At 70.5% G+C, this 55,017-nt stretch carries 56 protein-coding genes (2 of these 56 only partly in view); 29 read left to right on the top strand and 27 right to left on the bottom strand.

Annotated elements, in window-relative coordinates; all coding sequences use genetic code 11:
* From gsiB to KXR53_RS11795, 7 genes are all read left to right on the top strand, one after another.
* Positions 1 to 1,116, top strand: the 3' portion of a protein-coding gene (gsiB, locus tag KXR53_RS11825) for a glutathione ABC transporter substrate-binding protein GsiB (RefSeq protein WP_437375341.1). 414 nt of this gene lie to the left of the window's left edge; 1,116 of the gene's 1,530 nt are visible here — the last part of the coding sequence; the start codon falls outside the window, past its left edge; the stop codon is at positions 1,114 to 1,116.
* A 160-nt stretch (positions 1,117 to 1,276) separates the two neighbouring features.
* Entirely contained in the window at positions 1,277 to 2,197 is a 921-nt protein-coding gene (gsiC, locus tag KXR53_RS11820) for a glutathione ABC transporter permease GsiC (protein ID WP_437375340.1), read from the top strand.
* Positions 2,194 to 3,081, top strand: a complete 888-nt coding sequence (locus KXR53_RS11815) for an ABC transporter permease subunit (RefSeq protein WP_437375339.1) — start codon at positions 2,194 to 2,196, stop codon at positions 3,079 to 3,081. Before gsiC ends, KXR53_RS11815 begins: the two co-directional genes overlap by 4 nt.
* Positions 3,082 to 3,091: 10 nt before the next feature.
* Positions 3,092 to 4,132 (top strand): P1 family peptidase, encoded by a 1,041-nt coding sequence (locus KXR53_RS11810; protein ID WP_437375338.1) that lies wholly within the window; start codon positions 3,092 to 3,094, stop codon positions 4,130 to 4,132.
* Positions 4,129 to 4,947, top strand: a complete 819-nt coding sequence (locus KXR53_RS11805; RefSeq protein WP_437375337.1) for a M55 family metallopeptidase — start codon at positions 4,129 to 4,131, stop codon at positions 4,945 to 4,947. Before KXR53_RS11810 ends, KXR53_RS11805 begins: the two co-directional genes overlap by 4 nt.
* 15 nt (positions 4,948 to 4,962) lie before the next feature.
* Positions 4,963 to 5,925 (top strand): isoaspartyl peptidase/L-asparaginase family protein, encoded by a 963-nt coding sequence (locus KXR53_RS11800; protein ID WP_437375336.1) that lies wholly within the window; start codon positions 4,963 to 4,965, stop codon positions 5,923 to 5,925.
* Between the two features lie 186 nt (positions 5,926 to 6,111).
* Positions 6,112 to 7,212 carry a M24 family metallopeptidase gene (locus KXR53_RS11795; RefSeq protein WP_437375335.1) on the top strand — a complete coding sequence of 367 codons (1,101 nt, stop codon included), beginning with the start codon at positions 6,112 to 6,114 and terminating at the stop codon, positions 7,210 to 7,212.
* A gap of 16 nt (positions 7,213 to 7,228) precedes the next feature.
* Here KXR53_RS11795 and KXR53_RS11790 read toward each other — a convergent pair whose 3' ends face one another.
* From KXR53_RS11790 to KXR53_RS11775, 4 genes are all read right to left on the bottom strand, one after another.
* On the bottom strand, positions 7,229 to 8,332 hold the full coding sequence (locus KXR53_RS11790) for an alcohol dehydrogenase family protein (RefSeq protein ID WP_437375334.1): 1,104 nt from the start codon (positions 8,330 to 8,332) through the stop codon (positions 7,229 to 7,231).
* Between the two features lie 117 nt (positions 8,333 to 8,449).
* The gene (locus KXR53_RS11785) at positions 8,450 to 9,829 is read right to left on the bottom strand and encodes an aspartate aminotransferase family protein (protein WP_437375333.1); all 1,380 of its coding nucleotides are present in this window, start codon (positions 9,827 to 9,829) and stop codon (positions 8,450 to 8,452) included.
* A 31-nt stretch (positions 9,830 to 9,860) separates the two neighbouring features.
* Positions 9,861 to 11,354 carry an NAD-dependent succinate-semialdehyde dehydrogenase gene (locus KXR53_RS11780; protein ID WP_437375332.1) on the bottom strand — a complete coding sequence of 498 codons (1,494 nt, stop codon included), beginning with the start codon at positions 11,352 to 11,354 and terminating at the stop codon, positions 9,861 to 9,863.
* 126 nt (positions 11,355 to 11,480) lie between these two features.
* Positions 11,481 to 11,975 carry an Lrp/AsnC family transcriptional regulator gene (locus tag KXR53_RS11775; RefSeq protein WP_437375331.1) on the bottom strand — a complete coding sequence of 165 codons (495 nt, stop codon included), beginning with the start codon at positions 11,973 to 11,975 and terminating at the stop codon, positions 11,481 to 11,483.
* Positions 11,976 to 12,041: 66 nt separating this feature from the next.
* On the opposite strand from KXR53_RS11775, the gene KXR53_RS11770 reads away from it, so the two are divergent.
* From KXR53_RS11770 to doeB, 10 genes are all read left to right on the top strand, one after another.
* Positions 12,042 to 13,436: a PLP-dependent aminotransferase family protein gene (locus KXR53_RS11770; RefSeq protein WP_437375330.1), complete on the top strand. Its 1,395-nt coding sequence runs from the start codon at positions 12,042 to 12,044 to the stop codon at positions 13,434 to 13,436.
* A 131-nt stretch (positions 13,437 to 13,567) separates the two neighbouring features.
* On the top strand, positions 13,568 to 14,359 hold the full coding sequence (gene ehuA / locus KXR53_RS11765; protein ID WP_437375329.1) for an ectoine/hydroxyectoine ABC transporter ATP-binding protein EhuA: 792 nt from the start codon (positions 13,568 to 13,570) through the stop codon (positions 14,357 to 14,359).
* Positions 14,360 to 14,402: 43 nt separating this feature from the next.
* The gene (ehuB, locus tag KXR53_RS11760; RefSeq protein WP_437375328.1) at positions 14,403 to 15,272 is read left to right on the top strand and encodes an ectoine/hydroxyectoine ABC transporter substrate-binding protein EhuB; all 870 of its coding nucleotides are present in this window, start codon (positions 14,403 to 14,405) and stop codon (positions 15,270 to 15,272) included.
* A 220-nt stretch (positions 15,273 to 15,492) separates the two neighbouring features.
* Positions 15,493 to 16,152 carry an ectoine/hydroxyectoine ABC transporter permease subunit EhuC gene (ehuC, locus tag KXR53_RS11755; protein WP_437375327.1) on the top strand — a complete coding sequence of 220 codons (660 nt, stop codon included), beginning with the start codon at positions 15,493 to 15,495 and terminating at the stop codon, positions 16,150 to 16,152.
* A 3-nt stretch (positions 16,153 to 16,155) separates the two neighbouring features.
* Positions 16,156 to 16,812 (top strand): ectoine/hydroxyectoine ABC transporter permease subunit EhuD, encoded by a 657-nt coding sequence (gene ehuD / locus KXR53_RS11750; RefSeq protein ID WP_437375326.1) that lies wholly within the window; start codon positions 16,156 to 16,158, stop codon positions 16,810 to 16,812.
* A gap of 13 nt (positions 16,813 to 16,825) precedes the next feature.
* Positions 16,826 to 17,596, top strand: a complete 771-nt coding sequence (gene eutA / locus KXR53_RS11745) for an ectoine utilization protein EutA (RefSeq protein ID WP_437375325.1) — start codon at positions 16,826 to 16,828, stop codon at positions 17,594 to 17,596.
* A gap of 220 nt (positions 17,597 to 17,816) precedes the next feature.
* On the top strand, positions 17,817 to 18,809 hold the full coding sequence (gene eutB / locus KXR53_RS11740; RefSeq protein ID WP_437375324.1) for a hydroxyectoine utilization dehydratase EutB: 993 nt from the start codon (positions 17,817 to 17,819) through the stop codon (positions 18,807 to 18,809).
* Positions 18,806 to 19,789: an ectoine utilization protein EutC gene (eutC, locus tag KXR53_RS11735; protein ID WP_437375323.1), complete on the top strand. Its 984-nt coding sequence runs from the start codon at positions 18,806 to 18,808 to the stop codon at positions 19,787 to 19,789. The genes eutB and eutC overlap by 4 nt, the downstream gene beginning before the upstream one ends.
* Before the next feature lie 10 nt (positions 19,790 to 19,799).
* Complete coding sequence (gene doeA, locus KXR53_RS11730) at positions 19,800 to 20,978, top strand: ectoine hydrolase DoeA (RefSeq protein ID WP_437375322.1); 1,179 nt, start codon at positions 19,800 to 19,802, stop codon at positions 20,976 to 20,978.
* Positions 20,975 to 21,982, top strand: a complete 1,008-nt coding sequence (doeB, locus tag KXR53_RS11725; protein WP_437375321.1) for a N(2)-acetyl-L-2,4-diaminobutanoate deacetylase DoeB — start codon at positions 20,975 to 20,977, stop codon at positions 21,980 to 21,982. Before doeA ends, doeB begins: the two co-directional genes overlap by 4 nt.
* Positions 21,983 to 22,053: 71 nt before the next feature.
* Here doeB and KXR53_RS11720 read toward each other — a convergent pair whose 3' ends face one another.
* Entirely contained in the window at positions 22,054 to 22,386 is a 333-nt protein-coding gene (locus KXR53_RS11720) for a response regulator (RefSeq protein ID WP_437375320.1), read from the bottom strand.
* A gap of 175 nt (positions 22,387 to 22,561) precedes the next feature.
* Between KXR53_RS11720 and KXR53_RS11715 the strand changes: the two genes are divergently transcribed.
* Together KXR53_RS11715 and KXR53_RS11710 are read left to right on the top strand one after the other, a co-directional pair.
* Positions 22,562 to 22,921, top strand: a complete 360-nt coding sequence (locus KXR53_RS11715) for a hypothetical protein (RefSeq protein ID WP_437375319.1) — start codon at positions 22,562 to 22,564, stop codon at positions 22,919 to 22,921.
* A gap of 98 nt (positions 22,922 to 23,019) precedes the next feature.
* Positions 23,020 to 23,370, top strand: coding sequence for a hypothetical protein (locus KXR53_RS11710; protein WP_437375318.1), 351 nt, complete (start codon positions 23,020 to 23,022; stop codon positions 23,368 to 23,370).
* A 70-nt stretch (positions 23,371 to 23,440) separates the two neighbouring features.
* Here the strand turns inward: KXR53_RS11710 and KXR53_RS11705 are convergent, their stop codons facing one another.
* On the bottom strand, positions 23,441 to 24,118 hold the full coding sequence (locus KXR53_RS11705) for a protein-L-isoaspartate(D-aspartate) O-methyltransferase (RefSeq protein WP_437375317.1): 678 nt from the start codon (positions 24,116 to 24,118) through the stop codon (positions 23,441 to 23,443).
* Positions 24,119 to 24,359: 241 nt separating this feature from the next.
* On the opposite strand from KXR53_RS11705, the gene KXR53_RS11700 reads away from it, so the two are divergent.
* Positions 24,360 to 24,929 carry an alpha-ketoglutarate-dependent dioxygenase AlkB gene (locus tag KXR53_RS11700; RefSeq protein ID WP_437375316.1) on the top strand — a complete coding sequence of 190 codons (570 nt, stop codon included), beginning with the start codon at positions 24,360 to 24,362 and terminating at the stop codon, positions 24,927 to 24,929.
* A gap of 7 nt (positions 24,930 to 24,936) precedes the next feature.
* On the opposite strand, the gene mtnC is transcribed toward KXR53_RS11700, so the two are convergent.
* From mtnC to KXR53_RS11665, 7 genes are all read right to left on the bottom strand, one after another.
* Positions 24,937 to 25,644, bottom strand: coding sequence for an acireductone synthase (mtnC, locus tag KXR53_RS11695; RefSeq protein WP_437375315.1), 708 nt, complete (start codon positions 25,642 to 25,644; stop codon positions 24,937 to 24,939).
* A 9-nt stretch (positions 25,645 to 25,653) separates the two neighbouring features.
* Positions 25,654 to 26,904 (bottom strand): S-methyl-5-thioribose kinase, encoded by a 1,251-nt coding sequence (mtnK, locus tag KXR53_RS11690; protein WP_437375314.1) that lies wholly within the window; start codon positions 26,902 to 26,904, stop codon positions 25,654 to 25,656.
* Complete coding sequence (locus KXR53_RS11685) at positions 26,901 to 27,743, bottom strand: carbohydrate ABC transporter permease (RefSeq protein ID WP_437375313.1); 843 nt, start codon at positions 27,741 to 27,743, stop codon at positions 26,901 to 26,903. The genes mtnK and KXR53_RS11685 overlap by 4 nt, the downstream gene beginning before the upstream one ends.
* Positions 27,740 to 28,690 carry a carbohydrate ABC transporter permease gene (locus KXR53_RS11680; protein ID WP_437375312.1) on the bottom strand — a complete coding sequence of 317 codons (951 nt, stop codon included), beginning with the start codon at positions 28,688 to 28,690 and terminating at the stop codon, positions 27,740 to 27,742. Before KXR53_RS11680 ends, KXR53_RS11685 begins: the two co-directional genes overlap by 4 nt.
* Positions 28,666 to 30,000 carry an ABC transporter substrate-binding protein gene (locus KXR53_RS11675; RefSeq protein ID WP_437375311.1) on the bottom strand — a complete coding sequence of 445 codons (1,335 nt, stop codon included), beginning with the start codon at positions 29,998 to 30,000 and terminating at the stop codon, positions 28,666 to 28,668. The genes KXR53_RS11680 and KXR53_RS11675 overlap by 25 nt, the downstream gene beginning before the upstream one ends.
* A gap of 211 nt (positions 30,001 to 30,211) precedes the next feature.
* The gene (locus KXR53_RS11670) at positions 30,212 to 30,757 is read right to left on the bottom strand and encodes a 1,2-dihydroxy-3-keto-5-methylthiopentene dioxygenase (protein ID WP_437375310.1); all 546 of its coding nucleotides are present in this window, start codon (positions 30,755 to 30,757) and stop codon (positions 30,212 to 30,214) included.
* The gene (locus tag KXR53_RS11665; RefSeq protein ID WP_437375309.1) at positions 30,754 to 31,419 is read right to left on the bottom strand and encodes a methylthioribulose 1-phosphate dehydratase; all 666 of its coding nucleotides are present in this window, start codon (positions 31,417 to 31,419) and stop codon (positions 30,754 to 30,756) included. Before KXR53_RS11665 ends, KXR53_RS11670 begins: the two co-directional genes overlap by 4 nt.
* Before the next feature lie 239 nt (positions 31,420 to 31,658).
* Between KXR53_RS11665 and KXR53_RS11660 the strand changes: the two genes are divergently transcribed.
* A complete protein-coding gene (locus KXR53_RS11660; protein ID WP_437375308.1) occupies positions 31,659 to 33,896 on the top strand; it encodes a copper-transporting P-type ATPase in 2,238 nt (745 codons plus the stop codon).
* On the opposite strand, the gene KXR53_RS11655 is transcribed toward KXR53_RS11660, so the two are convergent.
* Positions 33,796 to 35,619, bottom strand: a complete 1,824-nt coding sequence (locus KXR53_RS11655; RefSeq protein ID WP_437375307.1) for a cbb3-type cytochrome c oxidase subunit I — start codon at positions 35,617 to 35,619, stop codon at positions 33,796 to 33,798. The genes KXR53_RS11660 and KXR53_RS11655 overlap by 101 nt on opposite strands.
* A gap of 97 nt (positions 35,620 to 35,716) precedes the next feature.
* Positions 35,717 to 36,211 (bottom strand): ferritin-like domain-containing protein, encoded by a 495-nt coding sequence (locus KXR53_RS11650; RefSeq protein WP_437375306.1) that lies wholly within the window; start codon positions 36,209 to 36,211, stop codon positions 35,717 to 35,719.
* Positions 36,212 to 36,369: 158 nt separating this feature from the next.
* Here KXR53_RS11650 and KXR53_RS11645 point away from each other — a divergent pair, with 158 nt between their 5' ends.
* Positions 36,370 to 36,987, top strand: coding sequence for a LysE family translocator (locus tag KXR53_RS11645; protein WP_437375305.1), 618 nt, complete (start codon positions 36,370 to 36,372; stop codon positions 36,985 to 36,987).
* 177 nt (positions 36,988 to 37,164) lie between these two features.
* Positions 37,165 to 38,076: a hypothetical protein gene (locus KXR53_RS11640; RefSeq protein ID WP_437375304.1), complete on the top strand. Its 912-nt coding sequence runs from the start codon at positions 37,165 to 37,167 to the stop codon at positions 38,074 to 38,076.
* Here the strand turns inward: KXR53_RS11640 and KXR53_RS11635 are convergent.
* The 3 genes from KXR53_RS11635 to KXR53_RS11625 form a co-directional block, all read right to left on the bottom strand.
* The gene (locus KXR53_RS11635) at positions 38,073 to 38,945 is read right to left on the bottom strand and encodes an ABC transporter permease (protein WP_437375303.1); all 873 of its coding nucleotides are present in this window, start codon (positions 38,943 to 38,945) and stop codon (positions 38,073 to 38,075) included. The two genes, KXR53_RS11640 and KXR53_RS11635, sit on opposite strands and share 4 nt — an antisense overlap.
* 9 nt (positions 38,946 to 38,954) lie before the next feature.
* Positions 38,955 to 39,875, bottom strand: coding sequence for an ABC transporter permease (locus KXR53_RS11630; protein ID WP_437375302.1), 921 nt, complete (start codon positions 39,873 to 39,875; stop codon positions 38,955 to 38,957).
* Positions 39,876 to 40,052: 177 nt separating this feature from the next.
* Positions 40,053 to 41,603 carry an ABC transporter substrate-binding protein gene (locus tag KXR53_RS11625; protein WP_437375301.1) on the bottom strand — a complete coding sequence of 517 codons (1,551 nt, stop codon included), beginning with the start codon at positions 41,601 to 41,603 and terminating at the stop codon, positions 40,053 to 40,055.
* 107 nt (positions 41,604 to 41,710) lie between these two features.
* Here KXR53_RS11625 and KXR53_RS11620 point away from each other — a divergent pair, with 107 nt between their 5' ends.
* From KXR53_RS11620 to KXR53_RS11595, 6 genes are all read left to right on the top strand, one after another.
* Entirely contained in the window at positions 41,711 to 42,853 is a 1,143-nt protein-coding gene (locus KXR53_RS11620; RefSeq protein WP_437375300.1) for an ROK family protein, read from the top strand.
* Between the two features lie 3 nt (positions 42,854 to 42,856).
* The gene (locus KXR53_RS11615; RefSeq protein ID WP_437375299.1) at positions 42,857 to 44,335 is read left to right on the top strand and encodes a M81 family metallopeptidase; all 1,479 of its coding nucleotides are present in this window, start codon (positions 42,857 to 42,859) and stop codon (positions 44,333 to 44,335) included.
* A 26-nt stretch (positions 44,336 to 44,361) separates the two neighbouring features.
* A complete protein-coding gene (locus KXR53_RS11610; RefSeq protein ID WP_437375298.1) occupies positions 44,362 to 45,108 on the top strand; it encodes a copper homeostasis protein CutC in 747 nt (248 codons plus the stop codon).
* A complete protein-coding gene (locus tag KXR53_RS11605) occupies positions 45,108 to 46,136 on the top strand; it encodes an ABC transporter ATP-binding protein (RefSeq protein WP_437375297.1) in 1,029 nt (342 codons plus the stop codon). Before KXR53_RS11610 ends, KXR53_RS11605 begins: the two co-directional genes overlap by 1 nt.
* A complete protein-coding gene (locus KXR53_RS11600) occupies positions 46,133 to 47,152 on the top strand; it encodes an ABC transporter ATP-binding protein (RefSeq protein ID WP_437375296.1) in 1,020 nt (339 codons plus the stop codon). The genes KXR53_RS11605 and KXR53_RS11600 overlap by 4 nt, the downstream gene beginning before the upstream one ends.
* 81 nt (positions 47,153 to 47,233) lie before the next feature.
* Complete coding sequence (locus KXR53_RS11595; RefSeq protein ID WP_437375295.1) at positions 47,234 to 47,812, top strand: cytochrome b; 579 nt, start codon at positions 47,234 to 47,236, stop codon at positions 47,810 to 47,812.
* Here the strand turns inward: KXR53_RS11595 and KXR53_RS11590 are convergent.
* The 9 genes from KXR53_RS11590 to KXR53_RS11550 all read right to left on the bottom strand — a co-directional run.
* Complete coding sequence (locus KXR53_RS11590; RefSeq protein WP_437375294.1) at positions 47,800 to 48,591, bottom strand: hypothetical protein; 792 nt, start codon at positions 48,589 to 48,591, stop codon at positions 47,800 to 47,802. The genes KXR53_RS11595 and KXR53_RS11590 overlap by 13 nt on opposite strands.
* A 9-nt stretch (positions 48,592 to 48,600) precedes the next feature.
* Positions 48,601 to 50,028, bottom strand: coding sequence for an NADP-dependent phosphogluconate dehydrogenase (gene gndA / locus KXR53_RS11585; protein WP_437375293.1), 1,428 nt, complete (start codon positions 50,026 to 50,028; stop codon positions 48,601 to 48,603).
* 118 nt (positions 50,029 to 50,146) lie between these two features.
* Positions 50,147 to 50,848, bottom strand: coding sequence for an SDR family NAD(P)-dependent oxidoreductase (locus KXR53_RS11580; RefSeq protein WP_437375292.1), 702 nt, complete (start codon positions 50,846 to 50,848; stop codon positions 50,147 to 50,149).
* 79 nt (positions 50,849 to 50,927) lie between these two features.
* Positions 50,928 to 51,110, bottom strand: a complete 183-nt coding sequence (locus KXR53_RS11575) for a hypothetical protein (RefSeq protein WP_437375291.1) — start codon at positions 51,108 to 51,110, stop codon at positions 50,928 to 50,930.
* 96 nt (positions 51,111 to 51,206) lie between these two features.
* A complete protein-coding gene (locus KXR53_RS11570; protein ID WP_437375290.1) occupies positions 51,207 to 52,577 on the bottom strand; it encodes an amidase in 1,371 nt (456 codons plus the stop codon).
* A 114-nt stretch (positions 52,578 to 52,691) separates the two neighbouring features.
* Entirely contained in the window at positions 52,692 to 53,060 is a 369-nt protein-coding gene (locus KXR53_RS11565; protein WP_437375289.1) for a VOC family protein, read from the bottom strand.
* A gap of 212 nt (positions 53,061 to 53,272) precedes the next feature.
* Positions 53,273 to 53,965 carry a helix-turn-helix transcriptional regulator gene (locus KXR53_RS11560; RefSeq protein WP_437375288.1) on the bottom strand — a complete coding sequence of 231 codons (693 nt, stop codon included), beginning with the start codon at positions 53,963 to 53,965 and terminating at the stop codon, positions 53,273 to 53,275.
* 48 nt (positions 53,966 to 54,013) lie between these two features.
* The gene (locus KXR53_RS11555; RefSeq protein ID WP_437375287.1) at positions 54,014 to 54,595 is read right to left on the bottom strand and encodes a short chain dehydrogenase; all 582 of its coding nucleotides are present in this window, start codon (positions 54,593 to 54,595) and stop codon (positions 54,014 to 54,016) included.
* Positions 54,592 to 55,017, bottom strand: partial view of an NAD(P)H-dependent oxidoreductase gene (locus tag KXR53_RS11550; protein ID WP_437375286.1) — the 3' portion only. It continues 291 nt past the right edge of the window; only the last 426 of its 717 coding nucleotides appear in the window; its start codon lies beyond the right edge, outside the window; it ends in the stop codon at positions 54,592 to 54,594. The genes KXR53_RS11555 and KXR53_RS11550 overlap by 4 nt, the downstream gene beginning before the upstream one ends.

Below are 55,017 nucleotides of genomic sequence, written 5' to 3'. Positions count from 1 at the left end.
GCCACCGCCAAGGTGGTGCTGAAGGAGCCGTTCGGCGCCCTGGTCAACAACCTGGCGCATGCCGGGGCGATGATCATCAGCCCGGCGGCGCTGGAGAAATACGGCAAGGACATCGGCCGCAACCCGGTCGGCACCGGGCCGTTCAAGTTCAAGTCCTGGTCGGCCGACACGCTGGAGGCGGTGAAGAACGACGCCTACTGGAAGGAAGGCCAACCCAAGGTCGACGGCGTCACCATCCGCAGCGTGCCGGAGAACGGCAGCCGCGTCGCCATGCTGCAGGCCGGCGAGGCCCAGTTCATCCACCCAGTGCCGCCGGAGATGATGAAGGTGCTGGAGCGCAACCCGAACGTCACCGTGGTCGACGGGCCGTCGATCGTGAACTGGTACGTGGCGCTGAACACTCATAAAAAGCCGTTCGACGATGTCCGCGTCCGCCAGGCGCTGAACTACGCGGTCGACCGCAACGCCTTTTGCAAGGTGGTGCTGAGCGGCTATTGCGACCCGGCGGATTCGCCGATGCCGCCGAAGCTGAAATTCTACGCCAAGCAGGGCGTCTGGCCCTATGATCCGGAGAAGGCCAAGCAGCTCCTGGCCGAGGCCGGCTATGCCGACGGCTTCGAGACCGTGCTGTGGTCCGGCAACAACACCACGGCCATCCGGGCGACCCAGTTCCTGCAGCAGCAGCTGGCCCAGATCGGGGTCAAGGCCCAGGTCACGCCGCTCGAATCCGGCGTCCTCTCCGACAAGGTCTGGGGCGTGCAGAAGCCCGAGGACGCGACGGTGCAGATGTATTACGGCGGCTGGTCGTCCTCGACCGGCGACGCCGACTGGGCGCTGCGGCCGCTGCTGTGGGGCAAGGGTTTCCCGCCGAAGCTGTTCAACGTCGCCTACTACTCCAACCCGGAGGTGGATGCGGCGCTGGAGGCGGCGGTCGCCACCGCCGATGAGGGCAAGCGCGCCGAGGCCTATGCCAAGGCGCAGTCCCTGATCTGGCAGGACGCGCCCTGGATCTCGCTCGGCGTCGACCATGTGCTGAGCGCCCGGAGCAAGGACCTGTCCGGCGTCTACGTCCTGCCCGACCGCGCCTACATCGTCGAGGACGCGTCGTTCCAGTAGGACCGGTCCCTCTCTCGATCGTCATCCCGTGCGCGGCGCAGCGCGCAGCGGTGCGCCGCAGACACGGGATCTCTCCGGCAAGAGATCCCCGCTTTCGCGGGGATGACGATCAGAGAGAGGAGATGGATTGAGCGCCTGACAGCGCGCTTTCGGAGCCCCCATGCTGCAATATCTGATCCGGCGTCTCATCGGCATTGTCCCGGTGATGCTGGTCATCTCCCTCCTGGTCTTCGGCTTCGTCCACATGCTGCCGGGCGACCCGGCGCGGCTGGTGGCCGGGCCGGACGCGACGGCGGAGGACATCGCGCTCGTGCGCTCCGATCTCGGCCTCGACCGGCCGCTGCCCGAGCAGTACCTGACCTTCCTCGGCAATGTCGTGCAGGCCGATTTCGGCACCTCGCTGAAGACCCGCCGGCCCGTGGTCGATGAGATCGGCGAGCGGCTGATGCCGACGGTCTGGTTGACCGTGGTCAGCATGGCCTGGGCGGTGGCGGTCGGCCTTCTGATCGGCGTCGTCTCCGCGGTCAAGCGCGGCCGCTGGCAGGATTACGGCGGCATGGTGCTGGCCGTCTCCGGCATCTCCTTCCCCTCCTTCTGGCTCGGCCTCCTCTTGATCGGCGTGTTCTCGGTGGATCTCGGCTGGCTGCCGACCGGCGGCTACGGCACCTGGCAGCATTTCGTCATGCCCGCGGTCACGCTCGGCCTCGGCGTCGCAGCAGTGATGGCGCGCTTCACCCGCTCCGCCTTCATCGAGATCTCGCGCGAGGACTATGTCCGCACCGCCCGGGCGAAGGGTGTTTTCGAGCGCGCGGTGGTCTGGAAGCACACGCTGCGCAACGCGCTGATCCCGATCATCACCATGGTCGGGCTGCAGTTCGGCTTCCTGCTCGGCGGCTCGATCGTGGTCGAGACCGTGTTCACCTGGCCCGGCCTCGGCCGCCTCCTGGTCGACAGCGTCTCCTACCGCGACTACCCGGTGATCCAGGCCGAGATCCTGCTGTTCTCGATCGAATTCATCCTGATCAACCTCGCCGTCGACGTGCTCTACGCGCTCGCCAATCCGGAGATCCGCTACCGATGAGCGCCGTCATCTCCCCCGCGACTCCGGCCCGCGCCGAGACGGTGCGCTCGCCCTACCGCGAATTCTGGCGCCGCTTCCGCCGGCAGAAGGTCGGCGTTATCGCCGGCCTGTTCCTGGTCGCGCTGGTGGTCGTGGCCATCCTGGCGCCCTGGATCGCACCCTACGACCTGGCCCAGCCGGATTACGAGCGGGTGCTGGAAGGTCCGTCCTGGGCCCATCTCGCCGGCACCGACGCCTATGGCCGCGACATCCTCAGCCGCATCGTCTTCGGCGCCCGCATCTCGCTCGCCGTCGGCTTCCTGTCGGTGACGCTGGGCGGCGTCGCCGGCATCCTGCTCGGCCTCGTCAGCGGCTTCTACGGCGGCTGGATCGACGGGCTGGTGATGCGGCTCTGCGACGTGCTGCTGGCCTTCCCCGGCATCATCCTGGCGATCGGCGTCATCGCCGTGCTCGGCCCCGGCATCGACAACGTGATCTACGCCGTCGCCGTGTTCAGCGTGCCGGTCTTCGCCCGGCTGGTGCGCGGCAGCACGCTGGCGATCAAGCAGACGGTCTATGTCGACGCGGCCAGGGCGATCGGCGTCCGCCATCGCCTGCTGATGCTGCGGCACATCCTGCCGGGCACGCTGCCCAGCGTGATCGTCTATTTCTCGATGCGCATCGGCACCTCGATCCTGACGGCGGCCAGCCTCAGCTTCATCGGCCTCGGCGCCCAGCCGCCCAGCCCGGAATGGGGGGCGATGCTGGCCGACGGGCGCAGCTATCTCGGTGTCGCCGACCACATCACCCTCTTCCCCGGCATCGCGATCTTCGTCACCGTGCTGGCCTTCAACCTGCTCGGCGACGGGCTGCGCGACGCGCTGGACCCGAAGCTGAAAACCTAGGGAGGCATCGGTGGCGGCCCGTCTCGCCCGCGATTTCGGCCTGGTCTGCGGCACGCTGCCGACCGGGCCGCTGAACGCCATCACCGACGTGCCAGGGGTGACGGTCGGCCATCTGACGCTGCATGCGGGCGACGTGCTGACCGGCGTCACCGCTGTGCTGCCGCATGGCGGCAACCTGTTCCGGACCAAGGCCCGCGCCGCGGTCGAGGTGTTCAACGGCTTCGGCAAGAGCACCGGCCTGGTGCAGGTGGCGGAGCTGGGGACGGTCGAGACGCCGATCCTGTTGACCAACACCTTCGCCGTCGGCACCTGCGCCACGGCGCTGATCCGCGCCGCCATCGCGACCAACCTCGACATCGGGCGCGAGACCGGCACCGTCAATCCGGTGGTGCTGGAATGCAATGACGGCTACCTGTCCGACATCCAGGCCCTGGCGGTGACCGAGACGGATGCGCTGGAGGCGATCGCCGCGGCGACGGACGGTAAGGTCGGGCAGGGCTCCGTCGGCGCCGGCACGGGGATGAGCTGCTTCGGCTTCAAGGGCGGCATCGGCAGCGCCTCGCGCCGGGTCAAGTTCGACCGCACGCATTTCCATCTCGGCGTGCTGGTGCTGGCCAATTTCGGCCGTGCCGGCGACCTGGTGCTGCCCGACGGCCGCCGGCCGGCGCCGGCCGCGGAGCCGGTGCCGGAGCGCGGCTCGGTGATCGTGATCCTGGCCACCGACGTGCCGCTGGAGCATCGCCAGCTGCACCGCGTCACCAGGCGCTGCGGCGCCGGGCTGGCGCGGCTCGGCGCCTATTGGGGGCACGGCAGCGGCGACATCGCGCTCGGCCTCTCCACCGCCGACCCGGTGGAGCACGACCAGAAGCGCGACCTGGTCCAGATCCGGGCGCTGAACGAGGCGCGGATCGACCGGCTGTTCCAGGCCGCGGCCGAGGCGACGCAGGAGGCGGTGCTGAACGCGCTCTGCGCCGCCGGATCCGCGGTCGGCCGCGCCGGGCATCGCCGGCCCTCGCTCGCGGACTGGCTGGAGGCGGAGGAGCAGAAGTGAGGATCTACATCTCGTCTGACATCGAGGGCGTGGCCGGCGTGGTCTCGCCGCAGCAGGGCCAGCCGGGCAACGGCGAGTACGAGCGCGCCCGCCGGCTGATGACCGAGGAGGTCAACGCCGCGATCGAAGGCGCGCTGGAGGGCGGCGCCACCGAGATCCTGGTCAACGACGCGCACGGGCCGATGACCAATCTGCTGCCGGAGCTGCTGCACCCGGCGGCGGAGTTGATCCAGGGCAAGCCCAAGCCGCTCAACATGTTCGCCGGGCTCGATTCCGGCCATGCCGGGGTGTTCTGCCTCGGCTACCACGCCCGCGCGTCGGAGCAGGGCGTGCTGGCCCACACCACCAACGGCTTCGCCTTCCGCGCCGTACGGCTGAACGGCAAGCCGCTGGGCGAGGCCGGTATCTACGGCGCCTATGCCGGCAGCCTCGGCGTGCCGGTGGCGATGGTCTCCGGCGATGACCGCTGCGTCGCCGAGCTGCGGCAGCATTTCCCGCAGGCCGAGTTCGTCCAGGTGAAGCAGGCGCTGGGCAACCGCGCCGCCCGCTCGCTGCCGCTGTCCGCCGCTCGTACGGAGCTGCGACAGGCCGCGGCGCGCGCCGTCCGCCGCGCCGCGTCGATCCCGCCCTTCCGCATCGACGGCCCCTATGTGCTGGAGCTGGAGATGGGCGGCCCGGCCCTGGCCGACCTTGCCGCCACCCTGCCGCCGGCCGAGCGCCGCGACGGCGTCACCGTGGCCCTGCCGGCCGCCAGCGTCGCCGACGCGATCCGCTGGATGAACGCCGTTTCCGCGATGACCGCTTTCCTGCGCTGAATCCCTGAGGCTTCCATGACCCATTCATCCCGCGCCGTCCTGGCGATCCATGGTGGCGCCGGCACCATCCGCCGCGAGTCGCTGACGCCGGAGCGGGAGGAGGCCTATCACCAAGGGCTGCGCACCGCCCTCCGCGCCGGCCATCTCGTTCTGGCGGCGGGCGGTTCGGCGCTCGACGCCGTCACCGCCGCGGTGATGGCGCTGGAGGAGGACCCGCTGTTCAACGCCGGCCGCGGCGCCGTCTTCACCAGCGCCGGCGAGACCGAGATGGACGCGGCGGTGATGGACGGGCGCGACCGCCGCGCCGGCGCCATCGCCGGCATCTGCGGCCCGCGCCACCCGGTGCTCGCCGCCCGCGCGGTGATGGAGCGGACCGAGCATGTCCTCCTGGCCGGGGAGGGGGCGCGCCGCTTCTGCCGCGAGGCCGGGCTGGAGCATATGGACCCGTCCTGGTTCCGCACCGAGCGGCGCTGGGCGGCGCTGCAGGAGGAGCTGGAGCGCCGCCGCCGGGCTCTGCCGGATGACGGCGACCCGGCGCGCAAGCACGGCACGGTCGGCGCCGTGGCCTGTGACGCCGCCGGCAACCTCGCCGCCGCCACCTCGACCGGTGGCATGACCGGCAAGGCGCCGGGCCGGGTCGGCGACAGCCCGGTGATCGGCGCCGGCACCTGGGCCGACAACGCCACCTGCGCCGTCTCCGCCACCGGCCATGGCGAGCTCTTCATCCGTTATGCCGCCGGCCACGAGATCGCCTCCCGCATGCGCTGGGCCGGCCAGGGGCTGGAGCAGGCGGCGGAGGAGGTGGTGCAAGCCGTCCTCGCTCCGGTCGGCGGCTCCGGCGGCCTGGTCGCGGTCGACGCTTGCGGCAATGTCGCGCTGCCCTTCAACTGCGAGGGCATGTATCGCGGCGTGGTCGGGGCCGACGGCATGCTGCGCACGGCGATCCACCGCGAGGCGTTCCGGGTCGAGGCGGTCTGAACGACAACCTTGAAGTTTGCACTCCTCGTCATCGCGAGGAGCGAAGCGACGCGGCGATCCAGCGGCACCGCCCTCTGGATGGCCACGCCCCTTCGGGGCTCGCCATGACGGATCAATATTCCGGACCGCTGGTATAGGGTCTCGCAGGTGCAGGCGAGCAGGGCTCGCCGCTGACGGGAGGGAAGAATGACGGTCGATACGGGCAAGGGGCTGGCGGCGCTGCGTGGGAAGATGCGTGAGGAGGGCGTCGATCTCGTCGCGCTCGGGCCCGGCTCGCACATGCAGTGGGTGGCCGGCTTCCATCCGCATGCCGACGAACGGCCCTGCCTGCTGCTGATCGGGCCGGAGCGCGAGGCGTTCCTGATGCCGGTGCTGAACGCCGAGGGCTCGCGCGAGCACACGGATATTGCCTTCCACACCTGGGACGATGCCGATGGGCCGGATGCCGCGCTGGCGGCCGCCCTCGCCGATGTCGGCGCGACCAATGCGGCCCATGTGGCGCTGGACGAGACGATGCGGGCCGATTTCGCCCTTCTGCTGCTGGGCGCTCTCCCCGGGGCGCGGCACAGCTTCACCGACAGCACGGTCGGCGCCCTGCGGATGCGCAAGGACGCCGCCGAATTCGCCAAGCTGAAGATGAATGCCGGCATCGCCGACCGCGCGATGCAGGCGGCCTTCGCCGCGGTCCGGCCGGGCATGACCGAGCTGGAGCTCGCGGCCGTGATCAAGGACCACTTCACCGCGGAAGGGGCGGATCCGGCCTTCTGGATCGTCGGCAGCGGCGGCAACGGCGCCTTCCCCCACCACCAGACCGGCTCCCGTCGGCTGGAGGAGGGCGACGCCGTGGTCGTCGACATCGGCGGCCGCAAGGACGGCTTCCCCAGCGACATCACCCGCATGGTCGCGGTCGGCCGCCCGCCGGAGGGCTACGGCCAGGTCCACACCATCGTCGAGAAGGCGGTGCAGGCGGCACTGCAGGCGGCAAGGCCGGGCGTCAAGGCGAAGGAGGTCGACGCCGCGGCCCGGCGCGTCATCGCCGATGCCGGCTACGGCGAGTACTTCGTCCACCGCACCGGCCACGGCCTGGGCATCGACGGCCACGAGCCGCCCTACATCACCGCGACATCGGAGACGGTGCTGGAGGAGGGGATGGTGTTCTCGATCGAGCCTGGCATCTACATCCCGGGCCGCTTCGGCATCCGGCTCGAGGAGATCGTGATCCTGCGCGAGGACGGGCCGGAGATCCTGTCATCGCTGCCGCGCGACCTGTGCGTGGCGCGGGTCTGAATGGTCGGGCGGCCTGTCAGCCGCCCACCCACTTCGAATCCGGCACCACCACCAGCTTGCCGACGAAGCCCTTGGCCATGAAGTCGGCCTGGGCGCGGCGGAAGTCGGACAGGCGGTAGACGCCGCCGACCAGCGGCTTCAGCTTGCCTTCCTCGATGTAGCGCACCAGCCGCCGGAAGGCGCCGCGGGTGCCCTGGGACGAGCCGTGCAGCTCCAGGTGCTTCAGATACATCGTCCGCAGGTCCAGCTGCACCACCGGCCCGGCGATGGCGCCGGCGGTGGTGTAGCGCCCCTCCGGCCGCAGGATGCGCAGCAGGTCGTTGAACATCGCCCCGCCGACCAGGTCGGCGACGACGTCGATCGGCCGGCCCTTGGTCGCCCGCTCCACCGCCGAGAACAGGTCGCCGGCATCTCGGGTGACCACGGCCTCGGCACCGATCGCCAGCACCGCCTCCTCCTTGCCGCGGCCGACCACGGCATAGGGGATGGCGCCGCGGGCGCGGCACAGCTGGACGATGCCGGAGCCGACGCCGCCCGAGGCGCCGGTGACCAGTACCCGCTCGCCCGCCGCCACCCGGGCGCGGTCCAGCATGTGCTCGCCGGTCAGGTAGGCGCAGCAGAAGGTGGCCAGCTCGACATCCGTCATCGGCGTGTTCACGCGATGCGCGTGGTCGGCCGGCAGCGCCATGTATTCGGCATAGCCGCCGTCGCGGCCATGGCCCATGTAGTCGATGTCGGCCAGGCTGTCGTCGTCGCGGTTGTAGATGCTGAAATCGACCATCACCCGCTCGCCGATCCGCGCCGCCGGCACGCCCGGGCCGACCGCGACGATGCGGCCGACCGTGTCGGTGCCCTGGATGCGCGGGAAGGTCAGGGTCGACCGGTCGCCGCGGCCGCGCCAGCTCGACACCGCGGTCGGGTCCGCCTCGGTGCCGTAGGCGCCTTCGCGCACCCAGACATCGGTGTTGTTCATGCCGCAGGCGGTGACCTCGATCAGCACCTCGCCTTCGGCCGGCTTCGGCACCGGCACGTCGTCGCGATAGACCAGCTTCTCGGGCCCGCCATGGCCGGTGAGGACCACGGCGCGCATGGTGGCGGGGATGGTTTCGGCAGTGGCCATGGTCGGGCTCCTTGGTAGGCGTCATTGCGAGCGCAGCGAAGCAATCCAGGGCCGCACGAGCGGGACGGTGGATTGCTTCGTCGGCTTCGCCTCCTCGCAATGACGGTGAGGGGAGGGCTACAGTTCTTTGGAAACGGATTCGACCGCGCCGACGACGGTCTTGACCACGATGTCGGCCTCCTCGCGCGTCAGGCACAGCGGCGGGGCGAAGCCCAGGATGTCGCCCTGCGGCAGGGCGCGGGAGATCACGCCGCGGGCCAGCGTGGCCGCGTAGATCCGCGGGCCGACCTTCAGCGCCGGGTCGAAGAACACCCGGTCGTCCTTGTCGGCCACGAACTCGACCGCCGCGGCCAGGCCCTCGCCGCGCACCTCGCCGACGATGCGGTGGCCGGCCAGGGCCTCGGTCAGCGCCTGCTTGAAATAGGCGCCGGTCTCCCGCGCGTTCTCGACCAGGCCCATTCTGTCGATCAGCTCGAGATTGGCGATCGCCGCGGCGGTGCACAGCGGATGCGAGGAATAGGTCCAGCCATGGCCGATGGCGCCGAGCGCGTCGGAGCCCTTCTCCAGCACCTTCCAGACCTTCTCCGACACGATCACGCCGGACAGCGGGGCATAGGCCGAGGTCAGGCCCTTGGCGATGGTGATCAGGTCCGGCTTGATGCCGTAGTGGTCGGAGCCGAACATCGATCCCAGCCGGCCGAAGCCGGTGATCACCTCATCGGCGATCAGCAGCACGTCATACTTGGCCAGCACGGCCTGGATCTTCTCCCAATAGCCGGCCGGCGGCGGCACCAGCCCGCCGGTGCCCAGGATCGGCTCGCCGATGAAGGCGGCCACCGTCTCCGGCCCCTCGGCCAGGATCAGCTCCTCCAGCTTGTCGGCGCAGTGCTGCGAGAACTGCTCCTCGCTCAGCGACCGGTCCTCGCGGCGGTAGTAGTACGGCGCCTCGGTGTGCAGCACCTGGGCCAGCGGCAGGTCGAAGGCCTTGTGGAACAGCTCGAGCCCGGTGAGGCTGCCGGTCATCAGGCCGGAGCCGTGATAGCCACGCCAGCGCGAGATGATCTTCTTCTTCTCCGGCCGGCCGAGCACGTTGTTGTAGTACCAGACCAGCTTGATGTTGGTCTCGTTGGCGTCGGAGCCGGAGAGGCCGAAGAACACCCGCGACATGCCGGCCGGCGCCCGGTCGATGATCATCTTGGCCAGGCGGATCGAAGGCTCGCTGCCGTGCCCGACATAGGCGTGGTAATAGGCCAGCTCATGCGCCTGCGCGGCGATCGCATCAGCGATCTCGCGCCGTCCGTAGCCGACATTGACGCAGTAGAGCCCAGCGAAGGCATCCAGGCTGCGCTTGCCGTCGCGGTCGGTGATGTAGACGCCTTCGCCGCCGGTGATGATCCGGTTCGGCGTCTCGCCCCTGGCATGGGCCGCCATATGGGTCGAGGGGTGGAAGAAATGGTCGCGATCCCAGGCGTCGAGTTCGTTGCCGCGAAGGGCCATTGGAAGTCTCCTTTTACGAAAAGGCGGGCGCTCAGGCCGCGTCGAGGCAGAGGTATTTGAGCTCGGTGAAGGCCTCGATGCCGTGGCGCGAGCCTTCGCGGCCGAGGCCGGACTGCTTGGTGCCGCCGAACGGGATCGGGGCGCCGGTGATCTTCACCCGGTTGACCGCGACCATGCCGTAGTCGAGGGCGCGGCCCAGCCGCAGCACGCGGCCGGCATCGCGGGTGACGACATAGGCGACGAGGCCGTATTCGGTGTCGTTGGCGCGGGCGATCACCTCGTCCTCGGCATCGAAGGCGGTGACGGCGGCGACCGGGGCGAAGGTCTCCTCACGCATGATCGCGGCGTCATCCGGCACGTCGGCCAGCACGGTCGGGGCGAAGAACAGCGGGCCGGCGGGATGGACGTCGCCACCCGTCAGGCATCGCGCGCCGCGCGCCACGGCGTCGCGGACATGCTCCGCCGCCTTGGCCACAGCGCGGTCGTGCATCAGCGGCCCGATCTCGGTCTCCGGTGCCAGGCCGTTGCCGACCTTGAGCGCCGCGACGCGCCTGGCGAAGGCCTCGCAGAAGGCGGCATAGGCCGGCCGCTCGACATAGATCCGGTTGGCGGCCAGGCAGTCCTGGCCCGAGGTGGCGAATTTGGCGTCGATCGCGATCGACACGGCGCGGTCGAGATCAGCGTCGGCGAAGACGATCAGCGGCGCATGGCCGCCGAGTTCGAGCTGCAGCCGCTTGATGGTCGGGGCGCAGCGCTCGGCGATCAGCCGGCCGATCTCGGTCGACCCGGTGAAGCTGACGGCCCGCACCCGTTTGTCGGCGCAGATCCGGCCGACGATCGGCTCCGGATCGCCGGTGACGATGTTCAGCACCCCGGCGGGGATGCCGGCGCGCTCCGCCAGCTCGGCCAGGGCCAGGGCCGAGAGCGGGGTCTGCGACGAGGGATGGGCCACCACGGTGCAGCCGGCGGCCAGCGCGGCCGCGGCCTTGCGGGTCAGCATGGCGCAGGGGAAGTTCCAGGGCGTGGCGACGCCGATGACGCCCAGCGGCTCGCGCCGCACCATCATCTCGGCGCCGGGCAGGTGGCTGGTGACGGATTCGACGTTCAGGCGCTTGGCCTCCTCGGCGAACCACTCGACGAAGCCGGCGCCGTAGTCGATCTCGCCGCGCGATTCCGCCAGCGGCTTGCCCTGCTCCAGCGTCATCAGCAGGGCCAGGTCCTCCTTGGCCGCCCGGATCCGGTCGAACCAGTTGCGCAGCCGGGCCGCGCGCTCCTGGGGCAGCAGCGCCCGCCAGGCCGGAAAGGCGGCCTCGGCGGCGGCGATGGCGCGGTCGGCCTCGGCCGCACCCAGCCGCGCCACCCGGGCGACGGTGACGCCGGTCGCGGGATCGGCGACCTCGAACACCGCGCCATTGGCGGCGGCGGTCCAGCGGCCGTCGATATAGGCCAGTTCGCGCAGCAGCCGGCGGTCGGTCAGGCGGCCCAGCGCGTCGTGCTGGCTGGGCCGGGTGGCGAGGGCGGTCATGGCGGGCCTCCGCGATGGATGAGGCCGCCAGGATAGGGGCGGGGCAGAGGAGATGGAGGCTGTTCGGGACCCGGCCGGCAGACCAAGTCTCTTGAGGGCGAGGGGAGGCAGAGAGACTCTCTCCGCCTATGCCCCGTCCGTCCCCGCCAGCACCTCCACCGGCACCGCCGCGTCGTCCTTCACCGTGCGGGTGACGATGTAGGTGAAGTAGCGGTCGATGCCGATCTCCTCCTGCAGCAGCCGGTCGATCAGCCGCTGATAGGCGTCGATGTCGCGCGCCACCACCTTCAGCAGATAGTCGATGCCGCCGCCCAGGGACCAGCAGGCCACGACCTCCGGCACCGCCTTCACCGCCCGCTCGAATCGGTCGAAATCGGCCTGGCGGTGGGCGCCCAGCGTGATCTCGACGAACACCATGGCGAAGGGGGCGATCCGGCGCAGCGCCAGCCGGGCGTGGTAGCCGGCGATCACGCCCTCGCGCTCCAGCCGGTGCAGCCGGATCCAGCACGGCGTCGGCGACAGCCCGACCTTCTCGGCCAGGGCCAGCTTGGTGATACGCCCGTCGCGCTGGATCTCGGCCAGGATGCGCAGGTCGATCGGGTCGAGCTTGACGGACGTCATGGCTGCGACCATGCCGGTGTGGAATTCCGGTTGTCAATTGAACTGATCTTGGATCATTGTCGAATCATGACAATTTGGCAGCCCGACCCCGCCGCCCTGCGCCGGCCCGCCTATCTCTCTTTGGCCGATCAGATCGCGCGGGCGATCGCGGATGGGCGGTTGCAGGCGGGGGAACGGCTGCCGACGCATCGCGCCATGGCGGATACGCTGGATCTCTCGGTGCAGACCGTCAGCCGCGCCTATGAGGAGCTGATCCGCCGTGGCCTGATCTCCGGCGAGACCGGGCGCGGCACCTTCATCCGACCGCCCCAGCGCGAGCCCGTGCCGCCCTATATTCCGGAGCGGCTGAGTGAGGTGATCGACCTGTCGATCCTGAAGCCGGTGGTGTGCGAGACGCGCCATATCGAGGCGATGAAGGCGGCGCTACACGAGCTGGCCGACACGTTGCCACATTCCGCCGTCCTGTCCTTCCGCCCGAACATGCTGTTCGCCCGGCACCGCCGTGTGGCGCAGGCCTGGCTGCGCGACCGTTGCGGGGTCGAGGCGACGCCCGGCACCATCCACCTGACCAACGGCGCCACCGCCGGCATGACCATCGCCCTGATGGCCGCGGCCCCGCCGGGCTCGACCGTGGTGACCGAGGCGGTCGGCCATCACACGCTGGTGCCGCTGGCCGCCTATCTCGGCCTGCGCCTGCGCGGCGTGGCGATCGACGGCGAGGGTGTGGTCCCGGAGGCGCTGGACGAGGCCTGCCGCGAGGGCGACGTGCGCGCGCTCTTCGTCATGCCGAATCCGATCAACGCCACCGCCAGCCTGATGGGCGCGGCGCGGCGGGCCGAGATCGTCGAGGTGGCGCGCCGCCACGAGCTGCAGATCATCGAAAACGACGTCCTGGCGCCGCTCTTGAGCGAGCGGCTGACGCCGCTGGCCGCTCTGGCGCCGGAGCGCACGCTCTACGTCACCACCTTCACCAAATGCGTGATGCCGGGGCTGCGCGCCGGCTATCTGGTGGTGCCGGACCGGCTGTGCCCGTCGGTCGCCAACCGCAGCCTGGTGACCAACTGGATGGCGACCGGGCTGATCGCCGAGCTCGCCGCCCGCTGGGTCGAGAACGGCACGGCGGCGGAGCTGCTGCGCTGGCAGCGGGAGGCGATTCGCGGCCGTCAGGCGATCGCGGCCGAGATCCTGGCCGGCATCCCGCACCGCGCCCATCCGGAGGGGCTGCATGTCTGGCTGCCGCTCGGCGAGGGCCGGTCGGAGGAGGAATTCGTGTCCCACGCCCGGCTGCAGGGCGTCGCCATCGCGCCCGGCGCCTCTTTCGCCATCGAGGGTGGCATGGACCGGCGGCCGGCGGTGCGCATCTCGGTCGGCTCGACCACGCCGGAGCAGCTGCGCGACGGCCTCAAGATCGTGGTCAACCTGCTGCAGGGCGAGCCGGAGCCGGTGCTGCTGGCGATGTAACCCGTGCACCGGCTGCCTAATAAATCATCACGCTCGGCCAAATTGTACTGATTTGTTTTTCCGTTTGACATGATTTTGTCTCCCTCCCATCGTTGACGGCAACCAAGGCCGTCGCGAACAGGGAGAGCGGCTTGCCCACCTCCGATCCGTGCATCAGCGTCGAGGGCGTGACCAAGCGCTTCGGCCCGCTGACCGTCCTGAACGACCTGTCCTTCACCGTGAAGCCGGGTGAGAAGCTGGCCCTGATCGGGCCGTCCGGCTCCGGCAAGACCACGATCCTGCGCATCCTGATGACGCTGGAAGGGATCAATGGCGGTCATATCCGGATCGAGGGCGAGCCGCTGTTCCACATGCCGAAGAACGGCGCCCTGGTGCCGGCCGACGAGCGCCACCTGCACAAGATGCGCGCCAAGATCGGCATGGTGTTCCAGCTGTTCAACCTGTTCCCGCACAAATGCGTGCTGGACAACGTGACCCTGGCACCGATCCTGACCAACGGCGTCGACCGCAAGACCGCCGAGGCCCGGGCGATGGAACTGCTCGAGCTCGTCGGCATGGCGTCGAAGGCCAAGGCGATGCCGGCCCAGCTCTCCGGCGGCCAGAAGCAGCGCGTCGCGATCGCCCGCGCCCTGGCGCTGAAGCCGAAGATCATGCTGTTCGACGAGGTCACCTCGGCGCTCGACCCCGAGCTGGTGGAGGAGGTGCTGAACGTCATGCGCCGCCTGGCTGCCGAGACCGACATGACCATGCTGCTGGTCACCCACGAGATGAGCTTCGCCCACGACTTCGCCGACCGCGTCCTGTTCTTCGACCAGGGCCGGATCGTCGAGGAGGGGCCGCCGGACGAGATCTTCCGGCACCCGCGCGAGGAGCGGACCCAGGCGTTCCTCAAGAAGATCATCGCCGCCGGCCACCGGGTTTGAGCGCGCCGCGGCAGGCACCGCAAAGAGCAGGAGAGGCAGAAGGATGAGCACCACATCGGGATTTCGCGCGCGCCTGGCCCTGGCGGCCGCGTCGGCCATGACCTTGGGCGTCGCGCTCGCGGCCTTCGCGCAGCCGGCCACGGCCGACACGCTGGACAATCTGAAGGAGCAGGGCTTCGCCCGTATCGCCATCGCCAACGAGCCGCCCTTCACCGCGGTGGCCCCGGACGGCAAGGTCTCCGGCGCCGGCCCGGAGGTGGCGCGGGAGGTGTTCAAGCGTCTCGGCGTCCCCGACGTCGTCGCCTCGATCTCGGAATACGGCGCCATGATCCCGGGGCTGCAGGCGCGCCGCTTCGACGCCATCACCGCCGGCCTGTTCATGAAGCCGGAGCGCTGCCGCGCCGTGGCCTATTCCCAGCCGATCCTGTGCGACGGCGAGGCCTTCGCGGTGAAGAAGGGCAACCCGTCGAACTTCCAGAGCTACGCCGACATCGCCGCCAACCCGGACGCCAAGATCGGCGCGCCAGGCGGCGGTACGGAGGAGCGGCTGGCGCTGGAGGCCGGGGTGCCGCGCGACCGGGTGATCGTGGTGCCGGACGGGCAGAGCGGCCTCAAGATGCTGCAGGATGGCCGGATCGACGTCTATTCGCTGCCGATCCTGTCGATCCAGGACCTGCTGAAGAAGGCGAACGATCCGAACATCGAGATGGTCGGGCCGGTGAAGAACGCGCCGGTCTATTGCGACGGCGCCGCCTTCCGCAAGCAGGACACGGCGCTGCGCGACGCCTTCGACAAGGAGCTGGCGGCGCTGAAGCAGTCCGGCGAATTCGCCAAGATCGTCGAGCCCTACGGCTTCTCGGCCAAGGCCGCGATCGAGGCCAACCGCGACCAGCTCTGCGGCAGCGCGAACTGAGGCGGACGGAGAGGCCAGTGCGACGCTCTCATCCTCCCGCCGCCGGGACCAGCCCTCACCCGGACATCCTGGCGGATGTCCGACCTCTCCCGCGTCCGGCGGGAGAGGTGATGGGGAACGCTGCGCTCCGGTCACCTGTACGGGCGGTCCGTTTACCTCTCCCGCCTGCGGGAGAGGTCGGAACCGCGCCAGCGGTTCCGGGTGAGGGGTTGGCCGCCGCATGAGCGAGTGGGAAGGTTATCTCGGGCTGATCCTCGACGGTGCCTGGGTGACGGTGCAGCTCACCGTGCTGGGCTGCGCCCTGGCGCTGGTCGTGGCCTTCATCGCGGGGCTCGGGCGGATCTCGTCCAGCCTCCTGCTGCGCACGATTGCCACCTGCTATGTCGAGTTCTTCCGCGGCACCTCGATCTTTGTGCAGCTGTTCTGGGTCTATTTCGTGCTGCCGCTGGCGGGGTTCGAGCTCAGCCCGCTCGAGGCCGGCGTGCTGGCCCTCGGCCTCAATGTCGGGGCCTATGGGGCGGAGGTGGTGCGCGGCGCCGTGCAGTCGATCGGGCGGGAGCAGCGCGAGGCCTGCGTCGCGCTCAATCTGACGAAGCGGCAGAGCCTGTGGCACGTCATCCTGCCCCAGGCCTTCGTGCTGATGCTGCCGACCTTCGGCAACAACGCCATCGAGTTGTTGAAGGCGACCGCCGTGGTGTCGCTGATCTCGCTCGCCGACCTGACCTTCCAGGCCCAGATCGTGCGGGCCCAGACCGGCAGCACGGCCTTCCCCTTCCTCACCATCCTGGTGATCTATTTCGCGCTGGCGGTGCTGATCTCGACCGGGGTGCGGGCGCTGGAGCGGCGCCTGACCCGCGGCCTCGACGGCGTGCGGAGCTGAGCCATGGATTGGGACTGGGCCTTCGTCGCCGAGATCCTGCCGACCCTGGTCGAGGGCGTGCGGATCACCATCCTGGCCACCATCCTCGGCTATGCCCTGGCAGTGGTGCTGGGCCTCGGCTTCGCCATCCTGCGGCGCACCCGGCACCGCTGGCTGGCCCGCGCCGTCGGCTTCCTGATCGAGTTCATCCGCGGCACGCCGCTGCTCGTGCAGCTGTACTTCCTGTTCTACATCATGCCGGATCTCGGCCTGACGCTGTCGCCCCTGACCGCCGGGGTGATCGGCCTCGGCCTGCACTACGCCACCTACACCGCCGAGGTGTACCGCGCCGGCATCGACAACACCCCGCGCGGCCAGTGGGAGGCCGCGAAGGCCTGCAACCTGACCATGGGGCAGAGCTGGCGCCACGTGATCCTGCCGCAGGCGATCCCGCCGATGATCCCGGCGCTGGCCAACTACTTCATCGCCATGTTCAAGGAGACGCCGCTGCTCTCCGCCATCACAGTCTTGGAGCTGATGAACCAGGCCCGCAGCGTCGCCAACTTCAACTACCGCTACCTGGAGCCGATGACGCTTGTCGGTGCCTTCTTCCTCGCCATCAGCCTCGTCGCCGTGATCGGCCTCCGCTTCCTGGAGCGCCGTTTCCGGCCGCTGCGCTGAGCCGGAGCCGGCCATGCCCGAGATCGAACGGTCCACCCTGCCGCTCAGCTTCGACGACCGTCCGCTGCCGAAGCGGGTCGGCCTCGTCATCCTGGCGACCGACCACACCACCGAGCCGGATTTCCGCCGCATGGTGGCGAGCGACCGGATCGGCGTCTACGTCGCCCGCATCGCCTATGCCAACCCGACGACGCCGGAGAATCTCCGCCGGATGCAGCCGCGCCTCAGCGAGGGCGCCGGGCTGATCCTGCCGGAGGAGGAGCTGGACCTCGTCTGCTACTCCTGCACCTCGGCCTCGGTGGTAATGGGCGACGACGCGGTCGAGGACGCGATCCGCGCGGCCAAGCCGGGCGTCACCGTGGTGACCCCGCCGCTCGCCGCCCGCCGCGCCCTCGACGCGCTCGGCGCCCGCCGGATCGCGGTGCTGACCCCCTACACGGTCGAGACCAGCCGGCCGATGGCCGGCTATTTCGAGGGCCACGGCTACGATATCGCCCGCTTCACCTGCCTCGGCCTCGACGACGACCGCCAGATGGCGCGAATCAGCCCGCAGTCGATCGTGGCGGCGGCCGAGGCGGCGATGGCGCCGGACGCCGAGGCGCTGTTCATCTCCTGCACCGCCCTGCGCGCCGCCGGGGTGGCGGCGGAGATCGAGCGGCGGATCGGCAGGCCGGTCGTGACCAGCAATCTCGCCACCGCCTGGATGGCGCTGCGCCTCTGCGGCGACGACCGCCTAAGGCCGGAGCTAGGGCGGCTGATGGCGGTGGAAGGGGCGGGGCGATGAGGAAGGGCGCTTCTTACTTGAGTCCCCCCCTCCCCCCGCGGGAGGGGGGTAGGGGGAGGGGGTTCCCTCCGCCGGAACCGGCCACGATCCGTTGGAGTTTCGGGGCCAATATCGATCGCATTCGCGCGCGGACGCGCGCAGACCCCTCCCCCTGCCCCCCTCCCGCAAGGGAGGGGGGACTAGAAAGGGCATGCCGGCGCTATGAGGAGGGCGGCCGCCGATGACCCACGCCGTCACTCTCGACACCATCCGCGCCGCGGCGGAGCGCATCGCGGGAGAGGTGGTGCGCACACCGCTGGTCCGCTCGGCGTCGCTGTCGGAGCGCGCCGGGGCGCCGGTGTTCCTCAAGCTCGAGACCCGGCAGACCACCGGCAGCTTCAAGCTGCGCGGCGCCACCAACGCCGTGCTGTCGCTGTCGCCGGGAGCGCGGCGCGTCGGCATCGCTGCGGCCTCGACCGGCAATCACGGCCGCGGCCTGGCCCATGCCGCCGCCCGGCAAGGGCTGCGCTGTGTCGTCTGCATGTCCAGCCTGGTGCCGGAGAACAAGGTCGCCGGCATCCGCGCCCTCGGGGCCGAGATCCGCATCGTCGGCCGGTCCCAGGACGACGCGCAGAAGGAGGTCGACCGGCTGGTGGCGGAGGAAGGCTTCACCGCCATCCCGCCCTTCGACCATCCCGACGTGATCTCCGGCCAGGGCACCATCGGGCTCGAGATCATCGCCGACCTGCCCGATGTCGCGCAGGTCGTGGTGCCCCTGTCCGGCGGCGGCCTGTTCGGCGGCATTGCCGCCGCGGTCAAGGCGCTGCGGCCGCAGGCCCGCCTGGTCGGCGTGTCGATGGCGCGCGGACCGGCAATGCCGCAAAGCCTCGCCGCCGGCCGCCCGGTCGCGGTCGAGGAGCTGCCGACGCTGGCGGACTCGCTCGGCGGCGGCATCGGCCTCGACAACCACCACACCTTCGCCCTGGCCCGCGACCTGCTGGACGAGGTGGTGCTGCTGCGCGAGGCCGAGATCGCCGCCGCGATCGACCATGCCTATGCGGCGGAGCAGGAGATCGTCGAGGGCGGCGGCGCCGTCGGCATCGGCGCGCTGCTGGCCGGCAAGCTCGAGACATCCGGCCCGACCGTCCTCGTGGTCTCGGGCCGCAACATCGACATGGCGCTGCACCGGAAGATCGTCTGCGGCGCCTGGGAGGAGACAAAGTGCCCCGCATGACCATCGTGACGGAGGCGGAGCTGCGCCGGGCCGTTCCGCTCGACCGCGACGCCGTCGCCTGCGTCGAGGAAGCCTTCCTGGCGCTCGCCACCAAGGCGGTGGTGATGCCGCCGATCCTGCGGCTCGACATCCCCGAGCATCGCGGCGAGGTCGACGTCAAGACCGCCTATGTCCCCGGCCTCGACGGCTTCGCCATCAAGATCAGCCCCGGCTTCTTCGACAATCCGAAGCTGGGCCTGTCCAGCACCAACGGGCTGATGGTGCTGTTCAGCGCCAAAACCGGGCTGGTCGAGTCCGTGTTCCTCGACAACGGCTACCTGACGGACGTCCGCACCGCAGCCGCCGGGGCGGTCGCGGCGAAGCACTTGGCCCGCAAGGACGCGAAGGTCGCGGCGATCTTCGGCGCCGGGGTGCAGGCCCGGCTGCAGCTCAAGGCGCTGACCCTGGTGCGGCCGATCGCCGAGGCGCGGATCTGGGCCCGCCAATACGACCGGGCGCAGGCGCTGGCGGCAAAGCTGTCGGACGAGCTGGGCCTCGCCGTGCGGGCCGAGGCGGCGCCGCAGGCCGCTGTCGACGGCGCCGGCATCATCGTCACCACGACGCCGGCGGCCGAGCCGATCTTGCGCGCCGAGTGGCTGTCGTCCGGCCAGCACGTCACCGCCATGGGCTCGGATGCCGAGCACAAGAACGAGCTCGACCCCGCCATCCTGGCCAAAGCCGATCTCTACGTGGCCGACAGCCTCGCCCAGGTCCGTCGGCTGGGCGAGCTGCACCACGCCATCGCCGCCGGCGCCGTGGCCGCCGATGCGGTCTTCTCGGAGCTCGGCGCCGTCATCGCCGGCACCGCGTCGGGGCGGTCCTCCGCCGCCGCCATCACTGTCGCCGACCTGACCGGCACCGGCGTCCAGGACACCGCCATCGCCACCCTCGCGCGCGGCCGCGTCGCCCACGCCGGGGTCGGCACCCCATTCGAGAGCTGAGAGGCACAGCATGTCCGTCCAATTGAACTTCAGCCGCGAGGAATATGCCGAGCGGTTGGCCAAGACCCGCGCCGCCATGGCCCGCCAGGGCATCGACCTGCTGTGGGTCAGCGACCCGTCGAACATGGCCTGGCTGACCGGCTATGACGGCTGGTCCTTCTACGTCCATCAGGGCGTGCTGGTGCCGCCGGAGGGCGAGCCGATCTGGTACGGCCGCGGCCAGGACGCCAACGGCGCCAAGCGCACCGCCTACCTCGCCCACGACAACATCATCGGTTACCCGGACCATTACGTGCAGTCGACCGAGCGGCACCCGATGGACCTCTTGGCGCAGATCATCGATTCGCGCGGCTGGGGGCGCCTCGCGATCGGCGTCGAGATGGACAACTACTGGTTCTCCGCCGCCGCCTTCGCCTCGCTGCAGCGCCACCTGCCCAATGCCCGCTTCGTCGACGCCACCGCGCTGGTGAACTGGCAGCGCGCGGTGAAGAGCCCGCAGGAGCTGGACTACATGCGCAAGGCCGCCCGCATCGTCGAGGCGATGCACAAGCGGATCGTCGAGAAGGTCGAGCCCGGCCTGCGCAAGAACGATCTCGTCGCCGAGATCTACGACGCCGGCATCCGCGGCGTTGAAGGGTTCGGCGGCGACTACCCGGCGATCGTGCCGCTGCTGCCCTCGGGCGCCGACGCCTCGGCTCCGCACCTGACCTGGGACGACAAGCCGATGCGGTCGGGGGAGGGCACCTTCTTCGAGATCGCCGGCTGCTACAAGCGCTACCACTGCCCGCTGTCGCGCACCGTGTTCCTGGGCAAGCCCACCCAGGCCTTCCTCGACGCCGAGAAGGCGGTGCTGGAGGGGATGGAGGCCGGGCTCGCGGCGGCGCGGCCGGGCAACACCTGCGAGGATATCGCCAACGCCTTCTTCGCCGTGCTGAAGAAGTACGGCATCATCAAGGACAACCGCACCGGCTACCCGATCGGCCTCAGCTATCCGCCGGATTGGGGCGAGCGCACGATGAGCCTGCGCCCCGGCGACCGCACGGTGCTGGAGCCCGGCATGACCTTCCACTTCATGACCGGGCTATGGCTGGAGGAGATGGGGCTGGAGATCACCGAGAGCATCGCCATCACCGGAAGTGGCGTCGAGATCCTGGCCGACGTGCCGCGCCAGCTCTTCGTCAAATCATGACCGCTGCTGATCTGCCGCCCTCGCCGATCGTCCCGTCGGTCAATTTCGACCGCGACGGGGTGCAGCACGGCACGCTGCGCCTGCCCTACAGCCGGGACGATTCCGCCTGGGGCTCGGTGATGATCCCGATCGCCGTGGTGAAGAACGGGGAGGGGCCGACCGCGCTCCTCACCGGCGCCAATCACGGCGACGAATATGAAGGCCCGATCGCGCTGTTCGAGCTGGCGCGGACGCTGGACCCGGCCGCGGTCCGGGGCCGGGTGATCATCGTGCCGGCGATGAACTACCCGGCCTTCCGCGCCGGCACCCGCACCTCGCCGATCGACAAGGGCAACCTGAACCGCAGCTTCCCGGGCCGGCCGGACGGCACCGTGACGCAGAAGATCGCGGACTATTTCCAGCGCACCCTGCTGCCCATGGCCGACATCGTGCTCGACTTCCACTCCGGCGGCCGGACGCTCGACTTCGTGCCCTTCGCCGCCGCCCATATCCTGCCCGACAAGGACCAGGAGGCGCGCTGCTTCGCGGCGGTGGAGGCCTTCTCCGCCCCCTATTCGATGCGGATGCTGGAGATCGACGCGGTCGGCATGTACGACACCGCGGCGGAGGCGGCGGGCAAGGTCTTCGTCACCACCGAGCTCGGCGGCGGCGGCACCGCCACGGCGCGCACGGCGGGGATCGCCAAGCGCGGCGTGCGCAACCTGCTGCGCCACGCCGGGATTCTCGAGGGCGAGGTCGAGCGTGCGCCCAGCCGCTGGCTCGACATGCCCTCCGCCGACTGCTTCCGCTTCGCCGAGCAGGACGGGATGGCCGAGACCTGCGTCGACCTGGGCGTCCCGGTGCGCAAGGGCGACGTCATCGCCCGCATCCACCCGGTCGACCGCACCGGCCAGACCCCGGCGGAATACCGTGCGGCGCTGGACGGCATCCTCGCCGCGCGGCACTTCCCCGGGCTCGTGAAGGCGGGGGACTGCCTGGCGGTGATCGGGACGGTGGAGGGGTAGGACGGCGCCTGACCGCGACGGGCTGAAGGCCGGCGGCTCCTTCGGCGAGATCAGCCGGCGCCGGTTCGTCGTCAGCGGACGAGTTTCGCTGCGAGCGCCTGCACCTCACCCTCCTTGAACGGCTTCTGCAGCATCGGCCGCGCGATGAATCGGTCCTCGATGAGCTCGTGCGGCTGAGAGGAGATGAAGGCGAACGGGACGTTGTGCTCCGCCAGGATGTCCGCTGCAGGGTAAACCTCGTTGCCGTGGCACAGCTCGATGTCGAGGAGCGCGGCATCCAGCCTGTCGCTCCCTGCCAGCTCCACGGCCTCACCGAGACTCGCCACCGGGCCCAGGACGCGGAATCCCGCTTCGGTCAGCGCTTCCTCCAGCAGGAGCGCGACCAGAAATTCGTCCTCGACCACGAGGACGCAAGGTTGTCGGTCAGATTTCAAGGGCAGGCTCCCAAAGTGTCGCATGTCTCGCATGGGCAACAGCCGGCGCCCGCCCTGAGTGCAAGTCACTTTATTGCGTTTGTGTCTGCTGCGTTGGGATGAAAGACGAAGAGCCCGAGAGGCACCATAGCCGAAGGACACGATCATGGCCGTGAACGAACGCAACGATGAGCTGCGTTACTCGATGAACCAGCTCGAGGCTTGGCTCGAGCGGTGGCGTGCCGGTCATGCTCCCAACCAGGCTCAGCTCGCAGTCATCAAGCGGGCCGTCGGCGAGCTGCATATCGACGAGGGGGAGGCGCATGACGACTCGGAACCATCGGCGCATCAGGAAATCGCCGATCTCCTGGCCGCGGTGGACCCGGACCACTCGCCCCGGATCGAGACGGCCGATCCCGCCGCGGTCGACTACAGCTTTCAGGAGTTCGAGCGCGACATGGAACTGCTGAGGCCCAAATACGACTATCTGAAATGGCTGGGAGGGCGACCGGCCGGTCACGCCTAGCGCTGTCGTGATCTCTCCCTTGCGGAGGGAATGTTCCCGGCTTGCCGGAACGTCTCGCGGCGGCCATGTCCTTCTGGAGACCGAACCGGAGGACAGCGATGCCCGGCACCGGGCGAGACTCCGAGCTGCGCTATGCGCTGGGCCAACTGGAGCAGTGGCTGCAGCGGTGGAAGGCCGGCCACAAGATGACGTCGCGAGAGCGGTGGAACGTCCACTTCGCGGTCCAGCAGCTCAAGGCCGACGAAGGGGCAAAGCAGGATCCGACCGTCCTGGCGAAAGCGGATTCCGCGATCGATCCCATGAAGCGGATCGACCCGGAGCTTCCCAAGGGGCCCGACGCCAGCGCCGCGCCCCAGATTGATTATTCCCTGGAGCAGTTCGAGCGCGACCTGATGCAGCTTCGGGAAAAGTTCGCTTACCTCGGCAGCACATCCGCCGGAGATGGGTGATGATCTGGCGGCCTCGCATCAGTGATGCCTCGTCCTGACATCTCCAGAGCAAATCCGCTCCCCAACCCGCTCACAGCACCGTCTCCAGCCGGCTGAAGCGCACCGGGATCGACTCCCGGGCATAGAGCGTTCCGGCCGCGTCCTTGTCGATGACCGTGAGGATCTGGGCATCGGCAGGGCCTAGCGGCATCACCAGACGGCCGCCCGGCCGCAGCTGGTCCAGCAGCGCCGTCGGTGGGCTTTCGGCCGCGGCCGTCACCATGATCTTGTCGTAGGGGGCGTGCTCGGCCCAGCCGCGGGAGCCGTCGCCGATGCGGATGCCGATATTGGACGCGCCGAGCCGGCGCAGGCGCAGCCCGGCCTCGCCGGCGAGCTCCTCGACGATCTCGACGCTCCAGACCTGGGTTGCCAGCTCCGCCAGCACCGCCGCCTGGTAGCCGAGGCCGGTGCCGACCTCCAGCACCACCTCGTCCGGCCCGGGGTCCAGCAGGTCGGTCATCAGCGCGCAGATGAAGGGCTGCGAGATCGTCTTGTCGAAGCCGATCGGCAGCGGCTGGTCGAGATAGGCGACGGTCGCGAGCTGCAGGGGAACGAAGAGGTGCCGCGGCACTCGCTCCATCGCCGCCAGCACCCGTCCGTCGAGCGTGGCTCGGCCGAGCTCGTCGCTCATCAGATCGACATGGATCGCGATCACCTCGACCATGTGCCGACGCAGGATCGCGAAATGCTCCTCACCCATCGGCTTCATGGTCGGCGGGCCTCATCCCGGTCCAACATGTCTCCGGAGTATCCCGCCGAGCGGGTGTGCAGGTCCACAAGCATGCGCGCCTCGCCTCGTCTCTTCATCCGGAGGCCTGCCAATGAAGTTGCGTCGGCCGGGGCCGAGGTGGCGGCGGCACGCCGTCGCAGCCCTCGCCCGCTGGCCTTTGCCGGAACCGCCCGCGGGTGCCATATCGATGGCGGAGCAACGACTGGGGCGAAGATCCGCCGTGCAGCCCGACCTGTTCGGCCCGCCGCCGCTCGCCGGCCTGTCCACCGCCGCGGAGATCGTCTCGGCGGAGGAGGAGCGGCAGCTGATCGCGGCGATCGATGCGGTGGAGCTGTCGCCCTTCCGCTTTCACGGCTGGGAAGGGCGGCGCCTGACCGCCAGCTTCGGCTGGCGCTACGACTTCGACGATGGCAGCTTCCGGCCGGCGGAACCGATCCCGGACTGGCTGCTGCCGCTGCGCGAGAGGATGGCCCGCTTCGCCGGGCTGGGGCCGGCGGAGCTCGCCCAGGCGCTGCTGATCCGCTACGACCCCGGCGCCGGCATCGGCTGGCACCGGGACCGGCCGGTCTTCGCGCATGTGGTCGGCGTGTCGCTCGGCGCCGCGGCGACGATGCGCTTCCGACGCCGCCGGCCGGAAGGCGGCTTCGACCGCGTCTCGCTGCCGCTGCCGCCGCGCTCCGCCTACCACCTGGCTGGCGAGGCGCGCCACGAGTGGGAGCACAGCATCCCGGAGATGGAGGCGACCCGCTGGTCGGTCACCTTCCGCAGCCTGTCCGGCCGGCGGCGCTGACGCTGCCTCAGCCGAACGCCACCAACTCCCGCAGCTGGTCGAAATCCGCCACGATCGGCGCGCCCACCTCGTTCGGCTTCACCGTGTCGTCGCGGATGATCTGGACCACATGCACGCCCGCCTGGTGCGCCGCCGCGACCTCGCGCGGATTGTCGGTCAGGAACAGGATGCGGTCCGGCGCGGCACCCAGATCGGCCGCGATCTTGGCGTAGGAGCCGGGCTCCACCTTGGCGCCGATGTCGGTGTCGTAATGCCGGCCGAAGAAGGGCCGCAGGTCGCCGCGGTTGGAATGCTGGAAGAACTCGACCTGCGCCTTGACCGAGCCGGAGGAGAAGATGTGCAGCGGCACGCCGGCCTTGTGCCAGCCCTCCAGCGCCGCATGGGCGTCGTCGTAGATGTGGCCCTGGAAGGCGCCTTCCCTGTAGCCCTCCTCCCAGACCAGCCCCTGCAGCAGCTTCAAGGGCGGCACCTTCTGGTCGGCATCCTGCCAGGCGATCAGGGCGGCGACCGGGTCCTGGCCGGGCTCGATCCGCTCCGCCGTCTCCTTCAGGGCGCGCTGCACCACCGGATGGTCCGGGTGCCGGGCGACGAAGGCCGGGATGCGCTCGCGCGCGAAGGGGTACAGCACGTCCAGCACATAGCGCTGCGAGCTGATCGTCCCCTCGATGTCGAGCAGGATCAGGTCGATCGGGTGGGTCTGATAGGTCAGGGTCATCTTGGTCTCTCAGGCCGCGCGGGTGGCGGCGACGATATCGTCTGGCGTGCGGAAGCTCTCGGGCTCCGTCAGCATGCGCCGGGCCAGCAGCACGGTGCGGCGCTCGCAGGCGGCGCGGCGGTCCGGGTCGGCGATCCGCAGGAAGTCGGCGACATGGGCGTAGCTGAATACCCGACGGATCATCTTCAGCGCGGCGAAGCCGACCATGTCGGCGAAGATCTCATCCTCCAGCGCCCGATAGTCCGGCCGCAGCAGGGCGGCCGAGCCCGGCTTCGGGAACAGGTCGTCGTGATAGGCATCGCCGCCGCCTCCCGTCTCCCATAGCCGGCGGAAGCTGTGGCTGAAACTGTCCCACAGCAGCGCCGGCTGTTCCAAGAGCCATTCGGCCATGGCGGCTCGGTCGTCGCCCGGCCCGGCATGGCCGGGCTGGGCCAGGTGGCTGATCAGGATGTTGGCGAGATAGGCGCCGAGATCGAAGCCGATCGGGCCGTAGAGGGCGAATTCCGGGTCGATCACCCGGGTGTCCGTCTCGGTCACCATGATCGCCGCGGTGTGCAGGTCGGAATGGATCAGCGCCTGGCCCACGGTCAGGAAGCGCTGGGCCAGGCGGCCGGCGGCGCGCTTCAGGGCCACATCCTCGCGGAAGCCGTAGGCCAGGTCGTCCAGCTGCGGGCTGGTCCAGGAGCTGCGCGGGTTGTCGCGATAGGCGTCCTGGAAGATCAGGTCGAGGGTGATGCGCTGCAGCTCGACCCCCGCGGCGAAGCGGGCCTGCCACTCGCGCACCCGCTCCAGGGGCTGGTGAAAGGGCGAGGTGCGGTAGCAGGCGCGGGCGACGAAGGCGCCGATATCGGCCGAGACGCGGGGGAAGCGCCGGCCCTCGATCAAGGCGTAGCGCAGCGTCTCATGCGGCGACAGCAGCTCCATCGCCAGGATCTGGCGGCCGGGGTCGTAGTGGTACAGCTTCGGCAGCGCGCCCTCGGCCAGCGGCCCGACAATGGCGAGGTAGGACTGCTCGAAGAAGGCGCGGTTGTCCGGCAGCGGCCAGCTCTCGCCGGCATGGCGGACCCAAGGCAGGGCCTGCTTCAGGCACAGCCCGCCGGCCGGGCCGCGGATCAGGAAAACGACGTTGAGGAAGCCGTCGCTGGCCTCGCGCAGGTCCCAACCCTCCGGGTCACCGCCGAGGATGGCGGCCAGGTCCGGATGGGCGGCGAGATAGGCGCGGGCGGCCGGGACGTCCAGTGGGCGAACGGTATCGGTCACTTCACGCTCCCCTCGGTCAGCCCCGCCACCAGCCAGCGCTGGGCCAGCAGGGCAATGAGATAGATCGGCGCGATCCCGACCAGCGACGCCGCGGCCATCTGGCCGAAATTCACCAGCCGGTCGCCCTGGAACAGCGAGATGCCGACGGTCAGTGTCCGGGTCTCGTCGGCGAAGGTGAAGACCGAGGCGAACAGGAACTCGTTATAGCCGAGGATGATGGTGATGATCGTGGTCGCCGCGATGCCCGGGGCGGCCAGGGGCGCGATCACCCGCGCCAGGGTCAGGAGCGGCCCGGCGCCGTCGATCGCCGCCGCGTCCTCGATCTCGCGCGGGATGCGCCGCAGGAACGGGATCAAGAGCCACAGCGCCACGGGCACGTTGGTCAGGCCGTAGACCAGAGCCAGGCCGATCACGCTGTTGAGGAGCCCGGTCGCCTTCAAGAGGAAGAAGAACGGGATCGCGGCCACGATCGGCGGCGCGACGAAGCTGCCGAAGGCGATCGAGATCAGCCGCTCTCCCGCCTTGTCCAGGCGCAGGCAGGCATAGGCCGCCGGCAGGGCGATCAGGATGGTGACGATGCCGCCCAGCACCGCGGTCAGCACCGAATTGACGATGAAACGGGTCAGCGGGGTGGCGCCGAACGCCGCTGGCCAGTTGGCCAGGGTCGGCGCCTCCGGCAGGAAGCTGCCGCTCAGCACCTGGTCCGGCGACTTGAAGGAGACCGAGAGCAGATAGGCCAGCGGCAGCAGGAAGGCCGCCGCCACCAGCACGGCGACCAGGTCGATCCAGGACCGGCGGTGCGGCGCCTCCGGCCGTGACGCATGGGCGGCGACGGTCATGAGTAGCGCGCCTCCAGCCGCTTGGCCGCGCGCGAGGCTGGCCAGACCACCAGGCTGACGAATCCTGTGAAGACCAGGGTCGCCGCGGCGGCGCGGCCGATGTCGAACTGCTCGAAGGCCAGGCGCCAGATCAGGAAGCCGGAGGTGGTGGTGTCGAAGCCTGGCCCGCCGAAGGTCAGCACATAGACCAGGTCGAACAGCTTGAAGGCCATGACCAGGCGCAGCAGGAACACGGCGGCCAACGTCGGCACCAGCAGCGGCAGGGTGATGTGTCGGAAGCGCTGCCAAGTCGTGGCGCCGTCCAGCCGCGCCGCCTCCATCACCTCCTCCGACAGGCCCTTGATCGCGGCGAAGCAGAGCAGGGCGACGAAGGGCGTCCACTGCCAGGCGTCGGCGATCACGACGGCGATGGCGGCCCAGGCGGAAGAGCCGAGGAAACTCATCGGCGCGTCGATCAGCCCGGCGGCGCGCAGCCAGCCGTTCAACAGGCCGCCATCGGCGGCGAAGATCAGCTTCCAGGCGACGCCGACCATCACCGGCGGGGTCATCAGCGGCAGCAGCGCCAGGCTGGTGAACACCCGGCCGGCGCGGACCAGCCGGTGGAACAAGAGGGCCAGCGCCAGGCCCAGCACCAGCTCGACCGCCGCCATCGGCAGGGCGAAGGCGGCGCTGCGCCACAGCGAGGCCAGGAAGGCCGGGTCGCCCAGCACCCGCGCGAAATTGGCGAGGCCGGCCCAGTCGCGCAGCGGCTTGCCGAGCGTGCTCTTGCTGAGGGAGAGGGCGACCAGCGTCACCAGCGGATAGAGCGTGGTCAGCACCAGCGTCACCACCAGCGGCGAGGCCAGGGACGCCGTCCCCAGCCGCCACCGCCGCCGCGCCGGCGCCTCCACTTGTGCCGTCTCGATGCTCTCCGCCAGGGCCATCACGAACCGATGATCGCGGTCCACTGCTCATGCGCGGCCGCGATCGCCTCCTCGGGCGACTTCTGGTCGGCCAGCACCAGCGCCAGCTCGTCGGCCAGCGCCTGCATCAGCTGCGGCGAGTCCGGGCCGTTCGGCCAGGGCAGGCCGTTCTCCAGCGCCCCGGCCAGCGCGGTCTGCACCTTCGGCGCGAAGTCCTTGTATTCCGGCGCGTTCAGGGTCGAGGTCCGGTCCGGGTCGATGCCGCTGCCGGTGGTCAGCAGCAGTCCGAGGCCCGTCTTGGCGCTGGTGGCGAACTTGATGAACTCCCAGGCGTGCTCCTGCTTCTCGGAGCCCGCGGAGATGGCGAAGGCGAAGCCGGAGTTGAGCGCCAGCCGGCTGGTCTTGTTGGAGCCGCCGACCGGGATGCGCACCGCGTCCCATTTGTCGACGATCTTCGACCCCTTCGGGTCCTGGGCGTAGACGCCGAGGTCGCTCCAGAACTCGATCATCGCGACCTTGCCCGACAGGAAGGCCGGAAGGCCTTCCTCGAACCGCGTCTCCAGCGGCGTCGGCAGGGCCGGGGGCGCGGCGTCCTTCAGCGCCTTCGCCGCCTCGACCGCCGGGCTCTCGTCGAGGGCGGAGGCGCCATCCTCCTTCAGGTAGCGGCCGCCGAAGCCGGCCAGGCGGTTGGCGTAGGACGCGCCGATGATGATCGGCGCCTTGCCGCCCAGTACCGCGGCGCCGTAGATGCCGTTGGCCTTCTCGGCCTCGGTGATCGCCGTCGACCGCTCCAGATACTCGTCCCAGGTGGTCGGCGGCTTCAGCCCGTGCCGGTCGAAGATCTCCTTGTTGTAGAACAGGAGGTGGCTGTCGCCGTCATAGGGCAGGCCCCAGCGCTTGCCGTCGGCCAGCGTGTAGGGATCGTAGATCGAGCGCAGATAGTCGTCGGGCTGAATCTCGGCGCGGTCGCGCTCGATCCATGCGGTGACGTCGACGATGATGCCGTCATCCGCCAGCGCGCCGACTCCGGTGTACCAGTAGTCGATCACGTCGAAATTGTTGGTGCCGGACTGGACGTCCAGCGTCGCCTTGGCCTGCAGTTGGTCGTAGGGCACGGCGGTGACGTTGACCTTGCCGCCGGTCAGCTTCTCCCAGGCTTCCGCCAGATACCTCCCGGCCACCACATGCGGCTGGATGATCATCAGGTTCAGGCTCTGCCCGTCGAAGCGCTTCGTCTGCGCAAAGGCGCGGCCGAGCGGCGTGCCGGACAGGCCGAGCCCGAGGGCGCCGGCGGAGGCCCCGGCCAGGAAGCGGCGGCGGCCGAACGGGAAGCTGTGGTCGCGGGAGGAGGTCATGTGGGGAGTTCCTGAAAGGCGCCGGAGCGAATGCGGATGGGCCGGTGCTGCCCCCTCACCCGAAATCGCTGCGCAATTTCGACCTCTCCCCAGGGGAGAGGTGTGGGGAGTGCGGCTCATATTCCCCTCTCCTCGGGGAGAGGGAGGGGCCCGGCCCGTCAGGGCCGGGAGGGTGAGGGGGAGGGCGGTGCCGCTCCTCCCAGCATCCGGGTTAGCCCGCGTAGAGCGGGAAGCGGCGGGCGATGGTGTCGCCGGTGAAGTTGGCGATCCACCCGTCCGGGTTCTCGAACAGGCGGATGGCGGTGAAGCGCGGCGCCGGGCCCATGTCGAACCAATGGGTGGTGCCGGCCGGCACGCTGATCAGGTCGTCCTTGGTACACACCACCTTGAACACCCGGCCGGCCCTGCGTAGGTAGAACGCGCCGGAGCCCTCGACGAAGAACCGCACCTCGTCCTCGCTGTGGGTGTGCTCGTCCAGGAACTTCTCGCGGAAGGCCTCGCGCTGCGGATGGTCCGGCTGCATCCGCACCACGTCCACCGATTTGTAGCCGCATTCCGCCTTCAGCCGGTCGATCTCCGGCTTGTAGGCCGCGATCACGGCGTCCTGGTCGGCATCGGCCGCCAGCGGCGCACTTGCCTCCCAGCGCTCGAACCGCACGCCGATGGCGTTCAGCTCGCGCGCGATCTCGGCGCCGTCCTCGGTGTCCACCAGCAGCGCCGCGGGGTTGGTCTCGTCATAGACATAGAGCCGGGTCATGGCTGCAGCCTCCGTCGCTCGAATTCGAAGCCCAGCAGGACCTCCAGCGCCTCGAGATGGCGCCGCGCCTCGGCCGGGGTGCGGCCCCAGGCGTAGAGCCCGTGACCGGCCAGGAGATAGCCCGGCACCGCCGGGGCATCGCCCAGCCGCGCCAGCACCTGCGGGCCCAGAACCGCCATGTCCTGCGAATTGGCGAAGACCGGGATGTCGACGGCGACCTCATGGGTCTTCACCCCGGCCAGCGCCTTCTGCAGCTCGAAGCCCTGGATCCGGACCGCGCCCTTGTCCTGATCGACCAGCGACAGCAGCGTCGCCGCCGGGCTGTGCACGTGGAAGATCGCGCTGATCTCCGGGAAGGCCCGGTACAAATCGACATGCAGCGGCGCCTCGGCCGAGGCGCGCGGATGCGCCGGGTCGGCCAGCGACACGGTGATGATGTCGTCCCGGGTCAGCCGGGCCTTGTCGGTGCCGGTCGCGGTGATGGCGATGCTGCCCGCGTCGATCCGGGCCGAGAAGTTGCCGCTGGTGGCCGGCACCCAGCCGCGGGCGCCGGCGAAGGCGGCGCCGTCCAGCACGGCCTGGATCGACGCCTCCTGCTCCGCCGGCTTCTGCGGCAGACGGGCGACGGGCGAGACGGGAAGGATGTCGGGTGTCGGGGCCATGATCGATCCGGGTGACGCGCTGTCCTGCATTTTGCAGATGCGGCGTGAGGAATTTTGGATAAATTCACTCCAGCCGTATATATTCTCGACCATATATGCGCATCGATCGATGTCAATTTGAATTTGTATAACATAATGTCGAGTTAAATTCCGGTCTCCGAACCGGAGGCCGACCCCGGGCCGTTGACCTTCCATCTGCTGGAAGCCCCATCTCGCTGGGACAGCGAAGGGAGCAGCCCATGGCCCATGCGCATCACGACCATCCGGCGCACCACCACCACCCCGGCCACGGCGCCGCGGCCGATGTGCCGCCCGGCACCATCTACACCTGCCCGATGCACCCGCAGATCCGCCAGCCAGGGCCGGGCAACTGCCCGATCTGCGGCATGGCGCTGGAGCCGGAGCGGGCGACGGCGGAGGCGGGGCCGAGCCCGGAGCTGGCGGACATGCGGCGGCGGTTCTGGATCGGCCTCGTCCTCACCATCCCGATCGTCGTCCTGGAAATGGGCGATCACTGGCTCGGGCTCGGCATCGCCCATGTGATCGGCACGCGAACCGCGCTATGGATCCAGCTGGTCCTGGCCACGCCGGTCGTGCTCTGGGCCGGCTGGCCGTTCTTCGTCCGCGGCTGGCAGTCGGTGGTCCGGCGCAGCCTGAACATGTTCACGCTGATCGCGCTCGGCACCGGCGTCGCCTGGCTCTACAGCCTGGTCGCGGCCCTCGCACCCGGGGTGTTCCCGGAAGGCTTCCGCGACACGGACGGCACCGTCGCGGTCTATTTCGAGCCAGCGGCGGTGATCACCGTGCTGGTGCTGCTGGGCCAGGTGCTGGAGCTGCGGGCGCGCGAGCGCACCGGCGGCGCGATCCGGGCCCTGCTCGACCTCGCGCCCAAGCTGGCGCGGCGGGTGCGCGACGACGGGTCGGACGAGGAGATCCCGCTCGAGCACGTCCATATCGGCGACCGGCTGCGCGTCCGGCCGGGCGACAAGGTGCCGGTCGACGGCGCGGTGGAGGAGGGCCGCAGCGCGGTCGACGAGAGCATGGTCACCGGCGAGGCGATGCCGGTGGAGAAGGCGCCTGGAGACAAGGTGATCGGCGGCACGGTCAACGGCACCGGCGGCTTCGTCATGCGGGCCGAGCGGGTGGGCAGCGAGACGGTGCTGGCCCGCATCGTCGAGATGGTCGGCCAGGCCCAGCGCAGCCGGGCGCCGATCCAGCGCCTGGCGGACAAGGTCTCGGCCTGGTTCGTGCCGGCCGTGGTGGTGATCGCGGTGCTGGCCTTCATCGCCTGGGCGGTGTGGGGGCCGTCGCCGGCGCTCGCCTTTGCGCTCGTGGCCGCGGTCTCGGTCGTGATCATCGCCTGCCCCTGCGCTCTTGGCCTCGCCACGCCGATGTCGATCATGGTCGGGGTCGGCCGCGGCGCCCGGCTGGGCGTGCTGATCAAGGATGCGGAGGCGCTGGAGCGGTTCGAGGCGGTCGACACGCTGGTGGTCGACAAGACCGGTACCCTGACCGAGGGCAAGCCGCGCCTGGTCCGGGTGGTCCCGGCGCCGGGGCAGGAGGAAGGCGAGCTGCTGCGCCTCGCCGCCGGCCTCGAGCGCGGCAGCGAGCATCCGCTGGCCGCGGCGATCCTGGCCGGCGCCGCCGAGCGCGGGCAGTCGCCCGCGGCGGTCGCGGACTTCCGCTCGCTGACCGGCAAGGGCGTCACGGCTCGGATCGAGGGGCGGGAGATCGCGCTCGGCAACGTCGCCCTGCTGCAGGAGCTGGGCGTCGATTCCGGCGCGATGGCGGAGGAGGCGGAGGCGCTGCGGCGCGACGGCGCCACGGTGGTGCATCTGGTGCAGGACCGCGCCGTCGCCGGCCTGGTCGCCGTGGCCGATCCGGTGAAGGAAACGACGCCGGGCGCCATCGCGGCGCTGCGAGACGCCGGGCTGCGCGTCGTCATGCTGACCGGCGACAACAAGACCACGGCGGCGGCGGTGGCCGGGCGGCTCGGCATCGACGAGGTCGAGGCCGAGGTGCTGCCCGAGGACAAGGGCGCGATCGTCCGGCGCCTGAAGGGGGAGGGGCGGGTGGTGGCGATGGCCGGCGACGGGGTGAACGACGCCCCGGCCCTGGCCGAGGCGGATGTCGGCATCGCCATGGGCACCGGCACCGACGTGGCGATCCAGAGCGCGCATGTGACGCTGGTGAAGGGCGACCTCGCCGCCATCGCCCGGGCCCGGGCGCTCAGCGGCGCGACCATGCGGAACATCCGCCAGAATCTGTTCTTCGCCTTCATCTACAACGCGGTCGGCGTGCCGGTGGCGGCGGGGGTGCTGTACCCGGCCCTCGGCCTGCTGCTGAGCCCGGAGATCGCGGCCGCGGCCATGGCGCTCAGCTCCGTCTCGGTGATCGGTAATGCGCTGCGGCTGCGGGCCGTGCGTCTCGATGCCGGGAGAGCGGAGCCGAGCGCCATCCCAGGGCGAGCAGGGTAGCGGCGATCCCCGCCGCGCCCGGCGCCGCCAGCCACCAGATGTGCCAGATCGCACCGAATCCCAGCGCCGTGGCGAAGACGCCACAAAGGAAACCGGCCGGGTTGGTCCGCGGCACCTCGCCGGCTCGGGGGCGCAGCCCGTCGCGACGCGGAACGCCGGCCGCGTCCAGGATGCTGGCGGCGAGCTGGGCCACGAGGCAGGCGCCGCCGCACAGGGCGACCGCCGTGCCGGCCGCGGCGGCGATCATCCAGGGCTGCCACGCCGCGACGTCGTAGCTCTGCAGCCGCGGCAGCATGCCGAGCCGGCCGGCCGCGGCGAGCGGCACAAAGGTGAGAAGGAGGCCGGCCAAGGTGAACCAGAAGGCGGCGCGGCCCCAGTCGTCGGCGAGCGGGAGGCCGAAGGCCCTGGGGAACCAGGCGGCATAGCCGGCGACGGCACCGAACAGGACCGCGCCGGCCAGGGCGTGGAACTGGGCCACCGCGGCCAGGCTGGCCCGCACCCCGGCATCGGTCGGCAGCATCGCCAGCAGCAGCCCGGTGATGACACCGAGCGCGAGGGTCGCCATGGCGCCGAGCGCCCACAGCAGCGGTGTGTCGAGCCGGACGCGGCCGCCCAGGATCGTGGCCAGCCAGTGATACAGCATCACGCCGATCGCGGCGGCGGCCACGGCGTCGGCCATGCCGGAGACGCCGCCGGCTCCGGCACCCGTCCACAGGGCGAGCAGGCGGTCCAGCCAGACGGCGAGGCCGGCGGCGGCGATGGCGATCACGGCCGCCACCATGGTGCGGCGGCCGGACAGCGGCCGGCCGCAGGCGGCGGCGGTCACCTCCGAAACGACGCCTAGGATGGGCAGGATCAGGATGTAGAGCTGTGGATAGGCCCAGGCCTGGACCAGCGTCGTGAAGGCCGCGATGCTGCCGCCGGCGTCCGGCGCGAAGAAGCGGAAGCCGAGGGTTCGGTCCAGCGTCAGCAGCGCCAGCGCGGTCAGCAGGGCCGGCACCGCCGCCAGGATCAGCAGCCCCGTCCCCAGCGCGGCCCAGCAGAAGACCGGCAGCGGACGGCTGCGCGCGCCCGGCACCCGCCGCCCCAGAATGGTTGCGACCAGGTTGATCCCGGCCAGCAGCAGGCCGATGCCGGCGATCTGGACCGCCCAGAGGTCATAGTCGACCCCGACCTCCGGGGCGTATTTCGGCTCGCTCAGCGGCGGCACAGGCACCCAGCCGGTGGAGGCAAACCCGCCGACCACCAGCGAGATGTTCACCAGCGTCGCCCCGGCGACCGCCAGCCAGAAGCCGACGGCGTGCAGGGCGGGGTAGGCGACGCGGCGCAGCCCGAGCCGCAGCGGCACGGCATAGGTCATCAGCCCGATGACGAAGGGCATCGCGGCAAAGACCACCATGATCGTGCCATGTGCCGAGAACACCTGGTTGTAGTGCTCGGGCGGCAGGTAGCCAGGCGCCCGGAACGCGACCGCCTGCTGCGACCGCATCATCAGCGCGTCGGCGAAGCCGCGGGCCAGCATCACCAGCGCCAGCAGCACATACATCACGCCGATCCGCCGGTGATCGAGGCTGGTGATCCAGCCGCGCCACAGATAGGGCCAATGCCCGGCCAGCACGACCCAGGCCAGGACGCCGGTGATCGCGAGGGCGGAGACGGCGGAAGCGGCCATCGAGATCGGCTGGTCGATCGGGATGGCGTCCCAGCTCAGCTTCCCGAACACGTGCACCTCCCGGCGTTCGGAGGGGCGGCGGCCGACGGCGCGGCCCCTCCGCTCAGAAGCGGCGGCCACCGGGAATCTCCGGCGGTCGCCGGGCCGGTCAGGCCGCCTTCTTGTTCAGGCTGCGCATTGCGAGCTTGTTGAGGAGCTCGTCAGTCTTCTTCTCCTCCTGCAGCGTCTGGTCGAGCAGGTCGGCCGCATCCTTCTTCCTCAGCTGCGTCGCCCAGGCCTTGAGCGTGCCGTAGCGGGTGATCTCGTAGTGCTCGACCGCCTGGGCCGCCGACAGCAGGCCGGCATCGAGGGCCTGGGTGCCCTTGAACTCGTCCATGATGTCGGTCGCTTCGGCGATGATCCCCTGAATCGCCTCACAGGGCTTGGCCTGTGGCCGCTTGCCGAAGATCTCGAACACCTGCTCCAGCCGCTGCACATGGCCGTCGGTCTGGTCGCGATGGGTCTCGAAGGCCTGGGCCAGCTCGTCCGTCTGGGTCGACTTCGCCATCTTGGTCAGGGCGCGGAGGATCTGCTTCTCCGCGTGGTACATGTCCTTCAGCGTATCGAGGAAGAGATCGTCCAGCGTCTTTTCCTTGGTCGCCATGGTCTCACCTCCGGGTTGCATACCTCGGGGCAACAGGGCCTCCGCCTCCGCTGTTCCGCTTCGTTGGCGCGATCATGGCGGGACAGCACCTCCGTCCAAGACGAGCCTACCGCCCCCGGCTAACGTCGCCCCGGCACATCACGTCTGGACAGCTCGATATGGGGACCGACATCGCGGGACTGTGGCAGCCCCTGGCGGCGCTGACGCTGGCGTCGCTGGCGGTCATGGGCACGCCCGGCCCGTCGACGATCAGCCTGACCGCGGTCGGCGCTTCCTTCGGCGTCCGCCGCTCCCTTGCTTACGCCGCCGGGCTGATCGCCGGCACGACCGCAGTGCTGCTGGCGGTGGCGGCCGGGGTGGTGGCGCTGGTGACGTCGGTGCCGCACGGCGCCCTCGTGCTCGGCGTCCTCTCCGCTGCCTATATCCTGTATCTGGCGTTCAGGATCGCCACCGCACCGCCGCTCGACCGCCGGGCGGATGCCGCGGCCGCGCCGGGCTTCCTTGGCGGCTTCCTGCTCGCCATCGCCAATCCCAAGGCCTATGTCGCCATCGCCGCGGTGTTCGCCGGCACCACCGTCTTCGCCGGGGCCCCGGGCCTGGACGCCATGGTGAAGACGGCGCTGCTCAGCGTGATGATCGTGCTGATCCACCTTTGCTGGCTGCTGGCGGGCGCGTCGCTGTCCCGCCTGCTGCGCGACCCGGTCAGCTCGCGCCGGATCAACCTGGCGCTGGCCGCCGTCCTCCTGGCGGTGACGGCGGCGACCTTCATCGCCTGACGTCGCGGCATCGGAATCCGCCTCCGGCGGAACGCAAGCGGTCGCCGCGCCATTCGCAGAATGAACGATTCTGCTTCAGGAGGCCGATATGGGCCGCGGCATTCTTCTCTGGCTTCTCGGGGTTCCGATCCCGGTGATCATCCTGATCCTGCTGCTGTTCGACTGAGGGAGGAGAAGATGGTCGACCTCACTCCCGAACCGCGCACCGCCGCTCCGGCGGTGGAGGCGGCATCGTCCGCCGTCTCCTGGGGCGCCGTCCTGGCCGGCGCGGCGGTGGCCGCCGCCGTGACCCTGGCGCTGATAGTCCTGGGAACCGGCTTCGGCCTGTCGATCGTCTCGCCCTGGCCCGGTTCCGGCGTCACCGCCGGCACTTATGCCGTGACCACCGCGGTCGGGCTGATCGTCATCCAATGGGTGGCTTCCGCCTTCGGCGGCTACATTACCGGGCGGCTCAGGACGCGCTGGGTGAACATCCACACCGACGAGGTCGCCTTCCGCGACACCGCGCACGGATTCCTCACCTGGTGCGTCTCCACCCTGTTCGTCGCCGTGGTGCTGGGCTTCGTCACCTACGGCGCCGCGTCGACCGGCGTCCAGGCCACGGCGACGGTCGCATCCGGGGCGGCGCAGGGGGCGGCTGCATCCGCCCCGGCGGCCGCGCCCGCCGACCCGACCGGCTATGCCATCGACCTGCTGTTCCGGCCCGCGCCCAACGCTCCGACACCGGCCGGCGGTGCCGGCGATCCGCGGCCGGAAGTGGCGCGGATCCTGGCCAACGCCGCTGCGACCGGCAGTCTACCGCCGGCCGACAGGACCTACCTGGCCCAGCTGGCGGCGCAGCGCACCGGCCTCAGCCAGGCCGATGCCGAGAAGCGGGTGGACGAGATGATGGCCCAGGTCGACGCCGCGGCGACGAAAGCGCGCGAGACAGCGGATGCCGCCCGCAAGGCCGGGCTGTCGACCGCCTTCGCCGCCTTCCTGTCGCTGCTGATCGGCGCCTTCATCGCCGCGGTCAGCGCCTCGCTCGGCGGCCATCTGCGCGACGACCGCCTGCGGTCGCTTGATCGGGTCGAGCAGCTTCCCGGCTAGCGCCGCGGATCCAGCAGGTCGCGCAGCCCGTCGCCGAACAGGTTGAAGCCCAGCACCGAGAAGGTGATGGCAAGGCCGGGGAACAGTGACAGGTAGAGGTTCACGCCGAGGAAGTTGCGCCCGTCGCTCATCATCGCGCCCCATTCCGGCGTCGGCGGCTGGGCGCCGAGGCCGAGAAAGCTGAGGCTGGCCGCGGTCAGCACCACCGTGCCTGCGGTCAGCGTCGCCTGCACGATGATCGGCCCCAGCGCGTTGCGCAGGATGTGGCGGAACAGGATGCGCCAGAGGCCGGCGCCCAGCGCCCGCGCCGCCTCGGTGTACTCCACCTGCTTCAGCGCCAGCGCCAGGTTGCGGGCCAGGCGGCCATAGACCGGGATCGAGAAGATGGCGATCGCGATCATCAGGTTGACGAGGCCGGTGCCGAGGATGCTGACGATCAGGATCGCCAGCACCACGCCCGGGAAGGCGAACAGGATGTCCATCAGCCAGATGATCACCTGGTCGATCCGGCCGCCGAAATAGCCGGCCAGGAGGCCGAGCGGGATGCCGACCGCCAGCGCGATGCCGACGCCGAGCGCGATCTCCAAGAGCGACAGCCGGGCGCCGTAGAGGATGCGGGAATAGAGATCGCGGCCGTACTGGTCGGTGCCGAACAAGTGCTCGGCCGAAGGCGGCCGCAGCGCTGTGGCCAGCGATTGCTGCGTCGGGTCATGGGTGGCCAGCAGCGGCGCCAGGAGGCCGGCGAGCACCAGCAGCAGCACCATGGCACCGCCGATCGTCAGGTTTTTGTGCCGGCGCAGGATGCGGCCCAGCCGCTTCGCCCGGGACGGGGCGGCCGGAAGATCGTCGCTGTCGGCGAGGCTGGTCACGGCACGGTCCTAGTCGAAGCGGATACGGGGGTTGATCGCGGCGATCAGCAGATCGGCCAGGAAGTTGACCACCACCACCGACACCACGGTCAGCAGCGTCACGCCCTGGATGATCGGATAGTCGCGATAGCGCACGGCGTCGACCAGCAGGCGGCCGATGCCGGGCCAGTTGAACACGGATTCGGTGACCACGGCGCCGCCCAGGAGGCCGCCGAAGTTCAGCCCGACGATGGTGACGATCGGGATCAGCGCGTTGCGCAGCGCGTGCTTGCGGTAGATCACCCGGGGGCCGAGGCCCTTGGCCCGCGCGGTGCGGATATAGTCCTGGCCGATCACCTCCAGCATGCTCGACCGGGTCATGCGCGCGATCAGCGCGGCCGGCAGCAGGCCGAGAGCGATCGACGGCATGACGTAGTTCTGCCAGCCTCCCGCGCCCAGCAGCGGCAGCCACTTCAGCTGCACCGCCAGCAGGTTCATCATCATCAGCGCCAGCCAGAAATTGGCGATCGAAGCGCCGCCGATCGCGGCGACCATCACCGCATGATCGGGCCAGGCGTTGCGGTAGACCGCGGCCAGCATCCCGGCCGCGACCCCGATCAGGATGGCGGCGGCGTAGCTGACCACGGCCAGCGACAGGGTGTAGGAGAAGCGCTCGGCGACCTCGTCGATCACCGGCTTCTTCGACTTGATCGACTCGCCGAAATCGCCCTGCACGGCGCGGCTCAGGAACAGCCCGTACTGCACCAGGAAGGGCTGGTCGAGGCCGAGCCGGGCGCGCATGCCGTCGACCGCGTCCTCGGTCGCCTGCGGCCCGGCCATGATCCGCGCCGGGTCGCCGGGCAGAAGGCGCACGGCGCCGAAGATCAGGAAGGACACGCCGAGCAGGATCAGCGGCAGCGCCACCAGCTTGCGGGTGAGATAGGCTTTCATCGGGTGGTCGACCCGCTGCCACCCACACCATGCGGTGCCGACCCCCTCACCCTCCCGCCGCCTTCGGCGTCGGGCCCCTCCCCGAGGAGAGGGGTTTTCTCACCTCTCCCCAGGGGAGAGGTCGGAAATCCGCAGGATTTCCGGGTGAGGGGGTGGCTCCGGCCCATCCGTATCGCCCTACGCCTTCGTCGCCCGTTCCGGGATCACCTCGCCGCCGGGCATCAGCCAGGCGCCCTTGACCTCGGCGCGGGCGGCGGCGAGGTCGTTCGGGTAGTACAGCAGCACATGCGCCGCATCCTGGACGATGATGCGCTGCGCCTTGGCGTAGAGCGTCTTGCGCTCGGCGTCGTCGGTCGACGACCCGGCCTTGTTCAGGATCTCATCCAGCTCGGGGTTGCTGTAGAAGCCGAGATTGGCGCTCTTCGGCGACCAGCTGTCGGTATGGTACAGCGGCTTCAGCTGCAGGTCGGCGTCGAAGGTGCCGGTCGACCACGACGCGATGACCGCGTGCACGCCCTGGGCAGCTTTCTGCTCCGGCGTGCCGAAGGCGGCAGCGGTCCATACCCCACTCTCCATCTTCTGGATGTTCAGCGTGATCCCGGCCTGGGCCCACATGCCCTGCAGGATCTCGGCGATCGCCGCCTCCGGCTCCTGCACCGCGACATTGATGGTGATGCCGTCGGCATGGCCGGCCTCGGCCAGCAGCGACTTGGCCTTGGCGACATCCAGGCCATAGCCCTCGACCGTCGGGTCGTAGCCGAACACGGCGGGCGACAGCGGCGAGGTCGCCGGCTTGCCGTAGCCGTAGAGCAGGTTGCTGACGAGGCCGTCCCGGTCGGTGGCGTAGTTCAGGGCCTGGCGGACGCGAACATCATCGAGCGGCGCCAGCTTACAGTTCAGCGACACCCAGAACACCGCGGTCGGGTTGCCCTCCATCAGCACGAGCTCGGAGTTCGCTTTGATCGGCGCGGCGAAGACCGGCGGCAGCGGCGCCACCACATCGGCGTCGCCGGTCTGCACCGCCATGTTCATGACCGCGGCTTCCTGGGTCCAGATCCACTTCAGCGTCTTGGTCGGGGCCTTGTCGCCCCAGTAATCGGGATTCGCTTCCGAGAGCACGTATTCGCCCGATTTGTACTCGGCCAGCTTGTACGGCCCGGTGCCGACCGCGGCACGGCCCAGCGTGCCAGCCTTCTCGGCCTTCGGGCTGACGATCGAGGCCGATGCCACGGCCATCAGCTTGAGGAAGGCGGGGTAGGGGCGCTTCAGGGTGAAGCGGACGGTGTCGGCATCCAGCGCCTTGACCTCGGCCAGGATGGCGCGGAAGCGGCCGCTGGCGGCCAGGCCGCGCTTCTCGTCCATGTGCCGGGCGAAGCTGGCGATCACCGCGTCGGCGTTGCAGGGCTCGCCGTCGTGGAACTTGACGCCCTGGCGCAGGGTGAAGGTCCAGGCCGTGCCGGTGGCGTCGCCCTCCCACTTCGTGGCCAGGACCGGCACCAGCTCCATCTTGTCGTTGTAGCCGGTCAGGCCCTCATACATCGGCTCCAGGATCGCGGCGGTGTAGGTCGCGGTCTGGTCCGCCGAATCCATGCTGCGCGGCCCCTCGGTCTGCATGATCACGATCTGTGAGGCGTCGGCGGCGAAGGCGCCACGGCCGCGCAGCAAGGCTGCGAGGCCCAGGGACCCGCCCAGGGCCAGCGCGCCACGCCGGTCGATCACAAGGGTCATGTCCGTCTCCCGTTGGTTGGAATCGGTCCGGGTATCCGCCGATTTTGTTAGATTGATGAAGCCTGTGGCTTGATTAAATTCAATTCCTAAACTAACTGTCAAGACGCATGGCCAATCCAACGAAACGCTCCCTGCTCGAAGCCGTCGCCGATCACGGGCCGCTCAGCCGGTCCGAGCTCGCGCTCCTGACCGGGCTCAGCAAGGCGGCGATCACGGGGCTAAGCCGGGAGCTGATCGAGGACGGCGCGCTGGAGGAGAGCGAGGTGGCCTCGGCGCCGTCGCGCCAGGGCCGGCCGTCGATCCTGCTGCGGCTGAACCCGCACCATGGCTATTTCATCGGCGCCTCGATCGTGGAGGAGCCGGTGACGATGGTGCTGACCGACCTGCAGGGGGCGGTGCTGGGCCAGCGCACCGCAACGTGGTCGAACGACCCGCAGCGCATAGCCGGAACCATCCGCGATACCGTGCCGCGCCTTTTGGGCGAGGCGGGCGTTCCGGCCGACCGGCTGCGCGGCATCGGCGTCGCCCTGTCCGGCCTAGTTAACAACGACCAGGATCGCTGCCTGCACTCCGCCAATCTTGGCTGGATCGACCTGTCGGTGGCGGCGATGGTGCAGCAGGCGACCGGCGTGCCGACCTTCCTGGAGAATGACGCCAACGCCGTCGCCACCGGCGAGCGGCTGTACGGCCAGGCGCGCGACTACCGCACCTTCACCACCGTCACCTTCGGCGACAGCATCGGCTGCGCCCATTACGTCGACGGCGCGCTCTACCGCGGCCATGGCGGCGGCGCCGGCGAGATCGCGCATTGCACGATCGAGCCGGGCGGGCTGCCCTGCCGCTGCGGCAAGCGCGGCTGCCTCGACACCGTGGCGCCGGGCCAGGCAATCCTGGCCCAGGCGCGGGCGCGCGGCCTCAAGGCCTCGACCACGGCACAGGTCGAGGCGCTGGCGGCCCAGGGCAACGCCGAGGCGATCGCCATCCTGCACCGGGCCGGCGGCGCGTTGGGCCTCACCATCGCCCATGTGATCCAGGTCAACGACCCGGAATTCGTGCTGATCGTCGATGTCGAAGGCACGATGGGGCCGCTGTTCCGCACCGTCACCCGCCAGGCGATCGAGGCCAATGTGCTGCCGCGCCTCGCCGCCTCCACCACCATCCGGTTCCACCACGCCACCCGCGCCCTGTGGGCCCGTGGCGCCGCCAGCATCGCCGCCCACCGGTTCCTGACCCGCGCCGAAGAAGGTTGACGAATGGCATCTCCCCCGTGCATTGCCCCCCTTCGCATTGCGGTGGGCGGCATCCACACCGAATGCAGCACCTACAGCCCGGTCCTGGCGACCGAGGCGGATTTCCGCGTGCTGCGCGGCGGCGCCCTGACCGCCGACCCGTCCTTCGCCCTGCTGCGCGACTACGACGCCACTTTCCTGCCGACCCTGCACGCCCGCGCCATCCCCGGCGGCCCGGTCGCCCGTGCCACCTACGAGGCGTTCAAGGCCGAGTTCCTGGACCGGCTCAAGGCGCTCGGGCCGATCGACGGCCTTTACCTCGCCATGCACGGCGCCATGTTCGTCGAGGGCATGGAGGACGCCGAGGGCGACTGGATCACCGCCGCCCGCGCGGTGGTGGGGCCGGACTGCCCGATCGCCGCCAGCTACGACCTGCACGGCAATGTCAGCCAGCGCATCATCGACGCTCTCGACATGTTCTCGACCTACCGCACCGCGCCGCATATCGATGTGGAGGAGACCAAGCGCCGGGCCTGCGCCATGCTGATGCGCCGGCTGACCGAAGGCGTGAAGCCGCTGCTGATGTGGGTCCCGGTGCCGGTGCTGTGGCCGGGCGAGCGCACCAGCACGGTGGACGAGCCGGCGAAGTCGCTCTATGCGCAGCTGCCGGCGGTGGACGCGCTCGACGGCATCCTCGATGCCTCGATGATGGTCGGCTATGTCTGGGCTGACGAGCCGCGGGCGACCGCCGCGGTCATCATCACCGGCACCGACCCGGCGGTGATGGAGCGCGAGGGCGCGTGCCTGGCCCAGGCCTATTGGGACGCGCGCGACGATTTCGTCTTCGGCAGCCGCACCGGCACGGTGGAGGAGTGCGTCGGCTGGGCCGTCGCCTCGCAGACCCGGCCGGTGATCCTGGCCGATTCCGGCGACAACCCGACCGGCGGCGGCGTCGGCGACCGCGCCGACCTGCTGCGGGCGCTGCTGGCGCGCGACGCGCAGGACGTGCTGATCGCCGGCATCGCCGACCGCCCGGCCACCGATTCCTGCTTCGCCGCCGGCACCGGCGCCCGGCTGCGCCTCAACATCGGCGCGACGCTCGACGCCAAGGGCAGCGTGCCGGTCGAGGCGGAGGCCGAGGTGCTGTTCCTCGATGCCGGTGATAATCCCGCCGCCCGCCAGGCCCTGGTCCGGATCGGCGGCATCCGCGTGGTGCTGACGGCGCGGCGCCGGCCGTTCCACAACGTTGCGGATTTCACCCGGCTGGGCGTGCACCCGGCCGAAGTGGCGATCCTGGTGGTCAAGTCCGGCTATCTGTCGCCGGAGCTGGCGCCGATCGCCAACCCGAACCTGATGGCGCTGTCGCCCGGCGTGGTCGACCAGGATGTCGAGCACCTGCCGCGCCACCGCACCCGCCGCCCGACCTTCCCCTTCGACCGCGACTTCGACTGGCGGCCGCAGCCCATCTGGTCCGCCCGGTCGCTGAAGGCCCTCTGCCGATGATCCTTCCTGTTGCGAAAGACCTGTCTATGACCATCCCCGTGATCGAGATCTGCGTCGAAGGCCTGGACGGGTTCCTGGCGGCCCAAGAAGGCGGGGCCGACCGGGTTGAGCTCTGCGCCAGCCTGATCGAGGGCGGGCTGACCCCCAGCATCGGCACCATCCTCGAGGTGAAGGCCCGCGCCCGCATCCCCTTCCATGTCATCATCCGGCCGCGCGGCGGCGACTTCCTGTACAGCGGCACCGAATTCGCCAGCATGCTGGCCGATGTGAAGGCGTTGCGGGAGCTCGGCGTGCCCGGCATCGTCATTGGCTGCCTGACCCCGGACGGCCGGATCGACGAGGACCGCACGGCGCAGCTGGTGCGCGAGGCCCGGCCGATGTCCGTCACCTTCCACCGCGCCTTCGACATGACCCGCGACCCGGAGGAGGCGCTGGAGGCGCTGATTCGCTGCGGCGTCGACCGGGTGCTGACCTCGGGCCAGCGGCCGAACGCGATAGCGGGCCTCGCAATCCTGAAGCGGGCGGTGGAGCAGGCCGGCAACCGCATCGTGATCATGGGCTGCGGCGACCTGGACGAGGCCAATATCGCCGAGGTCCGGCGCGCCGCCGGGCTGAAGGAGCTGCATTTCGCGGCGCTGCGGCAGGAGCCGAGTGGCATGGCCTTCCGCAACCCCGATATCGGCATGGGCGGAACGGAGCTGGAGCGCGAATACACCAACACCGTGACCGATCCGGAGCGGGTGCGGGCCACCATCCGCGCCGCGCGCGCCTGATGGCAGCGGCCGGGCCAGACGCCGACACCATCCTGTCGGTGACCGATCTCCGGACCTGGTTCGACACCGAGGACGGGCCGATCCGCTCGGTCGACGGCGTCACCTTCCACATCCGCCGTGGCGAGACCCTGGCGCTGGTCGGCGAATCCGGATCGGGCAAGAGCGTCACCAGCCTGTCGCTGATGCGTCTGATCCCGACCCCGCCCGGTCGCATCGCCGGCGGCGAGATGCTGTTCACCGGCCGCGACGGGCGCCGGCGCGACCTGGCGCGGCTGTCGGAGGCGGAGATGCGCCGCATCCGCGGCAACGACATCGCCATGGTGTTCCAGGAGCCGATGACCAGCCTGAACCCGGTCTATCCGGTCGGCGACCAGATCGCCGAGGCGGTGGTGCTGCATCAGGGGCTGGGCCGGCGCGAGGCGATGGATACCGCGGCGAAGATGCTGGAGCTGGTCGGCATCCCGGCCGCCCGCCGGCGCCTCAAAGATTATCCGCACCAGATGTCGGGCGGCATGCGCCAGCGGGTCATGATCGCCATGGCGCTGTGCTGCCGCCCGGCCCTGCTGATCGCGGATGAGCCGACCACGGCGCTGGATGTCACCATCCAGGCCCAGATCCTGGATCTGATGCGGCGGCTGCAGGCCGAGATCGGCATGTCGATCCTGTTCATCACCCACAATCTTGGCGTGGTGGCGGAGATGGCCGACCGCGTCGCTGTGATGTATGGCGGACGGGTGGTGGAGGAGGGCGGCGTGGTCGAGATCTTCAAATCGCCGCGCCACCCCTACACCATCAGTCTCCTGAACAGCGTGCCGCGCACTGACTATGCGGCTCTGGACCGCGGAGAGATGCCCCGGCTGGAGGCGATCCCCGGCAATGTGCCGAGCCCGCGCAAGCTGCCGCCCGGCTGCGCCTTCGCGCCGCGCTGCCGCCACGCGGTCGAGGCCTGCGCCGCCGCCGTGCCGCCGCTGGTCGACACCAGCGGCGGACACATGTCGCGCTGCCTGCGCTGGAGCGAGCTGGCATGAGTGCCGTCGTCGCGGATCGTCCCAGCCCCATCGCCCTGCCGGCGCCGGGGCAGAGGCTGCTGGAGGTCGAGGGGTTGCGCACCTGGTTCCCGGTCGGCGGCGGGCTGTTCGGGAAGAAGGGCCAGCATGTCCGCGCGGTCGAGGACGTGTCCTTTTCCCTGAAACGCGGCGAGGTGGTCGGGCTCGTCGGCGAATCCGGCTCGGGCAAGACCACGGTCGGCCGGTCGATCCTGCGCCTGACCGAGCCGACGGCCGGGTCGGTGCGCTTCGCCGGCACCGATATCCTGAAGCTCTCCCGCTCGGCCTTCCAGTCCTATCGGCGGGAGATGCAGATCGTCTTCCAGGACCCCTATGCCAGCCTGAACCCGCGGATGACGGTGGGCGAGATCGTCGGCGAGGCGCTGGCCATCCATGGCCTGGCGCGCGGCCGGCAGCGCCCGGAGCGGATTGCGGAGCTGCTGAGCCGGGTGGGGCTGCGGCCTGACGCGATCACCCGGTACCCGCACGAATTCTCGGGCGGCCAGCGCCAGCGCATCGGCATCGCCCGGGCCCTGGCGGTGGAGCCCAGCTTCATCGTGGCGGACGAGCCGGTCTCAGCCCTCGACGTCTCGATCCAGGCCCAGGTGGTCAATCTGATCCAGGACCTGCAGCGCGACCTGGGCCTGACCATGCTGTTCATCGCCCACGACCTTTCGGTGGTCGAATATCTCTGCGACCGGGTGATCGTGATGTATCTCGGCCGGATCATGGAATCGGCGCCGGCCCGGTCGCTCTACACCGCGCCGCGCCACCCCTACACCCGCGCGCTGCTCTCCGCCGCGCCGGTGCCGGACCCGACGGTGCGGCGCGAGCGCATCCTGCTGCAGGGCGACATCCCGAGCCCGATCAATCCCCCCAGCGGCTGCGTCTTCCGCACCCGCTGCCCGCACGCGGTCCCGGACTGCGCCACGGCGGTGCCGCCGCTGCGCGAGGTGGCGTCCGGCCATGCCAAGGCGTGCATCCGGGACGACCTCTAGGGACCCTCCCCGGCCGTGCCGATTGAACGCGGCCCGTGCCGTACTAGATTCGCCAAAGCGAGGCGGCGAAGGGGCGGGGCCATGAACCGCAACACGGCGGAGCGCTGGGGGCGGATCAGCATTGCCCTACACTGGACAATCGCGGTCCTGATCCTCCTGGTCCAGATCCCGGCCGGCCTGACGATGACCCGGGTCGAGCCGGGCCCGGTGCAGAACTTCTTTTACGATGTGCACAAGATGACCGGGCTGACGGTGTTCGCGCTGGCAGTCATCCGGCTGGCCTGGCGCCAGGCCAATCCGGTGCCCGAGCTGCCGGCGGACCTGCCGCGCTGGCAGGCGGTCACGGCGCGCACGACGCACGCGCTTCTTTACCTGCTGATCTTCGCCATGCCGATCAGCGGCTTCCTCTATACGGCCATGGGCGGCTTCCCGGTGCCGCTGTTCTATCTGGTCGACCTCGCGGACTTCGTGCCGGAGAACAAGCCGGTCGCCGAGGTCTTCAAGTCCGTGCACCTGACCCTCAAATGGGTCCTGCTCGCGGTCGTCGTGCTGCATGTCGCGGGCGCGTTGCAGCATCACCTAGTGCGCCGCGACGGCATACTGCGGCGCATGCTGTCGTCGAAGGCACGCCTGCCCGATGCCGGGCGTCAGGCGGGGTGACGGAACCGGCCCGGGATTGCCAGCAGATCCACATGCCCGACGAGGCATCGCCCATCCGCCGCCCGGGCCTGCCGGAACGCCAGCCAGTCCTCGATCTCGGCCGCCGCGATGCCGCCCGTCTCGGCCGCCGCCTGGGCGATGCCGGAGAGCAGGGGGCCGACGAGCTGCGCGTCGCCCGGGCCGAGGCGCCATGGGCTCGGCGCTACGCGGACCGTGAACCCCCGGGACGGCAAGGCGGCGGCCAGAGCCTTCGCTCCCTCCGGCCCGAGCGCCGGGCCGAACCCCTTGTCGGTCCGCTGATGCGCGTTGAAGGCGGCGGTCACCACTCGGTCGCCTGGATGCGCCGGATCGAACGACACGCGCCCGTCATAGGAGAGCCCGGCATAGAGCGGGCATCGGCGGGCCTTCAGGGCATCGGCGAAGCCCTCGATCCAGGCCGCCGACACCAGGTCCAGCAGGGCCGACGCCGTGACCAGCGAAGCGCCCTCGATCGGGGGATCCTCGCGGGCCAGGTCGCAGAGGACCGTCTCGGCGGCAGCGCCGGTTCTCCGCCCGGCCTCGCGCAGCAGCGCCGCATCCTGGTCGACCAGCCGCCACCGGATGGCGGGGGCCAAGCGGGGCTGCAGCGCCCGGGCGGTCGACCCGGTGCCGCAGGCGAGGTCCACGATCAGCCCCCCGGCCTCGACCAGAGACGCGGCGGCGTCTCGCAGCGCGGAATCCCGCGCCGCGTGGTCCGCGGGTTCCCGCAGGTCGAGCCAGGCGGTTGAGAAGGATCCCAATGTGCGGCGTCAGCCCCCGCTCTGGCTCCACGGGCCGTGGTGCTGGCCCTCGGCGTCGATGCGGCCGAAGCCATGGGCGCCGAAGAAGTCGCGCTGGCCCTGGATCAGGTCGGCGGTCGAGCGCGGCTGGCGCAGCGCCAGCCAGCGCGAGGTCGCGGCCGACAGGGCCGGCACCGCGTGGCCGTGGCCGATGGCCTCGGCCACCACCTCCGGCAGCGCCCCGGCGGCGCCCTCGAACAGCGGCGTCAGGCCCGGGGCCAGCACCAGCGTCTCGATGTCCGGCGTCTGGTCATAGGCCGAGGCGATGCGGTCCAAGAGGGTCGAGCGGATGATGCAGCCGGCGCGCCAGATCCGGGCCACCTCGGCCAGCGGCAGGTTCCAGCTGTGCTCGCGCGAGGCCGCGGCCATGATGGCGAAGCCCTCGGTGTAGGCCAGGATCTTGCCGGCCAGCAGGGCCTTCTCCAGCAGGTCGATCGCGGCCTCGCGGCTGCCGCCCAGCTGCAGCGGCTGCGCCGCGCCCGGGAAGCGCTGCGACAGCGTCTGGCGCAGCGCGCGCTCGGCCGAGACGCTGCGCGCCTCCACCGCCGCGGTGATCGAGGAGGCGGGGGCGCCCAGCGTCAGCGCCTCGACCGCCGACCAGCGGCCGGTGCCCTTCTGCCCGGCGCTGTCGACGATGACGTCGACCAGCGGCTTGCCGGTCTTCGGGTCGGCCGTCCGCAGCACGGTGGCGGTGATGTCGACGAGGTAGGAGGACAGCGGCCCCTTGGACCAGCGCTCGAATACGTCGCCGATCGCCGCCGGCTCCAGCCCCAGGCCGCGGCGCAGCAGGCCGTAGACCTCGGCGATCATCTGCATGTCGGCATATTCGATGCCGTTGTGGATGGTCTTGACGAAATGCCCGGCGCCATCGGTGCCGAGGAAGGCGCAGCACGGCTCGCCCTGGAACTTGGCGGCGATCGCCTCGAAGATCGGCTGGACGCGGCCATAGACCTCGGGCTTGCCGCCGACCATGATCGACGGGCCGTGGCGGGCCCCCTCCTCGCCGCCCGAGACGCCGACGCCGAGATAGGCCAGGCCGGCGCCGTCCAGCGCGCCCTCGCGCCGCACCGTGTCGTGGAAATTGGCGTTGCCGGCGTCGATCAGCGTGTCGCCCTTGTCCAACAGCGGCTGCAGCCGGGCGATCGTCTCGTCGACGGCGGGGCCGGCCTGCACCATCAGCAGGATGGCCCGCGGCTTGTGCACCGCCGCCACCAGCTCCTCCGGCGTGCGGCAGGGCACGAGCCGGTCGGCCAGCGGCCCGGCCAGCGCCATCGCCTCGTCGGTCCGCTCGGCGCTGCGGTTGTAGAGCGCGACCTTGAACCCCTTCTCCGCCATGTTGAAGGCGAGGTTCCGGCCCATGACGGCCAAGCCGACGACTGCGATATCCGCGTCGCTCATCTGATGCCTCTCGTCTGTCCGCTGACGGCCAGGCGGCCGACCGACTATCGAGGCTATCGATAGTAGACCGACGGCGTGCTTGTCCATGCCGGCGGGCGGGCCGGCCGTTGCCCGCCGGTCAGAAGTTCTCTACCCAGGGCCGCAGCTCGATCTCCCAGGTCCAGGCGCTGCGCGGCTGGCGCAGCAGGTCGAGATAGCTCTGGGCGATCGCGTCGGGGTCGAGCGTGCTGTCCGGCCGGCCGGGCGGGTCCTCGCGCCCGGCCTCGCGGATCTGGCCGTCGATCACGACATGGGCGACATGGATGCCCTGCGGCGCCAGCTCGCGCGCCATGCTCTGGGCCAGGCCGCGCAGCGCGAACTTGCCCATGGCGAAGGGGGCGGAGCGGGCATAGCCTTTGACGCTGGCCGAGGCGCCGGTGAACAGGATCGCGCCGCGGCCCTTCGGCAGCATCCGCCGCGCCGCCTGCTGCCCGACCAGGAAGCCGCCATAGGCCGTCACGGCCAGCCCCCGCTGGACCTCGGCCGGCTTCAGGTCGACCAGGGGACCGCGCACCCGGCCGCTGGCGTTGTAGACCACCACGTCCGGATCGCCGAAGCGCTGCTGCACCGCGTCGAACAGCCCGGCCACCGCCTGAGCGTCCGCGGCGTCGGCGGCGAAGGCGGCGGCGCCGGTCTCCTCGACCAGCGGCCTCAGCTTGTCGGTGTCGCGCGCCGCCAGGGCGACGCGCAGCCCCTGCCGGGCCAGGAGCCGGGCCAGCGAGGCGCTGAGCCCGCTGCCGGCGCCGACGATCAGGGCAGTCTTGTAGATCTCGCGGCTCATGGCGTCCTCGGAACCGGGCGCCGCCGATGCGGCCCCCACGCCGTATCATGTCGTCGGCGTCCCCCTCGGCCGCAAGCGGTTAGTGGTGAGGGCGGCGGGTCGGGGCGACCGTGCGGATCTTGCTGTCCTGTGCCTTCCGGTCATTCCGTTCGGCCTCGATCTCGCTGCGCCGCTGCTCCTCGGAGTCCTGATCCTCCTGCCGCATGGCGTATTGGCGGGGGCCACCTCGATCCGCCTCCGGACCCGGTTTCCGGTTGGTCATCGCACTCTCCATTGTCCGCTGTCACAGGGGCAATGCCGGCATTGCGCCGGCCGTTCCCGCGGTGGAGCAGGGGAGAGCGCCCGGTCGGACCTTCCGTCAGCTGCGCTGGTCGATGCCGGCGGCCTCGGCGGCCAGGCCGAAGCCAAGCAGCCGGGCCTCGTCGCCGGCACGGGCGGAGAGCAGCAGGCTGGTCGGCAGGCCGCGCCGGTCCAGCCCGGTCGGCAGCGCCAGGCCGCAGGTGGTCAGGATGTTGCCGATCATGGTGTTGCGCAGGGTGCGCAGGTTGATCTGGTGGTAGAGGTCGACATCGGCCTCCAAGGGCGCGATCTCCGGTGCCGCATGCGGCACGGTGGGGAAGGCCAGCAGCGCGCCGTCCAGCTCCGCCGCCAGCGCCGGCGTCAGCCGGGCGCGCATCGCCTGGATTGCCAGCAGATCGACCGCCGACATCTTCTTGCCGTTGATGATGCGGGAGGTGATGCGGGGGTCGACCCGGCCGGCATCCGGCCCTTCCATCAGCTCGCGGTGGAACAGATAGGCCTCGGCCGCCGTCAGCGAGCCATGGGCCGCGCCGGTCGCGGCCATCTCGTCCAGGATGGCGATCCGCCGCCGTTCGACCCGCGCGCCGCCGGCCGAGAGGATGGACAGCGCCCGCTCGAAATTGGCGACGACGCCGTTCTCGGCCTGGTCGAAGACGATGTTCTCCGGCACCACCAGGCGCAGACCGGACAGATCGGCGCGGCGGATATCGGTGGCGACGGCGCCACGCAGCGCGGCGTCCAGGAAAAGACAGTCCTCCACCGTCCGGGCCAGCGGGCCGATCGTGTCGAGGGTCTGCGACAGCGGGAACACGCCGCTCTTGTCGATCCGGCCCTCGGAGGTCTTGAGCCCGACCAGCCCGTTGAAGGCGGCCGGGATGCGCACCGACCCGCCGGTGTCGGTGCCGATGGCGCAGGGGGCCAGGCCGCGCGCGACGGCGACGGCGGAGCCGGAGGAGGATCCGCCCGGCGCCCGCGGCGTCTCCGCGTCGAAGGGGTTCAGCGGTGTGCCGTAATGCGGGTTCAGCCCCAGCCCGGAATAGGCGAATTCGCTGAGATTGACCTTGCCCAGGCTGACCATGCCGGCGGCGGCCAGGTGGCGCGCGATCGGCGCATCCGCTGCGGCCAGCGGGGCGTGGCGCCGCACCTCGGCCCCGGCGGTGGTGACGGTGCCTTCCAAGTCGACCAGATCCTTCCAGGCGATCGGCACGCCGTCGAGCGGCCCCAGCGGCCGGCCGGCGCGGTAGCGCTTCAGGCTGGCCTCCGCCTCGCGCCGTGCCCGCTCCTCGGTCAGGGCCAGGAAGATCGTCCGGTCGGGACAGGCGCGGATGCGGTCGAGGAAGAATTCGGTCGCGGCCACCGGGTCGGTCGTCCCGGCGAGGTAGAGCCGGCCGAGGGCGGCGGCGGAGATCTGCGACAGATCGACGGTCACGGCGGCGCTGGTCCTGCGGCCCCGGATCCCCATCGCCCCGGCGGGCCGCCGGCCGAGAGCGATCCGCCTACTCGACCAGCCGGAGCGGCGTTTGTCGAGTGCGGTGTTCCGCACCTAAACGGTCAGCGCGAACACGCGCAGCCGGTGGCCATCGGGGTCGAGGGCGACGAAGCTGTGGCCGAAATCCATCGCGGTCGGCGGCTGCAGGATCGGCAGGCCGCGGCCCCGCCAGTCGTCATGGATGGTCTCGACCGCGGCGGCGTCGGCGACGCTGAAGCCGATCTCGGCGCCCCCGCCGGCCGCCGTCGCCGCCGGTTCGACCGTGTGCCGCGACCACAATCCCAGCTTCGCCCCGCCGTCGAGCACGAAGAGGGCGAAGGTGGGCGAGGATTCGACCGGCTCACGGCCCAGCAGCCCGGCATAGAAGGCGGCGCTGGCCGGCGGGTTGTCGACATAGAGGATGGTGTAGCTCGGGATCGGCATCGGGGCTCTCCTGTGGTGTGGAGACTTTCTCGAGGACATTCATCCCTCTTCGTCATTGCGAGGAGGCGAAGCCGACGAAGCAATCCAGGGGCCAGTGCGAGTGGCCCTGGATTGCTTCGCTGCGCTCGCAATGACGGTATTGGGAATTGCGAGAAGGTCTTTGTGGCGACGGCCCCAAGATGCGTTCCCATGCTGTCAGTTTCCGGCAGCAGTCATTCCTGCGGCCTGATCCCCTGGCTCTCGCGCCACTCCTTCAGCAGCGCCTGGCGCCGGCGCGGATAGCGCGCCTCCTGCGCCACCAGCTCCAGGATCCGGTCGGTGCGGAAGTGCCGGAAGCCCTGGCGCAGCTCGCACCACGCCACCACCATGCGGACCTGGTCGAAGAAGCCGAGGGCGAAGGGCCAGATCACGCGCCGCGTCTCCGCCCCGTCCGGGCCGCGATAGGCGATGGCCAGCTTGCGCTCGGCCCGGATCGCCCGGCGGACGTCCGCGAGATCGATGCTGCCGCCGGCGATCGCCTGGCCGGGCCCGACCAGGAGCGCGGTGGCGTCGAGGCCCTGGCGCAAATCGTCCGGCAGCACCGCCGCGATCTTGGCCAGGGCGTTGCGGGCGGCATCGCCCAGCCGGTCGTCGGCGCGCTGGGCGACCCAGCGCGAGCCCAGCACCAGCGCCTCGATCTCGTCCTCCGAGAACATCAGCGGCGGCAGCATGAAGCCGGGCCGCAGCACATAGCCCAGCCCCGGCTCGCCCTCGATGTCGGCGCCCTGGGCCTGCAGCGTGGCGATGTCGCGGTAGAGGGTGCGCAGGCTGATCCCGGTCTCGGCCGCCAGCACGCGCCCGCTGACCGGACGGCGGTGGCGGCGCAGCACCTGGATCAGCGTCAGCAGGCGTTCGGATCGCGACACGGCCTCTCCTGGTCGAAGAGGCGATACTGCCAGATGATGGCAGCAGCGTCAGGGCCTGATCACTTGGCCCTGCGCCGTTCCTTCCACCGCCGCGACATAGGCGCGGGCGACGTCGGCCGCGGGCGTCCCAGCGGCGCCGTCCCGGCCCATCGCCAGCAGCGTCTCGCGCACCCAGCCGGGGCTGACGGCGTTGACCCTGAGGCCGCGCGGCAGCTCCAGCGCCGCGGCGCGGACAAAGGCCTCGAGCCCGGCATTGACCAGCGCGCCGAAGGCGGCTCCGGCCATCGGCGGGTCGAAGGTCCCGGCGGTGAGGGTGACGGAGCCGCCGTCGCGCAAATGGGGCAGGGCCCGGCGCAGCAGCTTCACCTGGCCCAGCAGCTTGCCCTGCAGTCCCTGGAAGAAATCCGCATCCGGCGCGTCGAGCGGCGCCATCCGGGCGCTGGCGGCGCAGCAGACCACTGCATCGACCGGCCCGGCCGCCGCCAGCAGCGCCGCGATCGAATCCGGGTCCTCCATGTCGACCGCAGGCGAGCCGGTCCGCGACGCCCGCACCACCTCGTGTCGGGCCTCCAGCGCCGCGGCGACTGCCGCGCCGATCGTGCCGGTGGCGCCGATGACGATGATCTTCATGCCGCCACTCCGGTCTTCAGCGCGTAGGTCTCGGGGTCGTACTCGTCGAGCGACGGGAAGCGCAGCGGCTCGGTTGCCGCCAGCGTCAGCAGCCGCTGCCGGTACTGCTCCAGATAGGCCCGTCGGCCCTCCTCGCCGATCCGTGCCGGCTGCCAGGCGATGAAGGGCGGCAGCACGTCGAAGCCGGTGAAGCGCAGCATGCCGTGCTGGATCGGGTACAGCAGCTGATGGATGTCGCCGTTCAGCCCGTCCGGCCCGTACATGCTGGCGGGGCCGCCGAGGGTCAGCGACAGCATCGCCCGGCGCCCGGCGAAGCGGCCGCGGTCGTACCACACCCCGCCGCCATAGACGGCGCCCATCGCGAAGACCCGGTCGACCCAGCCCTTCAGCATCGCCGGCAGCGAGAACCACCATAGCGGGAA

The sequence above is a fragment of the Inquilinus limosus genome (genome assembly GCF_051487185.1).
GTDB lineage: Bacteria > Pseudomonadota > Alphaproteobacteria > DSM-16000 > Inquilinaceae > Inquilinus > Inquilinus limosus_F.
Note: the sequence above shows the minus strand (reverse complement) of the source record. Positions and strands in the feature narration are given on the sequence as shown.

What these genes read in the sequence shown, in the direction of transcription:
- doeB (WP_437375321.1), top strand. Translation starts at nt 20,975, where the DNA reads ATGACCGCTGCTGATCTGCCGCCCTCGCCGATCGTCCCGTCGGTCAAT.
- KXR53_RS11715 (WP_437375319.1), top strand. Translation starts at nt 22,562, where the DNA reads ATGGCCGTGAACGAACGCAACGATGAGCTGCGTTACTCGATGAACCAG.
- KXR53_RS11580 (WP_437375292.1), bottom strand. Translation starts at nt 50,848, where the DNA reads ATGAGCCGCGAGATCTACAAGACTGCCCTGATCGTCGGCGCCGGCAGC.
- KXR53_RS11670 (WP_437375310.1), bottom strand. Translation starts at nt 30,757, where the DNA reads ATGACCCGGCTCTATGTCTATGACGAGACCAACCCCGCGGCGCTGCTG.
- gsiC (WP_437375340.1), top strand. Translation starts at nt 1,277, where the DNA reads ATGCTGCAATATCTGATCCGGCGTCTCATCGGCATTGTCCCGGTGATG.
- KXR53_RS11815 (WP_437375339.1), top strand. Translation starts at nt 2,194, where the DNA reads ATGAGCGCCGTCATCTCCCCCGCGACTCCGGCCCGCGCCGAGACGGTG.
- KXR53_RS11565 (WP_437375289.1), bottom strand. Translation starts at nt 53,060, where the DNA reads ATGCCGATCCCGAGCTACACCATCCTCTATGTCGACAACCCGCCGGCC.
- KXR53_RS11650 (WP_437375306.1), bottom strand. Translation starts at nt 36,211, where the DNA reads ATGGCGACCAAGGAAAAGACGCTGGACGATCTCTTCCTCGATACGCTG.
- KXR53_RS11795 (WP_437375335.1), top strand. Translation starts at nt 6,112, where the DNA reads ATGACGGTCGATACGGGCAAGGGGCTGGCGGCGCTGCGTGGGAAGATG.
- KXR53_RS11660 (WP_437375308.1), top strand. Translation starts at nt 31,659, where the DNA reads ATGGCCCATGCGCATCACGACCATCCGGCGCACCACCACCACCCCGGC.
- KXR53_RS11685 (WP_437375313.1), bottom strand. Translation starts at nt 27,743, where the DNA reads ATGACCGTCGCCGCCCATGCGTCACGGCCGGAGGCGCCGCACCGCCGG.
- doeA (WP_437375322.1), top strand. Translation starts at nt 19,800, where the DNA reads ATGTCCGTCCAATTGAACTTCAGCCGCGAGGAATATGCCGAGCGGTTG.
- KXR53_RS11710 (WP_437375318.1), top strand. Translation starts at nt 23,020, where the DNA reads ATGCCCGGCACCGGGCGAGACTCCGAGCTGCGCTATGCGCTGGGCCAA.
- KXR53_RS11785 (WP_437375333.1), bottom strand. Translation starts at nt 9,829, where the DNA reads ATGGCCCTTCGCGGCAACGAACTCGACGCCTGGGATCGCGACCATTTC.
- KXR53_RS11575 (WP_437375291.1), bottom strand. Translation starts at nt 51,110, where the DNA reads ATGACCAACCGGAAACCGGGTCCGGAGGCGGATCGAGGTGGCCCCCGC.
- KXR53_RS11800 (WP_437375336.1), top strand. Translation starts at nt 4,963, where the DNA reads ATGACCCATTCATCCCGCGCCGTCCTGGCGATCCATGGTGGCGCCGGC.
- KXR53_RS11775 (WP_437375331.1), bottom strand. Translation starts at nt 11,975, where the DNA reads ATGACGTCCGTCAAGCTCGACCCGATCGACCTGCGCATCCTGGCCGAG.
- KXR53_RS11625 (WP_437375301.1), bottom strand. Translation starts at nt 41,603, where the DNA reads ATGACCCTTGTGATCGACCGGCGTGGCGCGCTGGCCCTGGGCGGGTCC.
- KXR53_RS11640 (WP_437375304.1), top strand. Translation starts at nt 37,165, where the DNA reads ATGGTCGACCTCACTCCCGAACCGCGCACCGCCGCTCCGGCGGTGGAG.
- KXR53_RS11615 (WP_437375299.1), top strand. Translation starts at nt 42,857, where the DNA reads ATGGCATCTCCCCCGTGCATTGCCCCCCTTCGCATTGCGGTGGGCGGC.
- KXR53_RS11605 (WP_437375297.1), top strand. Translation starts at nt 45,108, where the DNA reads ATGGCAGCGGCCGGGCCAGACGCCGACACCATCCTGTCGGTGACCGAT.
- eutA (WP_437375325.1), top strand. Translation starts at nt 16,826, where the DNA reads ATGCCCGAGATCGAACGGTCCACCCTGCCGCTCAGCTTCGACGACCGT.
- KXR53_RS11790 (WP_437375334.1), bottom strand. Translation starts at nt 8,332, where the DNA reads ATGGCCACTGCCGAAACCATCCCCGCCACCATGCGCGCCGTGGTCCTC.
- KXR53_RS11705 (WP_437375317.1), bottom strand. Translation starts at nt 24,118, where the DNA reads ATGAAGCCGATGGGTGAGGAGCATTTCGCGATCCTGCGTCGGCACATG.
- KXR53_RS11645 (WP_437375305.1), top strand. Translation starts at nt 36,370, where the DNA reads ATGGGGACCGACATCGCGGGACTGTGGCAGCCCCTGGCGGCGCTGACG.
- KXR53_RS11630 (WP_437375302.1), bottom strand. Translation starts at nt 39,875, where the DNA reads ATGAAAGCCTATCTCACCCGCAAGCTGGTGGCGCTGCCGCTGATCCTG.
- KXR53_RS11665 (WP_437375309.1), bottom strand. Translation starts at nt 31,419, where the DNA reads ATGGCCCCGACACCCGACATCCTTCCCGTCTCGCCCGTCGCCCGTCTG.
- KXR53_RS11620 (WP_437375300.1), top strand. Translation starts at nt 41,711, where the DNA reads ATGGCCAATCCAACGAAACGCTCCCTGCTCGAAGCCGTCGCCGATCAC.
- KXR53_RS11675 (WP_437375311.1), bottom strand. Translation starts at nt 30,000, where the DNA reads ATGACCTCCTCCCGCGACCACAGCTTCCCGTTCGGCCGCCGCCGCTTC.
- eutC (WP_437375323.1), top strand. Translation starts at nt 18,806, where the DNA reads ATGACCATCGTGACGGAGGCGGAGCTGCGCCGGGCCGTTCCGCTCGAC.
- KXR53_RS11595 (WP_437375295.1), top strand. Translation starts at nt 47,234, where the DNA reads ATGAACCGCAACACGGCGGAGCGCTGGGGGCGGATCAGCATTGCCCTA.
- ehuD (WP_437375326.1), top strand. Translation starts at nt 16,156, where the DNA reads ATGGATTGGGACTGGGCCTTCGTCGCCGAGATCCTGCCGACCCTGGTC.
- KXR53_RS11770 (WP_437375330.1), top strand. Translation starts at nt 12,042, where the DNA reads ATGACAATTTGGCAGCCCGACCCCGCCGCCCTGCGCCGGCCCGCCTAT.
- KXR53_RS11600 (WP_437375296.1), top strand. Translation starts at nt 46,133, where the DNA reads ATGAGTGCCGTCGTCGCGGATCGTCCCAGCCCCATCGCCCTGCCGGCG.
- ehuB (WP_437375328.1), top strand. Translation starts at nt 14,403, where the DNA reads ATGAGCACCACATCGGGATTTCGCGCGCGCCTGGCCCTGGCGGCCGCG.
- KXR53_RS11780 (WP_437375332.1), bottom strand. Translation starts at nt 11,354, where the DNA reads ATGACCGCCCTCGCCACCCGGCCCAGCCAGCACGACGCGCTGGGCCGC.
- ehuC (WP_437375327.1), top strand. Translation starts at nt 15,493, where the DNA reads ATGAGCGAGTGGGAAGGTTATCTCGGGCTGATCCTCGACGGTGCCTGG.
- KXR53_RS11555 (WP_437375287.1), bottom strand. Translation starts at nt 54,595, where the DNA reads ATGAAGATCATCGTCATCGGCGCCACCGGCACGATCGGCGCGGCAGTC.
- gndA (WP_437375293.1), bottom strand. Translation starts at nt 50,028, where the DNA reads ATGAGCGACGCGGATATCGCAGTCGTCGGCTTGGCCGTCATGGGCCGG.
- KXR53_RS11610 (WP_437375298.1), top strand. Translation starts at nt 44,362, where the DNA reads ATGACCATCCCCGTGATCGAGATCTGCGTCGAAGGCCTGGACGGGTTC.
- mtnC (WP_437375315.1), bottom strand. Translation starts at nt 25,644, where the DNA reads ATGACCCTGACCTATCAGACCCACCCGATCGACCTGATCCTGCTCGAC.
- eutB (WP_437375324.1), top strand. Translation starts at nt 17,817, where the DNA reads ATGACCCACGCCGTCACTCTCGACACCATCCGCGCCGCGGCGGAGCGC.